The following is a 57,671-nucleotide window of genomic DNA, read 5'->3' on the forward strand; positions in this document are numbered from 1 at the left end:
GGCAGGGCCGCGTGGTGTGGGGCTGCGTGCCCGCCTTCGACGGCGACCCGGTCTTCTGCGCCCTGCTGTCTCCACGCGACCACGACGGTGGCGACTACGCCATCGAACTGGAGGGCATGACCTCGGCCGAGCAGCACTACATCGAGAACACCGCGGTGCTGCGCACGGTGTTGCGCGACGGCCAGGGCAATGCCATCGAGGTCATCGATTTCGCGCCCCGCTGGAAGTGGTTCGACCGCTTCTACCATCCGGTGATGCTGATCCGGCGCGTGCGCCCGCTGTCGGGCAGCCCGCGCATCCGCGTGCGCCTGCGCCCGCTGCGCGACTACGGCGCCGCCGTGCCGGAGACCACCTGGGGCAGCAACCACATCCGCTTCCTCATCCCGGGCTTCACGCTGCGCCTGACCAGCGACGCGCCGGTGCGGATGATCCTCGACGGCCTGCCGTTCGTGCTCGACCGCGAACTCCACCTGGTGCTGGGCGCGGACGAATCGCTCACTGAATCGGTGGCCGCCTATGTCCGCACCGCCGAGGACCGCACCATCTCCTATTGGCGCGAATGGGTGCGCAACCTCTCGATCCCGCTGGAATGGCAGGAAGCCGTGATCCGCAGCGCGATCACGCTCAAGCTGTGCCAGTACGAGGACACCGGCGCAATCGTGGCGGCGATCACCACCTCCATCCCCGAAGCCCCGCATACGGTGCGCAACTGGGACTACCGCTACTGCTGGCTGCGCGACGCCGCCTTCGTCGTGCGCGCGCTAAACCGCCTGGGCGCGACGCGCACGATGGAGGAATACCTGGGCTATCTGTTCAACCTGGCCACCTTCGAGTCCGGTGCGCTGCAACCGCTGTACAGCATCGGCTTCCAGGCCGAGCTGGCCGAGGAGGAAGTGCCGACGCTGACCGGCTACCGCGGCATGGGGCCGGTGCGGCGCGGCAACCTGGCCTGGCTGCAGCGGCAGCACGACGTCTACGGCAGCGTGGTGCTGGCCTCGACCCAGCTGTTCTTCGATCGCCGCCTCGGGCGGCCGGGCGACGCGGCGATGTTCCGGCGCCTGGAACCGGTCGGCGAGCGTGCCTTCGCGATGCACGACCAGCCCGACGCCGGACTGTGGGAGTTCCGCGGACGCGCCGAGGTCCATACCTACTCGTCGGTGATGTGCTGGGCCGCATGCGACCGCCTGGCGCGGATCGCCTGGCACCTGCAACTGCATGATCGCGCGTCCTTCTGGCGCGATCGCGCCGAGGCCATGCATGAGCACATCCTGCAGTCGTCGTTCGACCTGCGCCGCGGCCACTTCGTCGACGTGTTCGGCGGCCACCGGCTCGACGCCTCGCTGCTGCTGCTCGCCGACCTGGGCTTCGTGGCGCCGCACGACTCGCGCTTCGTCGCCACGGTGGAGGCCATCGGCCGCGAGCTCAAGCGCGGCGACGCGCTGTTCCGCTACACCGCGCCGGACGACTTCGGCACGCCGGAAACCAGCTTCACCATCTGCACCTTCTGGTACATCGACGCGCTCGCCGCGATCGGCCGCAAGGAAGAGGCGCGCGACATGTTCGAGCGCCTGCTGGCCAAGCGCAACCACCTGGGCCTGCTGTCGGAGGACCTCACCTTCGAGGACGCGCAGGCCTGGGGCAACTTCCCGCAGACCTATTCGCACGTGGGCCTGATCATCGCCGCGATGCGCTTGAGCCGTCCGTGGACGGACGCCACGTGAGGGCGCTGCAGGCACCCAAAGCCACCGCAGGGAGGGCGCGATGGGCCGCCTGGTGATGGTGTCCAACCGCGTCGCACTACCGGAGGAAGCCCGCGCCGGCGGGCTGGCCATCGCGCTCAAGGCCTCGATGGAGGAAGCCGGCGGCCTGTGGTTCGGCTGGAGCGGGAAAATCGCGGCCGAATCCGGTCAGATGCACGAACAACGGCTGGGCAACGTCCAATTCCTCACCATCGACCTGTCGAAACAGGACGCCGGCGACTACTACGACGGCTTCGCCAACCGCACGCTCTGGCCGTTGCTGCATTTCCGCATGGACCTGGTCGACTACAGCCGCGAGACCTATGCCGGTTACCTGCGCGTCAATGCGCTGTTCGCCGAGAAGCTCGCGCCGCTGCTGCGGCCCGACGACGTGGTGTGGATCCACGACTACCACCTGATCCCACTGGCGCAGCTGCTGCGCGAGCGCGGTGTGCGTTGCCGGCTGGGCTTCTTCCTGCACGTGCCGATGCCCTCCTCCGACCTGCTGGCAGCGCTGCCCGACCATCGCCGGCTGTTCGAGGGCCTGTCGGCGTACGACCTGGTGGGATTCCAGACCGAGCGCGACCTGGAGCGCTTCCAGGATTATGTGCGCCTGTTCGGGCATGGCCAGGTGATCGAGCACGGTGTGCTGGAAACCGCGCTGGGCCGCCGGCTGCGGGCCGGTGCGTTTCCGATCAGCATCGACACGGCGCATATCCGGTCGCTGGCCGAAAAAGCCGTGGGCAAGGCCAGCGTGAAGCGCCTGGCCGCGAGCCTGTCCAGGCGCTCGCTGGCCATCGGCGTGGACCGGCTGGATTACTCCAAGGGCCTGCCGGAGCGGTTCCGCGCCTTCTCCCGCTTCCTGCAGCGGCATCCGGAACTGCGCGGCCGGCTGACCTACCTGCAGATCGCACCGGTGTCCCGCGGCGACGTGCCCGAATACCGCCAGCTTCGGCAGGAACTGGAGGGGCTGGCCGGACACATCAACGGCCGGCACGCCGACGCCGACTGGACGCCGGTTCGCTACGTCAACCGCAACTACCCGCACGCCACGCTGGCCGGCTTCTACCGCCTGGCGCGGGTGGCCCTGGTGACGCCGCTGCGCGACGGCATGAACCTGGTGGCCAAGGAGTTTGTCGCCGCGCAGGACGAGGCCGATCCGGGCGTGCTGGTGCTGTCGAGTTTCGCCGGCGCGGCGCGCGAGCTCACCCACGCCCTGCAGGTCAATCCCTACGACGTCGACGGTGTGGCCGATGCCATCGCCGCGGCGTTGACCATGCCGCTGGAGGAACGGCTGGCACGCTGGCGGGTCATGATGGATTGCATCGAGAAGCACGACATCGCCGCCTGGCGGCAGGATTTCCTGGCGGCGCTGCGCTCAGCCTGAGCAGGGCCGCGCCGTAGCGGCCTACGGCAGGAAACGGTGGCGGTGCTCCGCCGTCGGCACCAGGCAGGCATCCCGGCGGCCGAACCAGCGATAGCGGTTGCGCGCCAGCACGCGGTAGAGCCGGTTGCGCAGCGGCCGGGGCAGCACGGACAGCAGGCGGGCGCACCGCCATGCACCGCCCAGCCCGCCGATCACGCGCACGATGGCGTCGGTGTCGGTCCAGGCGCGGCCATGCTCGAGCAGCAGCAGCGAGGCCGGGGCATCCGGATCCAGGCCATGCGCGTCCAGCAGCGCGCGACCCGAGCCCGACTGCATGGCGGCGAATCGATAGCGCGCCCTGCGGTCATGCCGCAACAGGAAATGCACCCAGCCGTTGCACAGCACGCAGACACCGTCGAAGACGATCACCGCGGCCGCCGGCGCGTCCGGCGCGGTCGCTCGCACGTCCGCGGCCTGAACCGGGTCGACCACGGCCACCTGACCGGCCTCAGGCGCCATCCAGCCACCCCCGGTAATGCACGAGCAGGCCGGCGAGCGGCAGGTGCGCGGCCACGTCGTAGCCGTAGCGGCCGTCGCGTTCGAACTCGCGCGCGACCACCTGGTCGAACCAGCGCGCCGGCAGCGGCACGCCCAAGGCGCGCACGCGGGCGACACGCCAGAGCAGCACGCCGTCGGCCGCATCCAGCACGAATCCGAATTCCACCAGGCCCAGGCGCTCGCACAGCAGGCCCCGCTCGGCTCGCAGCGTGGACCGCATGGCGTGGCCGGCGACGTGGCGCGTCCACTGTTCGCGCTCCGGCGCGGCATCGATGTCCACCACGATCGGGCCCCGCCCCGCCGGCGGCAGGCGCGTCGCCCATGCGCACAGGCGCGACAGCCAGCCGCGACCGCGCTCCACTTCGACTTCGCCGCGCCAGCGCTGCAGGCCCGGTCGGACGTGCAGGCGTCGCACGGTCGGCGGCAGGTTGTCGAAACGCGCGCCGAGCAGGCGCGGGAAGATCGGGGCGGCGGCTGCCGGTGTCACGCTCGCCGGAAGGTCGCGGGCCATGTCAGCGCGCCGGCGCGATCCACACCAGCGAGGCCATGCGCCCGGTGCGCTGGTCGCGGCGATGCGAATAGAAGCGCGCGGGCTCGGCGATCGTGCTCAGCCCGCCGCCATGGATGTCGGCGGCCGCCATGCCGGCCTGCGTGAGGCGGCGTCGCGCGAGGGCGTACAGGTCCACGCGCCAGTGGTCCGGGCGCGTCACGGTGAAGGCCTCGCCGGCGCTCCAGTCCCGGGAGACGAAGGCGTCGTACACCTCCACGCCGATCTCGTAGTCGCCCGGCCCGGCGGCCGGGCCCAGCCAGGCGATGACCTGGTCCGGCGGCGTGCGCATCGCGGCCAATGTCGCTTCCAGCACTCCGCCGCACAGGCCGCGCCAGCCCGCATGCGCGGCGGCCACTTCGCGGCCGTCCTTCGCTGCGAACAGCACCGGCAGGCAGTCGGCGGTAAGGATCGCCAGCACGCAGGCCGGCACGGAGGTCACCGCGGCATCGGCCTCGGGCTCCATCGACCGGCAATCCCCGTCGGCGGTGGGCGACGCGGGCGCGTCGAAGCGCACCACCTGCGTGCCGTGCACCTGCGCCAGCCAGTGCGGCGCGGCCGGCAGGCCGGCCGCTTCCCGCAGCGCGTCGCGGTTGCGGTGCACGGTGACCGCGTCGTCGCCGGAGCGCAGGCCCAGGTTGAAACGGTCGAACGGCGGCGCGGACGTGCCTGGTCCGGAACCTCCGGGCCCGGAGCGCAGGGTGGTGAACCCCCGCACGCCCGGCGGCGCAGGCCAGTCCGCATGCAGGAACGCGGCGTCCATCGGCCCTCAGCCGCGCCCGGCCGCCTTGGCGGCGGCGGTGTCGTCGTGCAGATGCTTGACCAGGTTGCGCAGGTCGTCGGGCACCGGGGCCGTGCAGCGCACGGCCTGCCCGCTCACCGGATGGGCGAACTCCAGCGTTTCGGCATGCAGCGCCTGGCGACGGAAACCGCGCAGGGCCTCGATCAGCTCCGGCGTGGCGCCGCGCGGCAGCTTGAGCGGGCCGCCGTAGAGCGGATCGCCGACGATGGGATGCTTGAGGTGCGCCATGTGCACGCGGATCTGGTGGGTGCGACCGGTTTCCAGGCGGCACTCGAGCAGCGTGTGTGCGCGGAAGCGCTCGCGCAGGCGGAAATGGGTGACCGCGTCGCGGCCATCCTCGCGCACGGCCATGCGGATGCGGTCGCGGGGATGCCGGTCGATCGGCGCGTTCGCGGTGCCGCCCGATACCAGCGCGCCCACGACCACGGCCAGGTACTGGCGATGCACCTCGCGCGAGGACAACTGCTCGATCAGCGCCGTGTGCGCAGGCAGGGTGCGCGCGACGACCATGACGCCGGAGGTGTCCTTGTCCAGGCGATGCACGATGCCGGCTCGTGGCAGCGCATTGAGCGAGGCGTCGCGGTGCAGCAGCGCATTCACCAGGGTGCCGGCCGGGTTGCCGGCGCCGGGATGCACGACCAGGCCGGCCGGCTTGTCGATGACGAACACGTGCTGGTCCTCGTACAGCACGTCCAGCGCGATGTCCTCCGGCGCGCTGTGGGTCTGGATCTCCAGCACCACGTTGACGGTGACCGTCTCGCCGCCGCGTACCGGATCGCGCGGGCGGGCGGACTGGCCATCGAGCAGGGCGTCGCCGGACTTGATCCAGGCCGAGAGGCGCGAACGCGAATAGTCGGGGAACAGGTCCGCCAGCACCGCGTCGAAACGGCGGCCGGCGCTGCTGTCGGGGACAGTCGCGGAAAGGGTGGAAGCGGGGCCGGTCATGGGGGGCGGCTCGGAGGGAAAGGAGGGCGACGCGGTGCGATGGTTCAGGGGCCGGGGCCCCAGGCTGTTATTATCCGGGTTTCGTGCCCCCTGCGTCCCACGCCATGACCCCACGCTCTTTTCGTGTCCTGCCGCTCCTGCTGCTGCTGATCGCCGTTCTCGCCGGATCCGGCTGCAAGTCGATCAAGGGAGCCTTCAAGGACAAGGACGCGGACGAGGGCCAGCCGGTGGAGACGCTCTACGACCGCGGCCACCGCTCGATGACCCGCGGCAACTGGGCCGGCGCCGAGAACACCTTCAAGCGGCTGGTCGCCCAGTACCCCTACGGCCCGTACACCGAGCAGGCGCTGATCGAAACCGCCTACGCCCAGTACAAGGCCGGCAAGCACGACGACGCGATCAGCAGCATCGACCGCTTCATCCGCACCTACCCGACCCACCGCCAGACCGCCTACATGTACTACCTGCGCGGCCTGACCGACTCCAGCCGGCAGACGGTGTTCCTGCAGAAGGTGTGGAAGCTCGACGCCTCGCGGCGCGACCTGGCCACGCCGCAGCAGGCCTTCAACGACTTCCAGATCGTCGTGGAGCGCTATCCGAACAGCCGCTACGCCGACGACGCGCGCGCCCGCATGGCCGACCTGCGCAACCTGTTCGCGCGCCACGAACTGGACGTCGCGCTGTACTACCTGCGCCGGACGGCCTACGTCGCCGCCGCCGACCGCGCCAAGCGCGTGCTCGAGGTGTATCCGCAAAGCAAGTACCAGAGCGATGCCGTGGCGACGCTCGCGGTGGCCTACACCGGCTTGGGCAACAAGGCGCTGGCCGACGACGCCCGCCGCGTCCTGCAGCAGAACGACCCTAACCACCCGTACCTGACCGGCGACGACTGGCCGGACTATCCGAGCACGCTGCGCAAGCTCAACCCCTTCGCCGGCGACAAGTCGCCGCTGGAGATGGATGACAACGACGACGACTGATCGTCGGCTGCTCGCCTGATCACCGGAACGCCGCCCCTCGGGGCGGCGTTTTCGTCTGGGCAGCGCCCTCGGGGCGGCGTTCGGATTGGACAGGGCGAACCGGGCAAAACAGCATCCCCCGCCGGGCGCGCCCATGGCCCGCCCACCGCGCACACTGGGCCCCTACCCCCAGCGTCCGCCCTCCCCCGGGAGCGCGGACAGGCCCAGGAGCCCGCGATGCACGAACCCCAGATCCTCCACTACAGCGCCTTTACCGCGGACCCGCGCGGCGGCAACCCGGCCGGCGTCGTGCTCGACGCACGCGGCCTCGATGCGGCCGCCATGCAGGCGGTCGCCGCCCGGCTGGGCTACTCCGAATCGGCGTTCCTGTCGCCGCGCGGCGACGACGAATTCGACCTGCGCTTCTACGCGCCGACCGGCGAAGTGCGCTTCTGCGGCCACGCCACGATCGCCACGGCGGCGGCCCTGGCCGAGCGCGCCGGTCCCGGCCGGCTGCGTTTCCACACCCGCGCGGGCGAGGTCCGCGTGGCCACCCGCATCGACGACGGCATCGCCGCGGCCACGCTCACCAGCGTGGAGCCGTACGTGGAATCGGAGGTCCCGGACCTGGCCACTTCGCTGGCCCACGTGCTGCGGCTGGACGCGGACGCGCTCGATCCCGGGCTGCCGACGCGCATCGCCTACGCCGGCGGACGCGAATTCATCGTCGGCGTACGCACGCGCGCGCAGCTGGCGGCGCTGGACTACGACTTCGAAGGCCTGCTGGCGTGGTGCAACACGCATGACCTGCAGGGTGGCATCGTCATCTGGCGCGAATCGGCGACGGTCTTCCATGCACGCGGCCCGTTCCCGGTGGGCGGCGTGGTCGAGGACCCGGCCACCGGTGCGGCCGCAGCCGCGCTGGGCGCCTACCTGCGCGAACTGGGCCCTGGTCGCACCGCCGGCCACGGTGACGGTGTGGCAGGGCGAGGACATGGGCCGCCCCAGCCGGCTGGTGGTCGACATCGGCCTGCAGGGCGGGATCGAGGTGACGGGTCAGGCGGTGGAGATCGTGGGCTGACCGATCGCCCCTTCCCCGCTTGCTCCTGGCCCCTTCCCCCGCTCGCGGGGGAAGGTTGGGATGGGGGAGTCACCGATCGCCGCCATCCCGACAACGCTCAAAGCAAAAGCGATCAATCGCGCCGTACTTGAGTGCAACCGCGATCGGCGCCCCCCCAACCCTCCCCCGCAGAGCGGGGGAGGGGGCTAAGCGTCACGCCCCGCCGTCGCGCACCGTGCGTCCGGCGAACTCCGGATCGGCCACGCAGGCCTCGACGCTGCCGCCGCGGGATCCATTCGCGATCACCTGTTCGCACAGCCCCGCCTTGTAGTGCTGCTTGGCGCTGCACGCGCTGCGGAAGCGCACGGCCGACTCGCGTTCCAGGCAGGGGCCCGCCGCGATGATGTCGTCGGTGCCGACCTGCGCCATGCAGTAGTCGGCCTGCCAGTGCGCCATCTCGCCGGGGATGGGGCAGTCGTCCGCGGGCGGGGAAACGTCTCGGGGGATCTGACGGCGTCGCCGCCGCCGGCATCGCGCCGCCCATGGCCGGCGCATGCGAGGTGCAGCCCGCCAGCAGCAGCGCCAACGGCAGTCCCGACAAAAGCGCCAGCAGCGACACCACGTGCCGCAACCTCATTCCCTGAACCCGTTGGTGATCGGGTAGCGGCGTTCGCGGCCGAACGCCCGGCGCGACACCTTCGGTCCGGGGGCGGCCTGATGGCGCTTCCACTCGCTGATCCGCACCAGCTTCAACACGCGCTCCACCGTGGCCCGGTCGAAGCCGGCGGCGATGATCTCCTCGCCCGACTGCTCCATGTCGACGTGGCGCAGCAGGATCGCGTCGAGCACGTCGTAGGGCGGCAGCGAGTCCTCGTCCTTCTGGTTGTCGCGCAGTTCGGCCGATGGCGGACGATCGATGACGCCGACGGGAATGACCGGCTCGCCGGCCATCGCGTTGCGCCAGCGCGCCAGGGCGTAGACCTCGGTCTTGTAGAGGTCCTTGATCGGCGCGTAGCCGCCGCACATGTCGCCGTAGATGGTCGCGTAGCCGACCGCGTACTCGCTCTTGTTGCCCGTGGTCAGCAGCAGGCCGCCGAACTTGTTGGACAGCGCCATCATCAGCGCGCCGCGGGCGCGCGACTGCAGGTTCTCCTCGGTGACATCCGGCGCGGCGCCGTCGAACACCTCCGCCAGCGCGTCGAGGTAGCCCTGGAAGGGCTTCTCGATGGGGACGGTGACCATGCGCACGCCCTGCCGGAGGCATTGCTCGCTGGCCAGGTCGTTGGACAGGTCCGCGGTGTAGCGCGAGGGCATGCGCACGGCGGTGACGTTGTCGGCGCCCAGCGCGTCCACCGCCACGGCCATCACCAGCGACGAGTCGATGCCGCCGGAGAGGCCGAGCCACACTTTGGTGAAGCCGTTCTTCGCGCAGTAGTCGCGCGTGCCGCGCACGATCGCGCGCCAGGCCAGGCCGTCGCGGCCTTCGTCGTCCTCGGCCGGCCAGGCCACCGGCGTGAAGCCGCGGGTGGCCGGGTCGAAGTCCGCGACCAGCCAGTGGTCCTCGAAGGCCTTCGCCGCCGCATGCACGCGGCCGTCGCCGTCGGCCAGCACGCTGGCGCCGTCGAACACCACCGAGTCCTGCCCGCCGACCACGTTGAGATAGGCCACCGCGACGCCGCTCTCCTGCACGCGCTGGGCCAGCAGCGCGTCGCGCTGGGCGTGCTTGTCGCGCTCGAACGGCGAGGCATTGGGCACCAGCACCAGTTCCGCGCCGGCGCGCACCGTGCTGGCCAGCGGTTCGGCGAACCACACGTCCTCGCAGATGATCAGGCCCACGCGCACGCCGTCCACGTCGAACACGCAGTCGTCGCGGTCGGGATCCACGTCGAAGTACCGCCGCTCGTCGAACACGGCGTAGTTGGGCAGCTCGCGCTTGCGGTAGGTCTGGGCGATGGCGCCGTCGCGCAGGACGCTGGCGGCGTTGTACACCACCGCGCCCGCGGCCTGCGGCCAGCCGACCACGGCGACGATGCCGCGCGCCTCGCGCGCAATGCGGGCGATGGCGGCATCGCACTGCGAAAGGAACGACGGCCGCAGCAGGAGGTCTTCCGGCGGATAGCCGCACAGGGCCAGTTCCGGGAACAGCACGATGTCGGCCCGGTGTTCGTCGCGGGCGACCGCAATCATCTGCCCGATGCGGGCGGCGTTGGCCTCGATCGCGCCCACCGGAAAGTCGAACTGCGCCAGCGCGATCCTCAGTGCCTTGGCCATCTTGCATCCGCGGTATCAGGGGGCGGCATAGTATCGCGCCCGCCGTGGCGGTACGGTCGAGCCAGGGCGCGGCCGCCAGCGGCGGAATTACCGGCCTCGCGCACGCCCGTCGCGCGCCGGCGAGGTTGCGCGGCTTGCGGTGAACGCCGCGCCTGGCCGCGACTCACCCGGGGCCTCACCCGCGGGAAGCAGGCCTCGTTTCCCCTGCCGCTGCCCCCAACTCGCTGCCCTACCCCGCGATCGGCGCCGTCCGGCCATTGGCGTCCAGCGCGATCATCACGAAGCGGCCGCTCGTGCACAGGTGGCGCGTGCCGGCGTGCGGATCCTCCGTGTACAGCTCGACGTCGACCTGCATGGAACTGCGGCCCACCTCGCCGACGCGGGCCACCAGCTCCACCAGCTGCCCCTGCCGCACGGGGACGCGGAAATCCACCTGCTCCGACCGCGCGGTGACGACCGTGCGCCGGGCGAAGCGCGTGGCGGCGATGAAGGCCGCCTTGTCCATCCACGCCAGCGCCTGGCCACCGAACAGCGTGCCCAGGTGGTTGGCGTGGTCGGGAAACACGATCTCCCACAGGCGCGCTTCGCGCGGTGCGGCTGGCCCTGGGATCCGCCGCCGGCGCCGTCGCGTCGCCCGCGTGGCCGCGCTCCGGATCAGGTCTCGAGGACATCGCCCCAGAAGTCGGAGCTTCAGAAGCCGTCGCTTCGGTCGCTTCAGTAGCCGTCGCTTCAGCAGTCGTCGCTTCAGAAGGCATCGTCGAACCCCACCGCGCCGCTGATGCCCACCTGGTAGGCCGACACGCGCCGTTCGAAGAAGTTGGTCAGCTCCTGCACGTCCTGCAGGTCCATGAACGCGAATGGATTGCGCGCGCCGAATTCCGGCGCCAGCCCCAGCGCGGACAGGCGCAGGTCGGCGACGTATTCCAAGGTACTGGCGCATCTCCAGTGCCGACAGGCCGTTGACGCCACCGGACAGCACGTCGTCGGCGAAACCCGATTCGACCTCGATCGCTTCGCGCAGCATCGCGCGCACCTGCGCCTCCATGTCGGCGTCGAACAGGCCGGGCTCCTCGAGCCGGACGGTGTGGATCACCTCGAAGGCGAAGGCCATGTGCCCGGACTCGTCGCGGAACACCCAGTTGGTGCCGGCGGCCAGGCCGGGCAGCAGGCCGCGCGAACGCAGGAACCAGACGTAGGCGAAGGCCGCGAAGAAGAACAGGCCTTCGATGCAGCAGGCAAAGCAGATCAGGTTGAGCAGGAAGGCCCGGCGGTGTTCGCGCGTTTCCAGCCTGCGCAGCGACTGCACCGAGTCCATCCACTTGAAGCAGAACGCGGCCTTGGCGCGGATGGACGGAATGCTGTCGATCGCGGCGAAGGCCTCTGCGCGGCGCGCCGGATCCGGGATGTAGGCGTCCAGCAGGGTCAGGTAGAACTGCACGTGCAGCGCTTCCTCGTAGAGCTGCCGCGACAGGTACATGCGCGCCTCGGGCGCGTTGACGTGCTCGTAGAGGTTGATCACCAGGTTGTTGGCGACGATCGAGTCGCCGGTGGCGAAGAAGGCCACCAGGCGCTCGATCAGGTGGCGGTCGGCCGCGCTGAGCTTGTTGCGCAGGTCATTGAGGTCGATGCCGAAGTCGATCTCCTCCACGGTCCAGGTGTTGCGGATCGCGTCGCGGTACATCTCGTAGAACTGCGGGTAGCGCATCGGTCGCAGGGTGAGGGCGAAGCCCGGGTCGAGCAGTTGCTGGGTCGCGGCGGACAGGGCGGCGGACATGGAGGCTCCGGATCGGATGGGAAAAATCCTCCCCGCGACGGGCGCGGGACGGGCAGCGGGGGGGTGCCTTCCGGCAGCGCCCGCGCGGAGAGGAAAAGAGGAACGTGGAAGATGGATCGGATGCATCGACGGGCGTCCGGCTTCCATGCGGGGCCACATCCGGGTGGTGGCCGCGGCGTCGATGCATCCGGTGAAGCGCTACTGGCAGGCCTCGCAGGACTCCGGGTTCTCCAGCGAACAGGCCAGTGCCTGCTGGTCCGTGTACGCGGGCGTCGACACGGGCGCCGCGGTGACGGTGGCCTTGGCGATCCGCGTGGCCGGGCGCGAACGCAGGTAGTAGGTGGTCTTCAGGCCCGACTTCCACGCGTACATGTACATCGACGACAGGCGCCCGATGTTCGGGCTCTCCAGGAACAGGTTGAGCGACTGCGACTGGTCCAAGTACGGGCCGCGCGCGGCGGCCAGGTCGATCAGCGCCTTCTGCGGCAGCTCCCAGGCCGTGCGGTAGACGGCCTTGAGCGGGTCGGGAATGCCCGCCACGTTCTGGATCGAACCTTCCGCCAGCTTGATCGCGTCGCGCGTGGCTTCCGTCCACAGGCCCAGCTTCTTCAGTTCGTCCACCAGGTAGCGGTTGATCTGCAGGAAGTCGCCCGACAGCGTCTCGCGCTTGAACAGGTTGGACACCTGCGGCTCGATGCACTCGTAGCAGCCGGCGATCGAGGCGATGGTCGCCGTCGGCGCGATGGCGATCAGCAGGGAATTGCGCAGGCCGTGCTGGACGATGCGCGCCTTCAGCGCGTCCCAGGCGTCGGTCTGCGTGGGCGTGACGCCCCACAGGTCGAACTGCAGCGCGCCGGTGGCCGCGCGCGTTTCGCTCCAGGTCGGGTGCGCGCCGTGCATCTGTGCCAGCTCGCAGGACGCGTCCAGCGCATGCAGGTAGACATGCTCGGCGATGCGCGTGGACAGCTGCAGCGCCTGCTCCGAATCGAAGGGCAGGCGCAGCTTGAAGAACACATCCTGCAGGCCCATCACGCCCAGGCCGACCGGGCGCCAGCGCAGGTTGGAACGGCGCGCCGATTCGATCGGATAGAAGTTCAGGTCGATCACGCGGTCGAGCTGGCGCACGGCCACGCGCACGGTCTGGGCGAGCTTGTCGAAGTCGAAGGCCGCCGCGCCGTCCTCGAGCGTGGCCACGTGCTGGGCCAAGTTCACCGAGCCCAGGTTGCACACCGCGGTTTCCTCGGCGGAGGTGACTTCAAGGATCTCGGTGCACAGGTTGGACAGGTGCACGGTGCGGCCGGGGCCGACCTGGTTGCAGGTGCGGTTGGAGGCGTCCTTGAAGGTCATCCAGCCGTTGCCCGTTTCGCCCAGCACTTTCATCATCCGCGCGTACAGCTCGCGCGCCTTCACCGTGCGCATGGCCAGGCCCTGCTGCTCGGCCTGCACGTAGGCGCGCTCGAAGGCTTCGCCCCACAGGTCGGGCAGCGCGGGCACCGCGTAGGGATCGAACAGCGACCAGTCGCCGTCGGCTTCCACGCGCTGCATGAACAGGTCGGGGACCCAGTTGGCCAGGTTGAGGTTGTGCGTGCGCCGCGCCTCGTCGCCGGTGTTGTCGCGCAGCTCGAGGAACTCCTCGATGTCGGCGTGCCAGGTTTCCAGGTAGATGCAGGCCGCGCCCTTGCGCTTGCCGCCCTGGTTGACCGCCGCCACCGAGGCGTCGAGCGTCTTCAGCCACGGCACGATGCCGTTGCTGCGCCCGTTGGTGGAACGGATCAGCGAGCCGCGAGAACGGATGCGCGAATACGCCTCGCCGATGCCGCCGCTGAACTTGGACAGCTGGGCGACATCGCCGTAGCGGGCGTAGATGTCGGTCAGGCTGTCCTGGGGCGAGTCCAGCAGGAAGCACGAGGACAGCTGCTCGTGGCGCGTGCCCGAGTTGAACAGCGTCGGCGAGCTGGGGATGTAATCCAGGCTGGACATCAGCCGGTACAGCTCCAGCGCCTCGGCGGGGGACTGCGTGAGCGACACCGCGATGCGCATGAAGAACTGCTGCGGCGTCTCGATCACGCTGCGCCGCTGCGGGTGCTTGAGCAGGTAGCGGTCGTAGAGCGTGCGCAGGCCGAAGTACTCGAAGCGCTGGGTGCGGGCGGTGTCGATGGCGTCGTTGAACTTGCGCGCGTGGGTCTCGACGGTCTCGCGTACGCGGTCGTTGATCAGGCCCAGTTCGTGGCCGAGCACGATCGACTGCGAGAACGAGTGCACGCCCAGGCCGGCAACCTCCTTGTCGATGTAACCGGCGAGCAGGCGCGCGGCCAGGCGTGCGTACTGCGGTTCCTCGGCGGTGAAGGCGGCGGCGGTGCGGATGGACAGTTCGTCCAGTTCGCGCGTGGTGGCGCCGTCGAAGATGCCGGCGATGGTCTTGAGCGCCACGCGCATCGGATCGATGTCGTTGAGCCCGTCGCAGCAGCGCGTCACCGCGCGGACGATCTTGCCCACGTCGACCGGCTCGCGGCGGCCGTCGCGCTTGGTGACGGCCATCGTGGCCGCGGCGTGCGGCGGGGTGAGCGCGAAGCTGGCCTGGGTGGTGGCGGGATCGCCGTGGGGGTTCTGGCTGCCGTGGGCGGCACGGTTGGCAGCGGTGCCGTCGGGGCTGGCGCAGGCTTCGACGGTGGCGGGGTCGGCCAGGACGGCGTCGACGGTGGCGGATGTGTTCATGGCTTTCCTCTCCAAGGACTGGGAGAAGAAGCGAAAGCGGTCGCACGGCCTGCGATCGGGGGACCGTCGAGGCGTGCACACCGGCCCTCGCCCCCTCGGGCGAGCCGGCATCCACACGAAACACGACGGACGACGCAGATGGGGAGACCGCTGGCGTCCTGCCGGGCGATCGGGGCCGGGCCCCTCCCCTCCGGGCACGGCCCGGGCGGTCGACCGTCGCTCCCCGCGGAGACGCCTCGCCAATCGGACGCATCGCTGCGACCGGTCGTGGCAGGTTTTCGGGCTTCCGGTCGGGACGGCGGGGCGAGCCCGTCGTCGTTGCCTACTGCGCGTCGCTTCCCAGCCCGAAGGGGGCCAGTGCCGTTGACGCGGGTCGTTACCAGTTACCGCTGCGGGGCAGCTCCGGAATCGGCACCCCGCCTCGGGTGGCCTCACCGGATTCCCTTTAAGCCTTCCCGTGGCCGGGTCGGCACCATCGACGACCACAAGATAGTGGGGGCGTGGTGATTGGTCAACACAATATGCGGGTCCTTCCCCTCCTCCGCTTCTCGGGGGAGGGTTGGGGTGGGGGCCGACGGTCGCGTCGCTTCTGAAGCAGGAGCCGCTTGCCTCTGCCCCCTCCCCCGCTTCGCGGGGGAGAGTTGGGGTGGGGGCCGACGGTCGCGTCGCTTCTAGAAGCAGGAGCCGCTTGCTTCTGCCCCCTTCCCCGCTTCGCGGGGGAGGGTTGGGGTGGGGGCCGACGGTCGCGTCGCTTCTAGAAGCAGGAGCGACTTTCGCTTTGGGGTGATTGCGCGGCGATCTTCGCCCCCATCCCAACCTTCCCCCGCACAGCGGGGGAAGGGGCTGATCGTCGCGATCGGTTGATCCTGCCCCCTTCTCCGCTGCGCGAGGGAGGGTTTGGGTGGGGGCCGGCGGTCGCGTCGCTTCTGGAGCAGGAGCGGTCGCTTCTGCCCCCTCCCCCGCTGCGCGGGGGAGGGTTGGGGTGGGGGCGACGGTCGCGTCGCTTCTGGAGCGGGAGCGACTTTCGCTTTGGGGTGATGGCGCGGCGACCTTCGCCCCCATCCCAGCCTTCCCCCGCACAGCGGGGGAAGGGGCTGATCGTCGCGGTTGGGTGCTCCTGCCCCCTCCCCAGCTCCGCGGGGGAGGGTTGGGGTGGGGGCCGACGGTCGCGTCGCTTCTGGAGCAGGAGCGACTTTCGCATTTGGGGTGATGGCGCGGCGACCTTCGCCCCCATCCCAGCCTTCCCCCGCGGAGCGGGGGAAGGGGCAGATCCGGAGCGGGGGAAGGGGCAGACCCGGGGCGGGGGAAGGGGCCTCGCGGTCGGCATGCTTATGGGGCCACATGGCCGGCGCCCAGCAGTTGCGCGATCACCTGGCAGACGCCTTCGATGTTCTGGAGCACATCGTGATTCCACACCCGGAGCACCCGGTATCCGTGACGGCGGAGGTAGGCGTCGCGGGTCGGGTCGGTCGTGCTGACGGCGTGCTGGCTGCCGTCGACTTCAATGACCAGGCCGCGTTCCAGGCAGGCGAAGTCGGCGATGTAGGGGCCAATGGGGTGCTGGCGCCGGAACCGGCAGCCCTGTACCTGGCGGTGGCGCAGCACGCGCCAGAGGCGGCGCTCGGCGTCGGTCATAAGGCGCCGGAGGGCGCGGGCGTTCTGGGTCGTGCGGGACAGGCGCATCCGTGCGCTCGCAAGGTGGGCGGATCAGCGTGGTCTGCGGCGCTGCGACGGTCAGTCGGCGGACTTCCCGCGCAGGCGTACGCCGACTTCCATGCCGGGCGGGGATGGACGACGCGGGCAGGCGCGCTGCCGGGCGCTCTTTTCCGGGAGGTTTCAGACCGGGCTGGCGGCGTCTCGTTTCTGCTCGCGGACGACTCTTTTCCGGACGCGGGCGTCTCTTTTTTGCCCGCGAGTTACTCTTTTTTGGACGCGCGCGAGTCTTTTTCAGACGCTCGCGACTCTTTTTTGGACGCGCGCGACTCTTTTTCAGACGCCCGCGAGTCTTTTTTGGACGCTCGCGTCTCTTTTCCGGACGCGAGCGAGTCTTTTCGGGACGCGAGCGTCTCGTTTTTGGACGCGGGCGACTCTTTTTTGGACGCGCGCGAGTCTTTTTCGGTAACTCGCGAGTCTTTTTTGGACGGTTTCGGGGCTGGGTCTGCGGCGATCGTCGCCCCCACCTCAATCCTCCCCCGCAAGCGGGGAGGAAGCTGATCCGCGCGACCGTCCGCCCCCCCGAGCAGGCGCGCCCCCAAAGAAAAAGGCCACCCGGAGGCGGCCTTCCCCATTCCCGCTGGCGGCGTGCTTACTTCGCCAGGCGCGCGGCGATCGCGGCACCCAGGTCGCCGGGGGACTTCACCGTGGTGACGCCCGCCTTTTCCATGGCCTCGAACTTGCCCTCGGCCGTGCCCTTGCCGCCGGACGCGATCGCGCCGGCGTGGCCCATGCGCTTGCCCTTCGGGGCGCTGGCGCCGGCGATGAAGCCGACGACGGGCTTGGTCACGTACTGCGAGATGAACTCCGCGGCTTCCTCTTCGGCGCTGCCGCCGATCTCGCCGACCATGATGATGCCTTCGGTCTGCGGGTCGTCCTGGAACCACTTCAGCGCGTCGATGAAGTTGGTGCCGTTGATGGGATCGCCGCCGATGCCGATGCAGGTCGACTGGCCCAGGCCCACGTCGGTGGTCTGCTTGACCGCTTCATAGGTCAGCGTGCCGGAGCGGGAGACGATGCCGATCTTGCCGGGCATGTGGATGTGGCCGGGCATGATGCCGATCTTGCACTCGCCGGGCGTGATCACGCCGGGGCAGTTCGGACCGACCAGCACGACGTCGTCGTAGCCATTGAGCGTGTTCTTGACGCGCAGCATGTCCAGCACCGGGATGCCCTCGGTGATGCACACGATGACCTTGATGCCGGCGTCGGCCGCTTCCAGGATCGCGTCAGCCGCGAACGGCGGCGGCACGTAGATGACCGAGGCGTCGGCGCCGGTCTCGTTGACCGCTTCGGCGACGGTGTTGAACACGGGCAGGCCCAGGTGCTGGGTGCCGCCCTTGCCGGGCGTGACGCCACCGACGACCTGGGTGCCGTACTCGAGCATCTGCTGTGCGTGGAAGGTGCCCTGCGAGCCGGTGAAGCCCTGGACGATGACCTTGGTGTTCTTGTTGATCAGGACGGACATGTGCTGTTCCTTACTTGCCGGACGCGGCCGCGACGGCCTTCTTGGCGCCGTCGTTGATGTCGTCGGCGGCGATGATCGCCAGGCCGGAGTTCTTCAGCATTTCCTTGCCGGCTTCCACGTTGGTGCCTTCCAGGCGCACGATCACCGGCACCTTGACGTCCACTTCCTTGACCGCGGCGATGATGCCCTCGGCGATCATGTCGCAGCGGACGATGCCGCCGAAGATGTTGACGAAGATGGCCTTCACGTCCGGGTCGCGCAGGATCAGCTTGAAGGCTTCGGTGACGCGCTCCTTGGTGGCGCCGCCGCCGACGTCGAGGAAGTTCGCCGGCTCGCCGCCGTTGAGCTTGATCACGTCCATGGTCGCCATCGCCAGGCCGGCGCCGTTGACCATGCAGCCGATGTTGCCGTCCATCGTGACGTAGTTGAGGTCGTGCTGGCTGGCCAGCACCTCGGTCTCGTCTTCCTGGCGGATGTCGCGCATCGCGGCCAGTTCGGGATGGCGGAAGGTGGCGTTGTCGTCGGAGTTGATCTTGCCGTCGAGCACGGCCAGGTTGCCGTCGGTGAGGATGGCCAGCGGATTGAGTTCCACCAGGGCCAGGTCCTTCTCGTTGAACAGCTTGGCCAGGCCCAGCATGATCTTGGTCAGCTGGCCCACCTGCTTGGCGTTCAGGCCCAGGGCGAAGCCCATGTCGCGGCACTGGTAGGGCTGCAGGCCCTGCACGTAGTTCACGTGCAGCGTCTTGATCGCGTCGGGGTTTTCCTCGGCGGTCTTCTCGATCTCCACGCCGCCTTCGGCCGAGGCGATGAAGGTGATCGCCTTGCTCGAGCGGTCCACCAGCACCGACAGGTAGAGCTCCTGGGCGATGTCGGTGGCCTGGGTCACCAGCACGCTGTCCACCGGCAGGGCGACGCCCGCCGACTGGTAGGTTTCCATCTTCGTGCCGAGCATGCCCTTGGCGTAGGCGCGCACGTCGTCGAAGGTCTTGGCCAGCTTGACGCCACCGGCCTTGCCGCGGCCGCCCGCGTGGATCTGGGCCTTGACCACCCAGAAGTCGCCGCCGATGGCCTTGGCTGCGTCGACGGCTTCTTCCGGCGTGCGCGCGACGCGCCCGGCCGGGACCGCAATGCCGTAATCGGCAAAGAGCTGCTTTGCCTGGTATTCGTGGAAATTCATGCGTCACCGAGGGGAAGGTAGAGAATCCCGCACGGAGCACGGCCTGACGGCCGCTGCGCGGGGGGCGGCATTGTCGCCGATCGGGGCGGCAGGGGCAAAAAGCCCCGACGGCGCCCTCGGCGAGGGGCTGCGGAGCGGGCCCGGCCGCGCGCAGCGCGCCTGGCGGCCAGGTCGGGGCGGCATTCCGGACAGAATCCCCGCCCCTATACTCGCCGCATCGCACCGCAGGACGCTTGCGCTTGCCCCTCGCCGCCGCCGCCAGTTCCGAAGCCGACAGCGCCCTGCGCCGCGAGCTGCACTTCATCGCCCTGTACCGGCTGCTCGAAGCGGCGCTGCTGACATTCCTGCTGTTCGGTCCGGTCCAGGACTACGTGCCGCCGCCGCGCTTCGAGCTGCTGGGCCGCGCGGTCGCCATCGCCTACCTGTTCATCGCGTGCGTGCTGTTCGCCCTGCGCCGCCGCGGCGACCTGCGCACCCAGGCGCTGGTCGGCGTGGCCTGCGACCTGTTCTTCGGCGCGCTGGCCGTGCATGCCCTGCCGGGCTCGGGGACGGGCATCGCGCTGATGCTGATGTTCAACGTCGGCGCCGCCTCGCTGCTGCTGCCGATGCGGATAGGCCTGTCGGTGGCCGCCATCGCCGCGCTGGTGCTGGTGGGCGAGTACGCCTGGAGTTCGCTGATCGATCCGCAGACGCCGGCGGGCGTCGGCGAGCCGCTGATGCTGGCCGTGGGTTACCTCGCCATCGCCACCCTTACCAACATCCTGGGTCGGCACATGCGCGAGAGCTTCGCGCAGGCCGAGCGCAGCGGCGCGGACGCCGCGTCGCTGTCGGAGGTGAACGAGCTGATCATCCGCCGGCTGCGCACCGGCGTGCTGCTGCTCGACGGCCGCAACCACCTGCGCCTGGCCAATGAAGCGGCGATGCTGCTGCTGAGCGACTTCGGCCAGCATCCCGGGGAGGGGCGCGACCTCAGCCTGGCCTCGCCGCCGCTGTTCAGGCGATTGACGGCGTGGCGCGAGACCGGCGCCAGCGACGACACGCCGCTGCAGCTGGCGCCCGACCTGCCGCACGTGGTGCCGCGCTTTACCCGCCTGCGCGCGGGCAGCGAGCAGGTGCTGATCTTCCTCGACGACACCAGCATCGTCTCCCGCCAGGCCGAATCGATGACCCTCGCCACGCTGGGCCGCTTCTCGGCCAGCCTCGCCCACGAGATCCGCAATCCGCTGGCCGCCATCAACTACGCGGTGCAGCTGCTGGAGGAGTCCCAGGACCTGTCCACGGCCGACCTGCGGCTGCTGGAAATCGTGCGACAGCAGGGGCAGCGCATGAACGGCATCGTCGAGAACGTATTGGGGCTGGCCCGCCGCGAGTCGGCCAAGCCCGAGCACGTGGACCTGGTCGCCTTCGTGCGGCGCTTCGTCGAGGACTACGCCGCCAGCCACCCGCTGGAACACGACACCGTGCGCGCCACCGGGTCCGCGCAGTCGCTCAACACCATGGTGGACCCGCGCCAGCTGCACCAGGTGCTCACCGCGCTGGTCTACAACGGCCTGACCTACGGGCGCCTGCCCGGCCAGGCGGCGCGGGTCACGGTGCACGTGCAGGCCGACAGTTCGGGAGCACCGGTCATCGACGTACGCGACCGTGGCCCGGGCGTCCCGGAAGGCGTGGTGGCCCAGCTGTTCCGGCCGTTCTTCACCACCTCGGGCCACGGCACCGGGCTGGGCCTGTACATCGCGCGCGAACTCTGCCGGGCCAACCAGGCCAGCCTGGAATACGTGGCGATGCCCGGCGGTGGCGCGTGCTTCCGCATCCAGATGGCGGCCCCCAGCCCGCTGCTGTCGCGCTGAGCGTGGCCGCGCTGACCGGGGCGGCGCATGCCGCGGGACCGCGTGTCCGCGCCGTGCGTCACGGTGCGGCGGATCCGCTCGAGCGGCGCGCGCCCGCACCGCAACCCTTAATGCCGGCGGGGGCCGCTTCGCTTGGCCCGGGCCACGCGCTTCCGCTATCGTGTCGGTCGGGTGTCCGAGGGAGGACTGGATGAGCGACACACGCAGCGCATTGGTGATCGACGACGAGCGCGACATCCGCGAGCTGCTCGTGATGACGCTTGGGCGCATGGGCCTGCGGTGCGATACCGCCGCCACCCTGGCCGATGCGCGCGCGCAACTGGCCGCGCACACCTACGATCTGTGCCTGACCGACATGCGCCTGCCCGACGGCTCGGGCATGGAGCTGGTCGCCGAGATCGCCCAGAAGCATCCCAACACGCCGGTGGCGATGATCACCGCCTTCGGCAACGTCGAGGCCGCGGTGGAAGCGCTCAAGGCCGGCGCCTTCGATTTCGTCGCCAAGCCGGTCGACCTGTCCGTCCTGCGCGACCTGGTCCGCCACGCGCTGGACCTGCGCGAGAAGCGCCGCACGCCGGTCGACCCGGTCGCCGCGCGCTTCTATGGCGACTCGCCGGCGATCGCCGCCCTGCGCCAGACCATCGCCAAGGTCGCCCGCAGCCAGGCCCCGGTCTATATCGCCGGTGAATCGGGCGTGGGCAAGGAACTGGTCGCCCGCACGATCCACGAACAGGGCCCCCGCGCGAACGGGCCGTTCGTGCCGGTCAACTGCGGCGCGATCCCGGCCGAACTGATGGAAAGCGAGTTCTTCGGGCACAAGAAGGGCAGCTTCACCGGCGCCCACGCCGACAAGCCCGGCCTGTTCCAGGGCCGCCGATGGCGGCACCCTGTTCCTGGACGAGGTGGCCGAGCTGCCGCTGCCGATGCAGGTCAAGCTGCTGCGCGCGATCCAGGAAAAGTCGATCCGTCCGGTGGGCGCCAACGCCGAACTCAATGTCGACGTGCGCATCCTCTCGGCCACGCACAAGAACCTGGCGCCGATGGTCGACGACGGCCGCTTCCGCCACGACCTGTACTACCGCATCAACGTCATCGAACTGCGGGTGCCGCCGCTGCGCGAGCGCCTGGAAGACCTGCCGGGCCTGGCCCAGCGGGTGCTGACGCGGCTGTCGACGGCGCAGGGCCGGCCGGTGCCGGTCCTGTCCGATGAAGCCCTCGCGGCGCTGCGCGCGCGCACCCCTTCCCGGGCAACGTCCGGGAACTGGAGAACGTACTGGAACGCGCGATGGCGCTGGCCGAGGGCGAACGCATCGAGGCCGAGGACCTGCGCCTGCCCGTAGCGGGCGGCACCAGTGCCGTCTCCCCGGGTGGCTCGCCGCACGTGGCTGCCCCACCGCCGCTGCCGCCGACGCCGGCCATGCCCGCCGACCCGCGCGCCCTCAATCCCCGCGACACCGCCGCCAGCCGCCTGCCGGAATACATCGAGGCGATGGAACGGCAGGCGATCGAGCAGGCCCTGCAGGAAAACCGTTTCAACAAGACCCGCACGGCCGCCGCGCTGGGCATCACCTTCCGCGCCCTGCGCTACAAGCTGAAGAAGCTCGGGATCGACTGAGCGCGCACCGGGCCGGGCGATCGCGCGCGGCCCGGCATCGGTTCGACCGGCGCGCGAGTCCGGTTCCCACCTGCATGTCGGCTCCGGCTGCTCGCTGGTTACCGCGGCCCGATGTCTGACGGCCTTGCGCCGACCCGCGACCCGATCCGGGTGTCCTGCCGCCGGCCTGTTCCCCGCTGCGCGGGATCGGCACAATCCCGCACCTCCCACGTCCCGGACCGGTCCACGCCATGACCCGCTGGAAAGCCTCGGCCATCCACCTGTCCCTGAGCGCCCTGGTGCTGGGCCTGATCGCCGCCTTCGTGATCTGGCGCTGGTATCCGCCGGGCCTGATGAGCATGGCCCGCGCCGGCACCTTGTTGTTGCTGCTCGGCGGGATCGACCTCGTCCTCGGCCCTCTGCTCACCCTGCTTGTCTACAAGCAGGGCAAGAAGAGCCTGAAGTTCGACCTGACGGTGATCGCGTTGCTGCAGGTGGCCGCGCTGGTCTTCGGGCTGCACACGGCCTGGCAGTCCCGGCCGGTCTTCCTGGTGGGGTCGGACACGCGCTTCACCCTCGTGTACGCCCATGAGGTGGTGCCCGCCGAACTCGCCCAGGCGCACGCGCCCTACAACCGGCTGCCGGCGATGGGTCCGCGCCTGGTGGGCATGCGGGTGCCGGATGCGACGGTCGAACTGGTCCAGCTGGCCGAACTGACCGACTTCCATCGCAACCCGGGCAAGTTCCATCCCTATGAAAGCGTGGCGGCCCGGATCGCGGCCAATGCCCAGCCCGTGGCAGCCGTCGCGGCCAGGCTGGCACCGCACGACCGCGAGCGCCTCACCCGTGCGGCCCAGGCCACCGGTCGTCCACTGGAGCAGATCGGCGTCCTGCCGGTGCTGTCGGCCCGGGGGCAGGCTTTGATGCTGGTCGCGCGGAGCGACGGCACGGTGCTTGGACCCGTCGCGATCACCGTTTCCCGCTGATTCTGGCGGGGGACCATCGCCAAAGATGACGCGTTGCGTCAGGGTCATCGGAAAACCTGACGCTAAGCGTCACCCCGCTCGCCAGCCCCGCGTGAAACGCCGTGACCGACTTGTCATTTTGACCCCCTGAACGGCAGCTGGCCGGTATTGGCACGGCGTCTGCGTATATTCTCGTGCACGTGCAGCACTGCACGGCTGCCCAAAGGACCGGAAGGCCGGCCCATGCGGCACGTGAATTATCAAAAATCACTCCTAGGGGATTTACCATGAAGAAGCAGCAGGGCTTTACCCTCATCGAACTGATGATCGTCGTGGCCATCATCGCCATCCTCGCCGCCATCGCGCTGCCGGCGTACCGCGACTACACCGCCAAGGCCGACATCACCAACGCCATCGGCGGCGGTGCCGGCGAGAAGATCAAGGTCGGCGAGAACCATGGCAGCGGCCAGCCGCTGTGCACCCTGGTCGCGATCCCGTGCGCTGCTGCGACCGGCGTCCTGACGGCCACCTCGTCCAGCGGCCGTTCCTCGGTCACCCTGACCCCGACCCTGCCGGTCGGCGTCGGCCGCATCACCTGGGCTTGCGCCGTGGTCACCTCGATCGACGGCCGCTTCAACGGCCAGGCCTGCGACGCGCTGCAGTAATACTGCGCAACGCGAGTGGTCCCGAAACCCCGGCCTAGGCCGGGGTTTCTTTTTGCGTGATCCCCGGCCTGGGCCGGGGTTGCTTTTTGCGTGATCCCCGGCCTAGGCCGGGGTTTCTTTTTTCAGATCATCGGCAAGACCGAGGCCGCAGAGCGTGTCATGCCGACTTCGTTGCCCGGGCCGGATTGCTTCTGCCGAGCGCCGCCCCAGACGGGTGCGTGCTGCAGAGCTGCCCGTCCCTGCAGGGCTCTCGATTTGCCGATTCCAAAGCCCGGCTTCGCTCTTGCCGATGCTCCGACAGGGCGGGCCTACGCCCAGCAGATCACGGTCCAGCCGCCCGGGCGTCCTGCACGCCAAGATGCTTGGCCATGCCCGGCGGCCCCACGCACCCCTCGCCCATCAGCTCCGGGTGCCCTCTTTTGTTGCCGCACTGCCCTGATTTGTCGCCCGCCGGGGCTTGTTCTGCCCCGACACCTGCGGGCGACTGATTTGCGCGGCCCTCAAGGGCCTTTTCCCCGCGCGTGCGGCCGGTCGCGGTCCGGCCCCGCGGCACTTCTCCCCGCCCCCTGAGACAGCCTGCAAACCCCGTCACAGAAGCGGCAGTTGGCACGCTCCGTGCTTACGTACTAGTGCCCATGCACCACTGGACGGGCAATCGGGAGTTTCCCGCGTCCACGACATGAACGTCCGAATATCCCAGGGGAAATCGAACATGAAACAGCGTGGCTTCACCCTCATCGAACTGATGATCGTCGTGGCGATCATCGCCATCCTCGCCGCGATCGCGCTGCCCGCCTACCGCGACTACACCGCCAAGGCCGACATCAGCAACGCCCTGGGCGGCGGAGCCGGCGAAAAGATCAAGGTCGGCGAGAACCACAACGCCGGCCGGGCCCTGTGCACCCTGGTGGCCATTCCCTGCGCCGCCGCGACTGGCGTGCTGACCGCCACCTCGACCAGCGGCCGCTCGACCGTCACCCTGACGCCGGTCCTGCCGGCGGCCGTCGGCCGCATCACCTGGTCCTGCTCGGTGGTGACCTCGATCGACAGCCGCTTCGACGGACAGGCCTGCAACGCGTTGCAGTAGTCCCGCGCAAACGCGATGGTTCAGAAACCCCGGCCTCGCCGGGGTTTCTTTTGCGTACTCGTCCGCAGTCCTGACACTGGCGTGACCGCATCCCACTCGACTTGCCGTGGGATTGGGGTAAAGTCGGGCTTCAGCCGGGGAGGGCTGTTGGGCAAGACATGAGCGCAAATCCCGCCAACTTGATGGGCATTACCGGGATCACCCGGCGCCTGGTGCTCGACGGCGCGCTGGACGAGCATCCGGCGCGCGAAGCCATGGCTGCCGCGTCGACCGAGCGCAAGCCGATCGCCAATTACCTGGTCGAGAAGAAACTGGTCACGCCGGCCCAGATGGCCGCGGCCAATTCCTTCGAGTTCGGCGTCCCGCTGTTCGACGCCAGCGTCCTCGATCCCAACCAGAGCGCGATCAAGCTGGTCAGCGAGGAGCTGGTCCGCAAGCACAATGTGTTGCCGATGTTCAAGCGCGGCAACCGCCTCTTCGTCGGCCTTGCCGACCCGACCAACACCCAGGCTCTGGACGAGATCAAGTTCCAGAGCAACATGGTGGTCGAGGCGATCCTCGTCGACGAGGACAAGATCCACCGGATGATCGAGCAGTGGCTGGCCACTGCCGACAACCTCGCCGACGTCGGCGACGAGGAAGGCATCGAGAACCTCACCGCCTCCGGCGGCGACGATGACCTTGCCGGCGACAGCGGCGTGGACGCCAAGGGCGACGACACGCCGGTCGTGAAGTTCGTCAACAAGGTGCTGGTCGACGCCATCCGTCGCGGCGCCTCGGACATCCACTTCGAACCCTACGAAACCGACTACCGGGTGCGCCTGCGCATCGACGGCATCCTCAAGCAGGTCGCCAAGGTGCCGGTGAAGCTGCAGGCCCGCATCGCCGCGCGCCTGAAGGTGATGGCCCAGCTGGACATCGCCGAGAAGCGCGTCCCGCAGGACGGCCGCATCAAGCTCAACCTGTCCAAGACCAAGCAGGTCGACTTCCGCGTCAGCACCCTGCCCACGCTGTTCGGCGAGAAGGTCGTGCTGCGTATCCTCGACGGCGGCGCGGCCAAGCTTGGCATCGAGAAGCTGGGCTACGAGGCCGACCAGCAGAAGCTGTTCGTCGACTCGGTGGTCAAGCCCTACGGCATGGTGCTGGTCACCGGTCCCACGGGCTCAGGCAAGACCGTCTCGCTCTACACCGCGCTCAACATCCTCAACAACGAGGAGCGCAACATCTCCACGGTCGAGGACCCGGTCGAAATCCGCGTGCCGGGCATCAACCAGGTGCAGATGAACGTCAAGCGCGGCATGACTTTCGCCGCCGCGCTGCGCAGCTTCCTGCGACAGGATCCGGACGTGATCATGGTCGGCGAGATCCGCGACCTGGAAACGGCGGAGATCGCCATCAAGGCCGCGCAGACCGGCCACATGGTGCTGTCCACCCTGCACACCAACGACGCGCCGCAGACCATCGCGCGCCTGATGAACATGGGCGTGGCCCCGTTCAACATCACCTCGTCGGTGACCGTGGTCATCGCCCAGCGCCTGGCGCGCCGCCTGCACGACTGCAAGCGCGAGGTGAAGCTGCCCGAACACGCGCTGCTGGCCGAGGGCTTCAGCCACGAGGAAGTCGCCGCGGGCCTGAAGATCTATGAGGCCGTGGGCTGCCCGGACTGCACCGAAGGCTACAAGGGCCGTACCGGCATCTACCAGGTCATGCCGATGACCGAGACCATCCAGGCCATCGTGCTGGAAGGCGGCAACGCCATGAAGATCGCCGAGGCGGCCGCACAGTCCGGCATCCGCGACCTGCGCCAGTCGGCGCTGATGAAAGTCCGCAACGGCGTCACCAGCCTCGCTGAAATCAACCGCGTCACCAAGGACTAACCGTCATGTCCGCATCCCGCACCGCCGCCAAGCCCGCTGCCACACGATCGCGAGAAGCGCTCACCCAGTTTGTCTGGGTGGGCAAGGACAAGCGCGGCGTCGTCATGAAGGGAGAACAGTCGGCCAAGAGCGCCAACATGGTGCGGGCCGAACTGCGCCGCCAGGGGATCACCCCGGGCTCGGTCAAGGCCAAGCCCAAGCCGTTGTTCGGCACCGGCGGCGGCTCGATCAAGGCCAAGGACATCGCCGTGTTCAGCCGCCAGATCGCCACGATGATGAAGTCGGGCGTGCCGATCGTGAACGCGCTGGAGATCATCGGCAATGGTCAGAAGAACCAGAAGATGAAGACCATGATCGAGGCCCTGCACACGGACATCGCAGGCGGCTCCTCGATCTACGAGGCCATGAGCAAGCACCCGGTGCAGTTCGACGAGCTGTATCGCAACCTGGTGAAGGCGGGTGAAGCCGCCGGTGTACTCGAGACCGTGCTGGAAACGGTCGCGACGTACAAGGAAAACATGGAAACCCTCAAGGGCAAGATCAAGAAGGCCCTGTTCTACCCCGCGACGATCATCGCCGTGGCCATCCTGGTCTGCGGCATCCTGCTGGTGTTCGTGGTCCCGCAGTTCCGCGAAGCGTTCAAGAGCTACGGCGCCGACCTGCCGGCCTTCACCGAACTGGTGTTCGGCATATCCGAATTCGCGGTCCGATGGTGGTGGGCGATCCTGTTCGTGGCGATCGGCGCGATCGGCGGCTTCATCTTCGCGATGAAGCGCTCGCCGGCGCTGGCGCATACGGTCGACAAGATGATGCTGAAGCTGCCCATCCTCGGGCAGGTCCTGCACAACGCCTCGATCGCCCGCTTCGCGCGCACCCTGGCCGTCACCTTCGCCGCGGGCGTGCCGCTGGTGGAAGCCCTCGACACCGTGGCCGGCGCCACCGGCAACACGGTCTACGAGCAGGCCGTGCACCGCATGAAGAACGACGTGGCGGTGGGTTATCCGGTCCACGTGTCGATGAGCCAGGTCAACCTGTTCCCGCACATGGTCGTGCAGATGACGGCGATCGGCGAAGAGGCCGGCGCCCTGGACACGATGCTGTTCAAGGTCGCCGAGTTCTACGAGCAGGAAGTCAACAACGCGGTCGACGCACTGTCGAGCCTGATCGAGCCCATGGTGATGGTGGTGATCGGCACGATGGTCGGCGCCCTCGTCATCGCGATGTACCTGCCGATCTTCAAGCTGGCCATGACGGTCGGCTGATCCTCGCGAGCACAAGACCCCTCAATGGCATTTCTCGACCAGAACCCCGCCATCGGCTTTCCGCTGGTGGCGGGCTTGGGGCTGCTGGTCGGCAGCTTCCTCAACGTGGTGATCCTGCGCCTGCCCCGCCGGCTGGAATGGCAGTGGAAGCGCGACGCGCACGAAGTGCTGGAGTCGCCGGACCTCTACGATCCGCCGCCGCCGGGCATCGTCGTGGAGCGCTCGCACTGTCCGCACTGCAAGCACCAGCTCAGCTGGTACGAGAACATCCCCGTCTTCAGCTGGCTGGCGCTTCGCGGCAAGTGCCGCCACTGCAAGGCGCCGATCTCGCCGCAGTACCCGCTGGTCGAACTGCTGACGTCCGTGCTCTTCGTGGCCTGCGTGTGGCGCTTCGGCTTCGGCTGGCAGGGCTTCGGCGCGATGGTGTTCACCGGCTTCCTGATCTCGATGGCGGGCATCGACCTGCGCACGCAGTACCTGCCCGACTCGCTCACGCTGCCATTGATGTGGCTGGGCCTGATAGCGGCCAGCGACAACCTCTACATTTCGGCCAAGCCCGCGCTCCTGGGCGCCGTGGCCGGCTACGTGAGCCTGTGGTCCGTGTGGTGGGTGTTCAAGCAGCTCACCGGCAAGGAAGGCATGGGCCACGGCGACTTCAAGCTGCTGGCCGCGATCGGCGCATGGACCGGGCTCAAGGGCGTGCTGCCGACGATCCTGCTGTCCTCCGTCGTCGGCGCCATCATCGGCTCGGCCTGGCTGCTGGCCAAGGGCCGCGACCGCAGCACGCAGATCCCCTTCGGCCCCTATCTGGCGGTGGCGGGCTTCATCGTCTTCTTCTGGGGCGAGAAGATGCTGGACGCCTACATGCGGATGTCCGGCCTGAAGTGAGCCGGCTCCCGCGCGCCTTGCGCTGGATCGCCTGCACGAGCCTGTTGGCGGTGGCCTTGGCCGCGATCACGGGCCACCTGCTCGCCCGCCGCGCGATGCCGGACGCGATCGCGGACATGCGCCGGCAGGTGGCCGCCGACCAGGTGTTCGGACAGTTTTTCCGCGACGACGGCATCGTCCGCCAGCGCCCGACCTTCACCGCGCGCGTCGAAAATCCCTTCGTGGTGGTCGTGAGCTGCTGGGTGCCGACCGGATTGCACGCCACGATCCTGCAGAACCGCTACGTCGTGATGCCGGGGGGCCTGCGCCGGCAGGAACTGCCGCCGGTCCACCTGCGCTAGCCGGCGGGCGCGCGGCGGCATTGGTACGCTACGGGCCCGACCCGCGACAACTCCCCCATGAGCGACTACATCGTGGCCATCACCGGCGGCGTGGCCTCCGGCAAGAGCGAAGTAAGCCGCCGTTTCCAGGCGCTGGGCGTGGCGGTGGCGGACGCGGACATCGCGGCGCGCACCGTCGTCGAGCCGGGCACGGCCGGGCTGGCGGAAATCGTGGCCACCTTCGGCGGCGGCGTGCTCGATGCGCATGGCCGGCTGGACCGTGCGGCGATGCGGCGACGCGTGTTCGACGACACCACCGCCCGCCAGGCACTGGAGGCCATCATCCATCCGCGGGTGCGCGCGCAGCTGCAGGAGGAATGCCGCGACGCGGCCGGTGCGTATGCGATGGTCGCCGTCCCGCTGCTGACCGAGGTCGGCGGACGCGAGGCCTATCCCTGGGTGCAGCGGATCCTGGTCGTCGACGTACCGGTCGAAGTCCAGCATGCGCGTCTGATGCTGCGCGACGGCGCCGACCGGGCGCTGGCCGACCGCATGATCGCGGCGCAGGCCACCCGCGAACAGCGCCTGGCGATCGCGGACGACGTCCTGGTCAACGACGGCGCCCTGGACCAACTGGCGCCGCACATCGAGGCGCTCGACCGGCGTTATCGGGCGCTGGCGTCGGCGCTGGATATCCAGACCGCGTAAGACACCGCAGGGGCCCGCCTTCCGGCTGCGCCAACGCAGTGGCGAATGCCGCCTGCGTCGGCAGCCGCTCGCGTGGACGGCGTGGGCGCCCTCAGTCCGCGGGCCAGAACGCGCGGATGGCGGCGATCCCCTGCCCGCCGTGGTGCCGGGCCGTGGCGAAGTCATCAGGGCCCAGGCCGCCAATGGCGTACAGCGGCAGGCTGACCTGCTCGCGCAGGGACTCGAAGCCGGACCAGCCCAACACCGGCCCCTGCGGATGCGAAGGCGTCGGCGCCACGGTGCCGAGCACGGCGAAATCGCAGCCCAGCGCCTGGGCGGCGGCCAAGTCGTCCGCGTCATGGCAGGAGGCGGCGACGGGCAGGTCGGCCGCCAGCGGGCGGGTCCGCAATTGCGACAGCTGCGCCGCGCGCAGGTGCACGCCGACGCCCAGCTGCCGGGCCAGCTCCGGATCGGCATTGACCAGCACCTGGGCGCCGGCACGGTCGGCCAGCGCGGCGGCCTGGGAGGCGAGCCGGCGCCAGCGGTCGGGGGCGCAGTCTGGCGCGCGCAGCTGCACGCGGCGGATGCCGCCGTCCAGGGCACGTTCGAAGGCCGACAACCACGCCGTGTCGTCGTCGCCCGGCGACGGCGTGACCAGGTAATACGCGGGCTGGGTCAGCGCGGCCACGACGGGGATGTCGGCCGGCGGCATCGGATAGTCGGCGAGCTTGTGCACCGGGACCCAGGCCAGCGCCTGGCCTTCCAGGCCACGCAACGGCCCCTTCCAGGCCCGGATGGCGTAGACATCCAGCCGCAGCCGCTTGTGCGGATAGGCCTGCGGCACGCGGATGAGGGCGTCGCCGACCTCCGCCTCGATGCCCAGTTCCTCGCGCAACTCGCGGCGCAGCGCGGCCGCGGGTGTTTCTTCGGGTTCGTGTTTGCCGCCCGGGAATTCCCACAGGCCGGCCAGGTCGCGGCCCTGCGTGCGCCGCGCCAGCAGGATGCGGCCGCGGGCATCGCGGATGACGCCGGCGACGACTTCGACGGGCGCGCCCGCTGCCGGGTCGGGCCCGGGAGACGGCGGGCCCGTCGGGGGTTCGGGATCGTGGCCCGGAGGGCGGGCCGGGTCGCGGGTGGGTCCGCGGGCCGGTTCGCGTTGTCCGCCCCCGATGCTCACGGACCCTGCAGCTCCCGCCGCGCTGTCAGGCCAGCTGGCCGTGGCAGTGCTTGTACTTCTTGCCGCTGCCGCAGGGGCACGGGTCGTTGCGGCCGATGTTGGCGAAGGCGGCGTTGGCCACGGCGGCCTCCTGCTGCTGCGCTTCCTCGTCGGCGCCATAGCCGCCCATGTCGGGATGCTGGAACTGCATCTGGCGGGCCTGGGCCTCCAGCTGCGCGCGCTCCTGCGCCTCGAGCTCGGCGATTTCCTGCTCGCTGCGGATGCGCACGCGCGCCAGCAGGGTGACGACCTCGCGCTTCACCTTCTCCAGCATGTCGGAGAACAGCTCGAACGCTTCCTTCTTGTATTCCTGCTTGGGCTGCTTCTGCGCGTAGCCACGCAGGTGGATGCCCTGGCGCAGGTAATCCATGCGGGCCAGGTGCTCCTTCCAGTTCTGGTCGAGCACGTTGAGCATGATGTGCTTTTCCAGCATGCGCGTGGTCTCGCTACCAAGCTGCTCCTCGCGCTGGGCGAAGTGCTGCGAGATCGCGTCCTGGACGCGGCTGTTGATGGTTTCGGCGTCGATCTCGCTCGCTTCCTGCACCATCTGCACCACCGGGACCTGCACCCCGAACTCCTCGTCGATCGTGGCTTCCAGACCCGGCAGGTCCCACTGCTCGTCCACCGAATTGGGCGGCACGAAGCGCGCGACGATGTCGGCCACGACGTCGCCGCGGATGCCCTCGATGTTCTCCTGCACGCTGGTGGCTTCCAGCAGCTCGTCGCGCTGGCCGTAGATCACCTTGCGCTGGTCGTTGTTGACGTCGTCGAAGTCGAGCAGGTTCTTGCGGATGTCGAAGTTGTGGGCTTCGACCTTGCGCTGCGCGCCGGCGATCTGCTTGGTCACCAGGCCGCTCTCGATGACGTCGTCCTCCTTCAGGCCCATCCGCGCCATCGCCTTCTGCACCCAGTCGGCGGCGAAGATGCGCATCAGGTTGTCTTCGAGCGACAGGTAGAAGCGCGAGGAACCCGGGTCGCCCTGGCGGCCGGAACGGCCGCGCAGCTGGTTGTCGATGCGGCGGCTCTCGTGGCGCTCGGTGCCCACGATGTGCAGGCCACCGGCGGCCTTGACCGCGTCGTGGCGCGCCTGCCATTCGGCCTTCAGGCGCTGGCGCGTGACTTCGTCGACGGGGGTGCCGCCGTTGGCGGCTTCCAGCGCCTGCAATTCGGATTCAAGCGAGCCACCGAGCACGATGTCGGTACCGCGGCCGGCCATGTTGGTGGCGATGGTCACCGCGCCCGGACGGCCCGCCTGGGCCACGATCTGTGCCTCGCGCTCGTGCTGCTTGGCGTTGAGCACTTCGTGCTTCACGCCGGCGGCCTCGAGCTGCTGGCTGAGCATCTCCGATACTTCGATCGAGGTGGTGCCCACCAGCACCGGCTGGTTGCGCGCGTGGGCGTCCTTGATCTCGGCGATGACCGCGCGGTACTTGCCATTGCGGTTGAGGAACACCGCATCGGAGTGGTCCTTGCGGACCATCGGGCGATGGGTCGGGATCACGATGACTTCCAGGCCGTAGATGCTCTGGAATTCGTAGGCTTCCGTATCGGCCGTGCCGGTCATGCCGGACAGCTTCTTGTACATGCGGAACAGGTTCTGGAAGGTGATGCTCGCCAGGGTCTGGTTCTCGCGCTGGACGGGCACGCCCTCCTTCGCCTCGACCGCCTGGTGCAGGCCGTCGGACCAGCGGCGGCCGGCCAGGGTGCGGCCGGTGAATTCATCGACGATGATCACCTCGCCGTCGCGCACGATGTAATCGACGTCGCGCTGGTAGATCGCGTGCGCGCGCAGCGCCGCATTGAGGTGGTGCACGACGCTGAGGTTCTGCGCGCCGTAGAGGCTGTCCTCTTCACCCTGCAGGATGCCGGCGCGGCGCAGCAGGCCCTCGGCGTGTTCCTGGCCGGTCTCGGACAGGTGCACCTGCTTGCCCTTCTCGTCGACCCAGTAGTCGCCTTCGCCATCTTCCTGCTTCTGGGCCACCAGCTGCGGGACGATGCGGTTGACCTTGATGTACAGCTCGGGCGATTCGTCGGCCGGGCCGGAGATGATCAGCGGCGTGCGCGCTTCGTCGATCAGGATCGAGTCGACCTCGTCGACGATGGCGTAGTGCAGGCCGCGCTGGAAACGGTCTTCCTTCGACAGCGCCATGTTGTCGCGCAGGTAGTCGAAGCCGAATTCGTTGTTGGTGCCGTAGGTGATGTCGGCGCTGTAGGCCGCATGCTTGTCGCTGTGCGGCATGCCCGGGTAGACCACGCCGACCGACAGGCCCAGCCAGTTGTACAGGCGGCCCATCCAGGCCGAGTCGCGACGCGCCAGGTAGTCGTTGACGGTAACGACGTGGACGCCCTTGCCTTCCAATGCGTTGAGGTACACCGGCAGCGTGGCGACCAGGGTCTTGCCTTCGCCCGTGCGCATCTCCGCGATCTTGCCCAGGTGCAGCACCATGCCGCCGATCAGCTGGACGTCGTAGTGGCGCATGCCCAGGACGCGACGGCTGGCCTCGCGGCAGACGGCGAAGGCTTCGGGCAGCAGCTTGTCCAATGCCTCGCCGGCCTGGATCCGCTGCTGGAATTCCGGAGTCTTGGCCTGGAGCTGTTCGTCGCTCAGCTTTTCCAGTTCCGGCTCGAGGGCGTTGATCTTGCTGACCGAACGTTGCAGTTGGCGCAGCAGGCGTTCGTTACGGCTACCGAAGACGCGGGTGAGCAGGCTGTTGAGCATGGTTGGGCTTGTTCTTCTGGGGGGCGCACCGGAAGGACCGGCGGCTCGGAAAAATGAAAAAAGGGCGCGGGGCGCCCTTTTGGCAACACGCGATTGTAGCTTGTTGGGGCTGGGCGGGCGCCTATCAAGTCCGGTGCCGGGCGCCACGCCCCTCCCCGGACGGTCCGCCGGACGCCGCAAACAAAAACGGCGCGATCCGCATCGCGCCGTTTTCGTGGAGGGCCCGCAGGACCCGGCCGGTTCAGCCGTGCGCCAGGGGCGACTGCTGGCTGAGGAACTTCTTCGGGTTCACGTAATGACCGTTTTCCCACACTTCGAAGTGGACGTGGGCGCCGGTCGAGCGGCCGGTGGACCCGGCCTTGGCGATTTCCTGGCCGGCGCGGATCAGCTCGCCGACCTTGCGCACCAGGCGCGAATTGTGGGCGTAACGGGTCACGTAGCCGTTGCCGTGGTCGACCTCGACCACGTTGCCGTAGCCCGAACGGACGCCGGCGAAGCTGACTACGCCGTCGGCCACGGACAGGACCGGGTCGCCGACATCGGCTTCGAAGTCGATGCCCTTGTGGAACTGGCTGCCGCCCTGGATCGGGTCGGCGCGGCCGCCGAAGCCGGACGTGATGTAGCTGTTGGCGATCGGCTCGCGCGAGGGAACCGAGTTCATGTCCAGCTGACGGTTGAACAGGAGCGACTCGAGCACCGACAGCTGGTCGCCGGACTGGACGAACTGGCGGTTGAGGTTGTGCAGGCCTTCGCGCAGCTCCGGGGTGGAGATGTCGCGGACCGGGCCTTCGCCGCCGACGCCGACGGGCTTTTCAAAGTTGAACTCGCCGTCCTGGAGCTGGCCGATACGGGTCAGGCGCTCGCCCAGGGCGTTGAGGCGGTTGGCCTCGGCCTGCAGCTCGCCCAGGCGGGCGGCCAGTGCATTGACTTCGCGCTGGGACTCGCGACGCACGGCCGCCAGTTGCGCTTCCTGATTGCCCAGCTCGCTACGCAGACTGGCGGTGCCGACCAGGCCGGCCGCGCCGCCGCCGACGAAACCCACGCCGATCAGGCCGGCGATCACCAGCGCCGGGCGGCGGGCGCCCAGGGTGGTGACGGCGTCGAGCAGTCGGGCCAGGGGCTTCTTGCGGAATTTGTTTACGATGAGAGGGTGGGTCATTTGTTTCCAGTGTCTATTGAATGTCCGAGCCTAAAAATCCACGTCGCCCCAGTAGTCCGCAGGCCGCGCTCGATGCGCTGCTGGCGGAACCTGCTGGCGACCCGATCCGTAGAGCGCTGTGGCTCGACGGGCTGGACCATCAGTTGCGTCCCCTCCTGCCGCCGACACTGGCCGCGCATGCGCGATTGGCCAACTTCGAAAACGGCAGGCTCGTGTTTTTGGTCGATGGACCGGTATGGCGGGCCAAACTGCGACTCGCGGCTCCGGAACTTCTCGACCGGGCCCGATCCTTCGGGCTTGCTGCTACCGAGCTCGTGGTGAAGACGTCCGCGAACCCGTTGGCCGGCAGTGCCTCGCCTTCCCCGGCGAGCCGCGCTGTCAAACCGATGTCCACTGCGTCACAGGAAGCGCTGAAAGCCGCCCTGGCATCGCTCAAGTCCCCCACTCCGTCAGGGAACGATGTTGCCGAGTGACCGGATTTCCCGACGGCCTGCGTTTTAGGGGAGGCCGCCGATTCTTCCGACGGGGGGCATCCTAACGGCGCAATCCCATGATTTTGTTAAGAAATGGGAAGCCAATTGGCGTTTTGGCGTTAGGAATCCGTTAAATCTCCACGCGGTGTTCATCTCTGTGACACCGGTCCCGCTGGGGGTTTTCCTCTATGGCCGCTTCGACAGGTGTCCAACCCCCTCCGCGACCCCGGATTGCTGCGGTGCGGGGTGAGTCGGGCGCAGCCGGCCTTCAGGCAGGCAGAGGGCCCGCCTCGGCGCGGGCCGGGGACATGAACAAGAATGACGGTGGCCCGGATCCCGGGCCGGGGGCGGCTCAGACCGGCAGCGGAGAGCCGTAGGCCACCGGCGACACGCGGGATTCGTCGGGGAAGGTCACTTCTTCCCAGGCCGAACGCTCGGCGAGCAGGGCACGGACCAGCTTGTTGTTGAGGGCGTGGCCCGACTTGTAACCCTCGTAGGCGCCGATGATCGGGTGGCCGGCCAGGTAGAGGTCGCCGACCGCGTCGAGGATCTTGTGGCGCACGAACTCGTCGGCGTAGCGCAGGCCGTCGTCATTCAGGACGCGGAACTCGTCCAGCACGATGGCGTTGTCCATCGAGCCGCCCAAGCCCAGGTTGCGCTCGCGCATGTACTCCAGGTCGCGCATGAAGCCGAAGGTGCGGGCGCGGCTGACTTCCTTGACATAGGAGGCGGTGGAGAATTCGACTTCGGCCCGCGACTGGGAGGTCGGGATGGCCGGATGGTCGAAGACCACGGTGAAACCGATCCGGAACCCCTCGTGCGGTTCGAAGCGGGCCACCTTGTCGCCGTCGCGCACCTCCACCGGACGGCGGATGCGGATGAAGCGCTTGGGCGCTTCCTGCTCGCGGATGCCCGCGGACTGCAGGAGGAAGACGAAGGGACCGGCGGAGCCGTCCATGATCGGCACTTCCTGCGCCGACAGATCGATGTAGCAGTTGTCCACGCCCAGGCCGGCCAGGGCGGACAGCAGGTGTTCGACGGTCATGACCTTGCCGGTGCCGACGCTCAGGCCGGTGCACAGGATGGTCTCGGTGACCAGGTCGGCGCGTGCGGGAATCTCGACGACCGGGTCCAGGTCGATGCGGCGGAACACGATGCCCGCATCTTCGGGCGCCGGGCGCAGGGTGAGAAACACCTTGTCGCCACTGTGCAGGCCGACGCCGGTGGCGCGGATCACATTCTTGAGAGTGCGCTGGCGGAGCATCGGTGCGGTTTCAGTCCTTGGTCAGCCCTTCAGGCCGGGGGAAAAGGACAACTGGCAGCCGTACGGGGCGGCAAGGTTAACACGCAGGTCGCTGAACCTTAACGAAAACCACCGGGCGGTGCGACCCGTTTCCGCGGACCTGTCACATTTTTCCGGCCTGCCGCGGGAGGGCGGCGTGAAAACACCGGTCGGCAGCACGCCGACCGGCCAAATACCCGCGGGCGAAAAAGCCCGGGGCCTAGGGTCCAGACGGCCGGGGGACGAATCCGGCCGCAGGGTGTCGCGGGGCGCCGGCGGGCCGGAGCCCGCCGGTACCTGCGGAGCGGGCCAACGGCCCCCTCCACGATGGCGCCGGATCAGTCCGCCTGGCGGCGCAGGAATGCCGGGATGTCCAGGTAGCTGTTGTCGCCGCCGAAGTCGGCCACGGCCGGGGCCGCGGACGGTTCGCTCACCCGCGCGCTGCCGCGCAGGCTGCCGCCGAAGCTGGGCATGACCGGCTGGGCGTCGACGCGGTCCAGCGCCGAGAACTCCGGCTGTCCGGTGGTGGCGTTGCGCACGAGCTGGATCGGCGCGCGCTGGTACTCGCGCTCGTTGCCGACCAGCCCCGCGCGCTCGCCGGTGCGGACCGGCTGGCGGGACACGGCGCGGTTCAGGCCGGTCGCGACCACGGTCACCTTGACCTCGTCCTGCATGTCCGGATCCAGCACCGTGCCGATGACGACGGTCGCGTCCTCGGAGGCGAAGCCCTCGATCGTGCGGCCGACCTCGTCGAATTCGGCCATGGTGAAGTCCGGGCCGGCGGTGATGTTGACCAGGATGCCGTTGGCGCCCGACAGGTTGACGTCGTCCAGCAGCGGGTTCTGGATGGCCGATTCAGCCGCGGCCTGTGCGCGGTCGTCGCCGCGCGCCGAGCCGGTGCCCATCATCGCCAGGCCCATCTCGCTCATCACGGTGCGCACGTCGGCGAAGTCGACGTTGATCAGGCCGGGGCGGACGATCAGGTCGGCGATGCCCTGCACGGCGCCCAGCAGGACGTCGTTGGCGGCGCGGAAGGCCTGGATCATCGTGGCGTTGCGGCCGAGCACGGTGATCAGCTTCTCGTTGGGGATGGTGATCAGCGAATCGCAGTGGTGGCTGAGTTCCTCGATGCCCTTGAGCGCCACCTGCATGCGGCGGCGGCCCTCGAACGGGAACGGCTTGGTGACCACGGCCACGGTCAGGATGCCCATCTCCTTGGCCAGCTGCGCCACCACCGGCGCCGCGCCGGTACCGGTGCCGCCGCCCATGCCGGCGGTGATGAAGACCATGTCGGCGCCCTGCAGGGCGTCCATGATGCGTTCGCGGTCTTCCAGCGCGGCCTGGCGGCCCACCTCCGGATTCGCGCCCGCACCCAGGCCCTTGGTGACGTTGCAGCCCAGCTGCAGCTGCAGTTTCGCGCCGCAGTTCTTGATCGCCTGCGCGTCGGTATTGGCGGTGATGAATTCCACGCCGTCGACGCTGCCGTTGACCATGTGCGCCACCGCGTTGCCGCCGCCGCCGCCGACGCCGACGACCTTGATCACCGCGTTCGGGGCCATCTTCTCGAGTAGTTCAAAGTGCGCCATGTCCTCGTCCTCTTGTTATGTGGTGCTTATGGGTAATCGGGTGTTGCGTGCTGCCATTGCGTGGTGCGTGGTGCTGTTGCGTGCTGCATGAAAACTAGAATTCGCCGCGGTACCAGCTCTTCAGGCGATTGAAGAGACTGCCCGCGCGGCCCGCGGAGATCGTCGGCCGGCGCGGATTCTCGATCTGGCTGCCCATCAGCAGCAGGCCCACGCCGGTGGCATGCACCGGGTTGCCCACCACTTCGCCCAGGCCGGTCACGTGCTGCGGGATGCCCACGCGCACCGGCATCTGCAGCATTTCCTCGGCCAGTTCGACCACGCCTTCCATCTTGGCCGCGCCGCCGGTGAGCACCATGCCGGCGCGCACGTGCGGCTCGAAGCCGCTGCGGCGCAGTTCGGCCTGGATCATCTCGAAGATCTCCTCGTAGCGCGCCTGCACGGCCTGCGCGAGCGAGTGGCGCGGCATGCGGCGCGGCGGGCGGTCGCCGACGCTGGGCACCTGGATGGATTCCTCGGCGGTCGCCATCTGCGCCAGCGCGCAGGCGTAGCGGACCTTGATCTGCTCGGCCTCCGGCGTGGGCGTGCGCAGCATGTGCGCGATGTCCTCGGTGACCTTGTCGCCGGCGATGGGCAGGCTGGCGCTGTGCGCGATCGCGCCCTGCACGAATACCGCGATGTCGGTGGTGCCGGCGCCGATGTCGACCAGCACCACGCCCAGTTCGCGTTCGTCGCTGGTCAGCACGGCGGTGCTGGAGGCCAGCACGCTCAGCACCAGGTCGTCGACCTGCAGGCCGCAACGCTGCACGCACTTGCTGATGTTGGCCGCGGCCGACTGCGCGCAGACGACCAGGTGGGCGTGCACTTCCAGCCGCACGCCGGTCATGCCGACCGGGTTGCGGATGCCTTCCTGCGAATCGTCCAGCACGTAGTCGCGGGCGATGGCGTGCAGGATCTTCTGGTCGGCGGGAATGGCCACGGCCTTGGCCGCCTCGAGCACGCGGTCCAGGTCGGTGTAGCTGACCTCGCCGTCGCGGATCGGGGCGATGCCCTGCGAGTTGCGGCACTGGATGTGGCTGCCGGAGATGGAGGCGTAGACGGAGCGGATCTCGCAGCCGGCCATCAGCTCGGCCTCCTCGATCGCGCGCTGGATCGACTGCACGGTCGATTCGATATCGACCACCACGCCGCGCTTGAGCCCGCGGGATTCGTGCGAGCCGATGCCGATCACCTCGATGGGCGCGCCGGGCGAGTACTCACCCACCAGCGCCACCACTTTCGAGGTGCCGATGTCGAGTCCGACGATGAGCGACTTGTCGCCTTTGCGGTTCATGCAGTTTCCAGAAGCGATGCAGCGGGAGCGGTGAAGGGGGATGGCGGAAGCCGAAGGCGTGCGGTCGGAGGTGCGGGCGCGTCGTCGACCGGGGCCGGCAGCGCAGGCCGCAGCGGCGCCGACCCGTTGTCGCGGGGCGCGTCGTCGCCATCCCGCGTCTGCGGCAACGACGCCCAGACCAGTGCGAATCCATTGGTGTAACGCAGGTCCGCGCGATCGAGCCGCTGCGCGTCCTCGCTCATGAGCTGCGGCAGCAGCCGGACAAAGCGGCTCAACCGTGCCCGCGCCTGGCTGCGGCCGAGGATCACCCGCGCACCGTTGTCCAAGGTGAGCGTCCAGCTGCCGCGCGGGTCGAGTTCCACTGCGCGCACGTCCAGGCCGACCGGGGCCAGCAGCTCGCGCGACTCGTTGTAGAGCGCGACCACCTCGTCGGCGCGGGCATCGGGTGCGCGGAACGACGGCAGGCCGCGCGGTGCGGGGGTGCCCTGCTCCGGGAACAGCCGGCCGTGGGCCGACAGCAGGCGCTTGTCGCCCCAATGCGCGAAGGGCTGGTGCTCGACGATGCGCACCTCCAGCACGTCGGGCCAGCGCTTGCGCACTTCGGCAGACTCCACCCATGGCAGCCGCGCGACGGCCGTCTGCGCGGCGTCCAGGTCGACGGCGAAGAAGCCGCGGCGGGCGAACGGGGACAGCGTCTGCCGCAGCTGCGCGCCGTCGACGCGACGGAACTCGCCCGTCGCGCGCAGCCGGGTCAGCGGCCAGTGGCCCGCACCGACCCAGCCGTTGAGCACGGCCACGACCGGCAGCACGACCAGCGCCAGCGCGAGGACCCACCCGACGATGCGCAGCAGCGCGTTCACTACGCGGCGGCCTCCGTCGTCGAGGCCAGCACGGTCTGCTCGAGAATGCGCCAGCACAGCTCCTCGAACGACACGCCGACCTGGCGCGCGGCCTTGGGTACCAGCGAGTGGCTGGTCATGCCCGGCGCGGTGTTGACCTCCAGCAGGAAGAAGCGGCCCGTGCTGCGGTCGCGCATGACGTCCACACGGCCCCAGCCGCGGCAGCCGGCGGCGACGAAGGCCTCCAGCGCGACCTGGCGGATCTCGGTCTCGTCCTGGCCGCTCAGGCCGGGGCACAGGTACTGCGTGTCCTCGGCGATGTACTTGGCGTTGTAGTCGTACCACTCGCCCTTGGGCACGATCCTGATCGAGGGCAGCGCGTGGTGCATGGCGCCGTCGCCGAGCACGCCCACCGTCAGCTCGTCGCCGACGATCATCTGCTCCATCAGCATCTCGCCGGGATAGCGCGCGGCCAGGTCCATCGCCGCATCGAGGCCGGCGTCGTCGAACACGCGCGAGACGCCCACGCTGGAACCTTCGCACGAGGGCTTGAGGATCACCGGCAGGCCCAGCTCACGCGCGGCCTCGTGGACGTCGTCGCCCTTGGACAGGCGCACGTAACGCGGCGTGGGCAGGCCCAGCGACAGCCACACCTGCTTGGTGCGGATCTTGTCCATGCTCAGCGAGGAGCCCAGCACGTTGGAACCGGTATAGGGCACGCCCAGCGCTTCGAGCAGTCCCTGCAGCACGCCGTCCTCACCACCGCCCTTGTTGCCGTGCAGGATGTTGAACACACGGTCGACGCCGCCGTGGCGGATGGCGTCGATCAGCGCGGGGATGCCGTCCACCGCGAACGCGTCGACGCCGCGGCTGCGCAGCGCCTCGAGCACGTTGCGGCCCGAGTCCAGCGACACCTCGCGCTCGGAACTGGTGCCGCCCATGAGCACGGCGACGCGGCCGAACACGGCGGCGTCGCGTACGCGCGGCGGAAGCAGCGGCAGCGGGGTCGCCGAAGAGGCGGGATCCTGCGCGGAATAGTCAGGCACGTTCACTTGCGTTCTCCGGAAAAGCCGTGCGCGGCGATGTGCTGCGCGGCATGGCCGATGTCGCCCGCGCCCATCATCAGCAGCAGGTCGCCATCGGCGAGGACGTCGGGCAGCACGGCGGCCAGGTCGGCCGCGCCATTCACCACGACGGGATCGATGCGGCCGCGCGCGCGGATGGCGCGCGCCAGCGACTTGGCGTCCGCGCCGGCGATGGGGGCCTCGCCCGCGGGATAGACCTCCGTCAGCACCAGGGTGTCGACCGTGGACAGCACGGAGGCGAATTCGTCGAACAGGTCGCGGGTGCGGCTGTAGCGATGCGGCTGGAAGGCCACGACCAGGCGCTTGTCCGGCCAGCCCCCGCGCGCGGCGGCGAAGACCGCTTCCAGTTCCTTGGGATGGTGGCCGTAGTCGTCGACCAGGGTCACCATGCCGCGCGGCGCCTGCAATTGCGCCAGCAGATTGAAGCGGCGGCCGATCCCGGCGAAGTGCTCCAGCGCGTTGGCGATCGCCTGCGCCGGCACGCCCAGCTGCCAGCCCACGGCCGCCGCCGCCAGCGCGTTCTGCACGTTGTGCCGGCCGGGCAGCGCCAGCCGGATCGGGGTGCGGGTGCCGTCGGGCAGGCTCAGCATGAACATCATCCGCGCGCCCTGCTGGCTGACGTCCTCGGCGCGCACGTCGGCCTGCTCGGCGAAGCCATAGGTGATGACATGGCGCGTGGTGTTCTTCGCCAGCGCGGCGACTTCCGCGTCGTCGATGCACAGCACGGCCAGCCCGTAGAACGGCAGGTGGTGCAGGAATTCGTCGAACGCGGCCTTCACCTTGCCGAAGTCGCCGCCATAGTTTTCCAGATGGTCGGCGTCGATGTTGGTGACCACGGCCATCTGCGGATGCAGGCGCAGGAAGCTGCCGTCGCTCTCGTCGGCCTCGGCCACCAGCCAGTCGCCCTTGCCCAGGCGGGCATTGGCGCCGGCGGCGAGCAGCTGGCCGCCGATGACGAAGGTGGGGTCCAGGCCGCCTTCGGCGAGCACGCTGGCGGTGAGCGAGGTGGTCGTGGTCTTGCCGTGCGTGCCGGCCACCGCGATGCCGCGCTTGAAGCGCATCAGCTCGGCCAGCATTTCCGCGCGCGGCACGATCGGAATGCGCTGCGAGCGGGCTTCCATCAGTTCGGGGTTGTCCGGCCTGATCGCCGAGGACACGACGATGCAATCGCAGCCCAGCACGTTGGCGGCGGCATGCCCGCGCACGACCTCGATCCCCAGCGACGACAGCCGCCGGGTGACCGCGTTCTCGGCCATGTCCGAGCCGGACACCTTGTAGCCCAGCGTGCACAGCACTTCGGCGATGCCGCTCATGCCCACGCCGCCGATGCCGACGAAGTGCACGCGCGCGCCTGCACCACCCTGGGCGATCAGTTCGCCGGTGTGCTGCATGTGGTGGCGGCGGGCGGGGGTCATGGCGTGGATCCTTGCGGGCTGAGCGAGGTCTGGAGACGGGAAGCGTGGGTGACGCGAGGGGTGTGGCGGGTCCGGACGACGGTCATCGCGCCTCCTCCATCACGATGTCGGCGACCGACTGCGCGGCGTCCGGCTTGGCCAGCGCGCGGGCCGCGAGCGCCATGGGCAGCAGCAGGTGGCGGTCGGCGAGTATTTCCAGCGTGGCCGACAGGCGCTGGGCCAGATCGTCGCCCTGCGGCAGCAGCTGCGCCGCGCCGCGGTCGACGAGGAACTGCGCGTTCTTGGTCTGGTGGTCGTCCACCGCCTGCGGGAAGGGCACCAGTACGCTGCCCACGCCCACGGCGCACAGTTCCGCCAGCGTCAGCGCGCCGGAGCGGCACACCACGATGTCGGCCCAGGCATAGGCGGCGGCCATGTCGGCGATGAAGGGCTCGATCGAGGCCTCGACGCCGGCCTGCGAGTAGGCCTGCAGGGCATCGGCGCGCAGCTTCTCGCCGCACTGGTGCCTCACTTCGAATGCATGCGCGGCCCGCAGGCTCGCCAGCGCCTTGGGCACCGCCGCATTGAGCGCGCGCGCGCCCTGGCTGCCGCCGAGCACGAGCAGGCGCAACGGTCCCTGGCGCTGCGCGAAGCGCTGCACCGGCTCGGCGATCGCCGCGATCTCGGCGCGGACGGGATTGCCCACCACTTCCTCGCCCGGGAAGGTCTGCGGGAACCCCGTCAGCACGCGGCGCGCCAAGCGCGCCAGCACGCGATTGGTCAGGCCCGGCGCGCGGTTCTGTTCGTGCACGATCAGCGGCACGCCTTCAAGCCGCGCGGCCAGGCCACCGGGACCGGCGGCGAAGCCACCAAAGCTCACCACGGCGCGCGGCTGGCGATGGCGGATGGCGAAGCGCGCGGCGCGCACCGCCTGGATCAGCTTCATCGGCGCGGCCACCAGCGCTGCCATGCCCTTTCCGCGCACGCCGCTGATGGCGATGGTGTCGATGCGGATGCCGTGCTGTGGCACCAGGCGCGTTTCCATGCCACCCGCGCTGCCCAGCCATGCCACCGGCACGTCGCGGTCGCGCAGCGCCTTGGCCACCGCGAGCCCGGGAAAGATGTGCCCACCGGTGCCGCCCGCCAGGATCAGCACGGGACGCTCTTCGCCTGGCGCATAGACGCTCATGCGGTCCTCCCGAACACCGGTTCCACGCGCTGGCGCAACCGGCTGGTGCCCCGGCCTTCGCCGGCGGCCTTGCTGGTGACCACCGGCAGGGGCTGCGACGCCGCGGGCACGCCCGTGGACACCTGCTGCGCTTCGCCGCGCAGACGCGCGACCTGGCGCTGCGCGCGATCGAGCTCGTAGGACACGCGCAGCAGCAGGCCCAGCGCCATGCTGGTCATCAGCACGCTGGAACCACCCGAGGAAATCAGCGGCAGGGTCAGGCCCTTGGTCGGCAGCAGGCCCAGGTTGACGCCGATGGAGACGAAGCTCTGCAGCGACATCCACAACGCGATGCCGAAGGCGCAGTAGCCGGCGAAGTGGCGCCGCATCTCCACGCACTGCAGTCCGATCCAGAACGCGCGGCCGGCCAGCGCCACGTACAGGCCGATCACCAGGCAGACGCCGACGAAACCCAGTTCCTCGGCGATCACGGCCATGATGAAGTCGGTATGCGCTTCAGGCAGGTAGGACAGCTTCTGCACCGAGGCGCCCAGGCCCACGCCCGTCCATTCACCGCGGCCGACTGCCATCAGTGCGTTGGTGAGCTGGTAGCCCGTGTTGAACGGGTCGGCCCACGGATTGCGGAAGGAGGTCAGGCGCGCGACGCGGTACGGCTCGGCGATGGCGATGACGGCCAGCAGCGGCAGCAGCACCAGCACTGGACCGAACATGCGCGGCATGTTGACGCCACCCAGCACCAGCATGCCGGCGGCGACGGCCAGGATCAGGGACGAGGATCCGAAGTCGGGCTGCAGCAGCAGCAGTCCGACCATGGCCACCGCCACGCCGATCGGCTTGAGCATCGCCGACCACGTCGCGGCCAGGTCCTCGCTGAAGCGCTTGAGGTAGCTGGCCAGCCAGACGATGAAGAGCAGCTTGACCGCTTCGACGGCCTGGAAGTTGGAAATGCCCAGGTTGAGCCAGCGACGCGCGCCGTTGACGCTCTTGCCGACGCCCGGGACGAACACCAGCAGCAGCAGGACGAAGCAGGCCAGCAGCAGCCACTGGCTGCGCTGTTCGATCGCCTTGAGCTCGGTGCGCATCATCCACGCGGCCAGGCCCACGCCGGCGGCGAGGAAGACGATGTGGCGGGTCAGGAAGTAGAACGGTCCGACGTCCAGGCCTTCGGCGATCGCGATCGAACTGGAGCCCACCATCACCACGCCCACGCAGGCCAGCGTGCACGTCACCGCGAGCAGCCACGGATCAAACCGGCCGCCGAGGGCGTCGAGTCGGGTGGCTTGGCGCGCGGAGTCGGTCATCAACGCACCTTCAGCGTGGCCAGGCCGACCAGGACGAGGATCACCGAGATGATCCAGAAGCGCACGATCACGCGCGGCTCCGGCCAGCCCTTCAGCTCGAAGTGGTGGTGGATCGGCGCCATGCGGAACACACGCTTGCCGGTGAGCTTGAACGAGGCGACCTGGATCATCACCGAGAGCGTCTCGATCACGAACACGCCGCCCATGATCACCAGCACCAGCTCCTGGCGCACGATCACCGCCACGCAGCCCAGCACGGCGCCCAGCGCCAGCGCGCCGATGTCGCCCATGAACACCATGGCCGGATAGGTGTTGAACCACAGGAAGCCCAGGCCCGCGCCGGCGATGGCCGCGCAGATGATCACCAGTTCGCCCGCGCCCTTCACCTGCGGGATCTGCAGGTATTCGGAGAACACCGCGTTGCCGGACGCGTAGGCGAACACGCCCAGCGCGCAGGCGACCAGCACGGTCGGCATGATCGCCAGCCCGTCCAGCCCGTCGGTGAGGTTGACCGCGTTGGAGAAGCCGACGATCCACAGGTAGGCGATCGCCACGAAGCTGATCGACACCAGCGGCAGCGCCACGGCCTTGAAGAAGGGGATATAGAACGTCGTCGCCGCCGGCACGTCGGCGGTGTAGTAGAGGAACAAACCCGCGCCCAGTCCGAACAGCGACTGCAGCAGGTATTTCCAGCGCGACTTCATGCCGTTGGGATCGCGCTTGACGATCTTGATCCAGTCGTCCCACCAGCCGATCCAGCCGAAGGCCACCATCACCGCCAGCACCAGCCAGACGTAGCGGTTGCGCAGGTCGCCCCACAGCAGCACCGAGGCCAGGACCGTGAGCAGGATCAGCGCGCCGCCCATGGTCGGCGTGCCGGCCTTGGAGAAGTGCGACTGCGGGCCGTCCTTGCGGATCGGCTGGCCACCCTTGAGCTGGGCCAGGCGCCGGATCACCGCCGGGCCCCACCACAGCGACAGCCCCAACGCCGTCAGCGCGGCCAGGATGCCGCGGAAGGTGAGATAGCCGAACAGGCCGAAGAGGCTTTGCAGCTGTTCGAGCCAGCGGAAGAGTTCAAGCAGCATCGGTGGTCCCTTCTTTGGTGAGCACCGCTTTCACGATCCTGTCCATCGCGCTGCCGCGCGAACCTTTCACCAGCACGCGCGTGCCCGGCCCCATCTGCGCCAGCAGCGCCTCGGCGAGGGCCTCGTGGCTGTCGAAGGACCGACCACCCTCGCCAAACGCCCGCGCCGCCGCGGTGCTGAGCGGGCCTAGCGCGTACAGCCGGCGGATCCCCGCCGACTTCGCCCGCCGGCCCATCTCTTCGTGCATCTGCTGCGCATCCAGGCCCAGTTCGCGCATGTCGCCCAGCACCAGCCAGCCCTCGCCCGCTCCGGGCTGGGCCAGGGTGTCGATGGCGGCGGCCAGCGAGCCGGGATTGGCGTTGTAGCTGTCGTCGATCAGGACCGCGCCGCTGCGCAACTGGTGCGGAATCAGGCGGCCGGCGACGGGCAGCGCCGCGTTGAGGCCTTCGGCGATCGTCGGCAGGCCGATGCCCAGGCCCAGCGCGATCGACGCTGCGGCCAGCGCGTTGCCGACGTTGTGGCGGCCCGGCATGGCCAGTTCGATGGCGGCCTCGCCCTGCGGCGTGACCAGGATGAAGCGAGACCCGGACGCAGTGGGTACCAGCTCGCGCGCGGTCACGTCGCTGCTGGCTTCCAGGCCGAACCGGATCAGGCGATGGCCATGCGAGCGCTCGGCGAAGAAGGGAGCGAAGGCCTCGTCGGCGTTGATTACCGCCACGCCGTCTTCGAGCAGCGCGTCGTAGATCGCGCCCTTGGTGTCGGCCACGCCCAGCAGGCTGCCCATGCGCTCCAGATGCGCCGGGGCGATGTTGTTGACCAGCGCGACATCGGGTCGCGCGATCGCGGTGAGGTAGGCGATGTCGCCCGGCTTGCCCGCGCCCATCTCGTAGACCGCGAACTGGGCGTCTTCAGGCGCATCCAGCACGGCCAGCGGCAGGCCGATCTCGTTGTTGCGGTTGCCGGGGTTGGCGTAAGCCGAGCCGGCCCGCTGCAGGATCGACAGGACCAGCGTCTTGACGCTGGTCTTGCCGTTGCTGCCGGTGATGGCGATGACCTTGCCACCGCTGCGGTCACGCTGGACCGCGGCGGCGAAGTCGGCCAGCGCGCGCTCGGTGTCGGCCACCACCAGCTGCGGCAGGTCGACGTCGATGCGTCGCGACACCAGCGCCGCCGCGACGCCCCCCGCGCGCCGCCGCGGCCACGTGGTCGTGGCCATCGAAGTTCTCGCCCTTGAGGGCGACGAACAGGGCGCGCCCGGCGACCGGCAGGACGCGGGTGTCGGTCGCGACGGCGTCGAGGCTGACGTCCTGGCCGTAGACCTGGCCACCGGTCATGCGGGCGATCTGGCTGAGCATCATCGGCTTCATGCGCGCGCCTCCAGACAGGCCTGGGCCACCTGGGTATCGTCGAACGGGTATTGCACGCCCTGGATTTCCTGATAAGGCTCATGGCCCTTGCCGGCGATGAGCACGATGTCCTGCGGGCCGGCTTCGCCGATCGCACGGGCGATGGCGGCGGCGCGGTCGCGCTCGACGATCACCTCGAACGCGCGTTCGAATCCGGCCAGGATGTCGGCGACGATCTGCTCGCCGTCTTCCGAACGGGGGGTTGTCGTCGGTGACGACGACGAAGTCGGCGTTGGCCTGGGCGATGGCCGCCATCTGCGGGCGCTTGCCGCGGTCGCGTTCACCGCCGCAACCGAAGATGCAGATCAGGCGCGACTGGGCATGCGCGCGCAGCGAGGTCAACGCCTGTTCGAGCGCGTCGGGCGTGTGCGCGTAGTCGACCACCACCAGCGGGCGGTTGCCCTCGCCGCCCAGGCGGTTCATCCGCCCGTGGATCGGCTGCAGCAGGCCCAGCGTGTCGGCGATGTGCGCCGGGCTCTCGCCCAGCGCGAACAGGACCGCGGCGACCGCCAGCAGGTTGTCGACGTTGAAGCGGCCGAGCAGCGGCGACTGCACCGCATGCGCGGTGCCATCGATCCACAGGTCGAACGCGATGCCGCGGTTGTCGAGCGAAAGTCCCCGCGCCTGCACGACTGCCCGCTCGTCCCCGCGCGAGCTCACGCCCAGCACGCGCAGCGAACCGGCGCTGGCCTGCAGGTCCTCGTGCAGCCGGGCGCCGAACCCGTCGTCCACGTTGACCACCGCCGACTTCAGGCCCGGCCACGCGAACAGGCGCGCCTTGGCCGCGCCGTAGCGGTCCATGTCGCCGTGGTAGTCCAGGTGGTCGCGGGTGAGGTTGGTGAACACGCCGATGTCGAAGTGCACCCCGTCCACGCGGCCCTGGTCGAGCGCGTGCGAGCTGACTTCCATCGCCACGGCCTGGGCACCGGCCTCATGCATCTGCGCCAGCAGGGCGTGCAGGCGCAGCACCAGCGGCGTGGTGAAGCCGGTCGGCGACACCTGGCCGTACAGGCCGGCACCCAGGGTGCCGATGGTGCCGCAGCGCACTCCGCGCAGCGTCCAGGCCTGGGCCAGCAGCTGCACGGTCGAGGTCTTGCCGTTGGTGCCGGTGACACCCACCACCGTCATCGCGTCGGTGATGCGCGCATGGAAGCGATCGGCCAGTTCGCCCAGCCGCGCGCGCAGGTCCGGCACCGCGATGGCGTCGACGGGCGCGTCCAGGTCGGCGGGCGCCGGCGGTTCGAACAGGACGGCCACGGCACCGGCCGCGCGCGCCTGTTCGACGAATTTCAGGCCATGCGCGCCGAAGCCGGCGATCGCCACGAAGGCGTGGCCGGGCAGCACTTCGCGGCTGTCCATCGACAGGCCGGTGATGTGCAGGCCTTCGGGCACGCCGCTGACGTCGGGCAGCAGTTCCTGCAGGCGCATCGCGGCGCTCATCGCAGGCCTCCCTGCACGGGAGCGGGCAACGGAGCGGCGACTGCGCCCGCGGTGGCCGTCGCGGCCGCCGGAGCCAACGGCGCGCTCGCGGCCGAAGCATCGGGCAGCACCGGGCCATCCTCGCCGCGCAGCTCGCTGGCGTGCTGCGCCTTGGCCTGCGCGGCCATCCAGGTGTCGATGTCGTCGGGCGGGACGTCCATCAGGCGCAGCGCGCCGTCCATGACGCTCTTGAACACCGGCGCGGACACCAGTCCGCCGAAGTAGCCCTTGGACGGATCGGGATCGTTGACCACGACCACCATCGAGAAGCGCGGATTCTTCACCGGCACGACGCCGGCGAAGAAGGACAGATAACGGCGCGTGTAGCCGCCGTTCTCGCTGAACTTGCGCGCGGTGCCGGTCTTGCCGGCCACGTGGTAGCCCAGGATGGCGGCCTGCGTCGCCGTGCCGCCGGGCTCGGTGACGGTCTGCATCATCCGCATCACGTCCTGCGCCACGGCCGGGTCGAGCGCCTGGCGCGACTGCGGCGGCGTGCCCTTGACGAAGGTCGGCGTGATCAGCCGGCCACCGTTGCCCAGCGCCGCATACACGCGGGCGATCTGCAGCGGCGTGGCCGACAGGCCGTAGCCATAGGACATCGTGCCCTTGGTGGTGCCGCTCCAGCGCGCCGGCGGCGCCAGCACGCCCGAGGATTCGCCCGGGAATCCGCTGCCCGGCTTGCTGCCGTAGCCGAAGTTCTTCACGAAATCGTAGTAGTACTGGTCGTCCATCCGCGCCACGAGCTTGGCCGCGCCGATGTTGGAGCTCTTGGTGATCAGGCCGGTGACGGTCTGCACGCCGTAGTTGTTGTGGTCACGGATGGTGTAGCGGCCCAGCTTCATGTAGCCGGGCGAGACGTCGATGCGCGTGTCGGGCGTGACCAGGTGCGCGTTGAGCGCAGCGGCGACGGTGATCGGCTTCATCGTCGAACCCGGCTCGAACACGTCGGTGACCGCGCGGTTGCGGTGCGCCTCGGCGTTGCCCATGTCCACGGCGTTCGGGTTGAAGCTGGGCAGGTTGACCATGGCCAGCACTTCACCGGTGGCCACGTCCATCACCACGGCCGAACCGCTGCTGGCGCCGCTCTTGAGCAGCATGTTGCGCAGTTCGCGATGGGCGAGGAACTGGATGCGCCGGTCGATCGTCAGCGTGAGGTCCTGCCCCGGCTGCGCGGCGCGGATCAGGTCCACGCTCTCCACGATCCGGCCCTGGCCATCGCGGATCACGCGCTTGGCCCCGGGCTTGCCGGCGAGCACGTGGTCGAACGACAGCTCCAGGCCTTCCTGGCCGCGGTCGTCGACGTTGGTGAAGCCCAGCACGTGGGCCATCACCTCGCCCTGCGGATAGAAGCGGCGGAACTCGCGCTGCGAGAACACCCCGGGGATGTCCAGCGCGAGGATGCGGCGGGCCTGCTCCGGGCTCACGCGGCGCTTGAGGTAGAGGAATTCCTTGGTCGAGCGCTGGCTGAGCTTGCGCTCGAGCACGTCGGGCGGCACGCCCAGCGCGGTGGCCAGCTGCGGGATGCGCGCCGGATTCTTCAGCAGTTCCTTGGGATTGCCCCACACCGATTCCACGGGCGTGGAAACCGCCAGCGGTTCGCCATTGCGGTCGGTGATCATGCCGCGCGAGGTGGGGATGGGCAGTTCGCGCAGCGAGCGCGCCTGGCCCTGCTGCAGGTAGAAGTCGTTGTGGATCACCTGCACGTCGAGCGCGCGCACCACCAGCGCGAGCGAGCACAGGCCCAGCGCGCCGCACACGATCATCAGCCGCCGGCGCAGGTCCAGCCCGGTACGACGGCGCACACGACCGGGCCCGGCCACCGGCTTGGCCTGGATGCGCGCGCGCAGCGCATCGGCGACGCGCCCGACGAGCTGCTGGCGGTTGCGGTCCTGGCGGCTCATGGACTGATCCTCATGGCCTGATCACCACGGTTTCAGCGCCTTCGGGGAACTTCATGCCCAGCCGGTCGCGCGCGACCTGGTCGATGCGGTTGCTTTCGGCCCAGGTGGCCTGCTCCAGCTGCAGGCGGCCGAATTCGATGTTCAGCTCGTCGCGCGCCTTGTCCAGGCGGTTGGTCTGCACGAACAGCTGGCGGTGCTCGTGGCGCGCATGCACGACGGCCAGCGCGGAGACCACGTTGGCCAGGACCAGCACGGTGAGGAGCAGGCGCCAGGTCATGCGCGTGCCTCCAGCTTCTGCGCCACGCGCAGCACGGCGCTGCGCGCGCGCGGATTGGCGTCAGTTTCGCTCGCATCGGCCTTGCGCGCATCACCGATCGCGGCCAGGGTCGGGGTGAACTCGACGACCACCGGCAGGCGCCGCTGCGCCGGCGGTGGCTTGGCATGGCGATTGATGAACTGCTTGACGATGCGGTCTTCCAGCGAATGGAAGCTGATCACCGCCAGCCGGCCGCCGGGCTTGAGCCGGGCCAGCGCCGCGTCCAGGCCGGCCTCCAGGTCGGCCAGCTCGCGGTTGATGAAGATGCGGATCGCCTGGAAGCTGCGCGTGGCCGGATGGATCTTCTGCTCGCCGCGCGGCACCACCGACGCGATCAGGTCGGCCAGCTGGGCTGTACGCAGCAGGGGCGTGTCATCACGCCGGGCGACGATGGCCCGCGCGATCCGGCGGCTCATGCGCTCCTCGCCGTAGGTCCACAGCACGTCGGCGATCGCCCGCTCGTCGGCCTCGGCCAGCCACTGCGCCGCGCTCGGGCCCGCGTCGGGGTCCATGCGCATGTCCAGCGGGCCGTCCTTGCCGAAGCTGAAGCCGCGTTCGGCCACGTCCAGCTGGGGCGAGGACACGCCCAGGTCGAGCAGGATGCCGTCCAGGCCGCCGGCGGTGGCATCCCAGTCCGCCAGCTGCGCGAAACTGCCCCGGAAGATCGCGACGCGCGGATCGCCGCCGAACTCGCGTTCGGCCACGGCGATCGCTTCGGGATCCTTGTCCATGAGCAGCAGCCGGCCTCCGGGACCCAGTTGTTGCAATACGCCGCGCGCGTGACCACCGCGCCCGAACGTGCCATCGAGATAGGTTCCCTCCGCCTTCACCTGCAGGCCTTCCAGGACCTGCCCGTACATCACCGGCAGATGCACCGGCGACTTCGTGGCGGGAAGGTGGCCGGACGCCTCGTCGCGCCCGCTGCCACCGGCCGTCACAGCTGCAGGTCGAGAAGCTCCTCGCTCAGATCATCGTCAGATACGACCTGACGGATCTGCGCGTGGTGCGCTTGCTCGCTCCACAACTCGAATTTCTCGCCCATCCCCAGCAGGACGGCCTTCTTCTCGATCCCCACGGCCGAGCGGTGGCTGGCCGGGATGCTGATGCGGCCATTGCCGTCGAGCTCGACGAATTCCGCCGCGCCGACCAGCTTGAGCTGCATCGAGCGGTTGACCTTCTTGGCCTTGGGCAGCGCGTTGACCTGGTCGCGTACGCGCTCCCAGACCTGGCGCGGGTAGATCCACAGCGACCCGGAATCGAACGGGTTGTAGGTGATGACCAGGCGGTTGCCGCATTCACGCGCGACGAGCTCACGGTGGGCGGTGGGCACCGCCAGCCGGCCCTTGTCGTCGATCGTGATGGCGCTTTCGCCCTGGAACATGATCCTGCCCGATGGTGGCCGCCTCTCCGGGCGGCTTGTCGCCTCGAGAAAACCACAAAAAACCCGGTTTTCCCTCGTTTGCCCACCTTAGCACCGCCCACAGGCTTGTCAACAGGTTTCCGGAGCCAATTTCACTTTGCGCATCAATGGCTTGCGACGAACTTCAGAGTTTTATTCAAGACTTATCCACTAGCCGTTGTTTCGTCTCATGTTTTGAGACTGAGGCTGACTGGCAGTGGGGATTCGTCCCGGGCCCCCCAGTCATGCTGCGACGCAGCAAGCGGCCACCGGCACCGCGGCTTTGCCGATCGAGTGCGCAGGCTTCCTCGCCACACCCGAGGGTCGGCACACGGGAATCGGGACGCCACGGGGCCGGATGGGGCCGGGGGCGCAATTTCCGTCTTGCTGGGAAGATCGCCGACGATCAGCGACGAATCGCCGGGATTGCCCGCCAGACAGTGGGAGCAGCCCAGGCTTTGAGGAAGGTGGCGGAGTCGGCCTGTAAGCCGGGTTCTGTCGTGGACAGCCATTCCTCTAGGCGCCGCGTCACCGCGACGCTCAAGCAACCTACCCGGAGACACCGCGGGCCGCGGCATTGCCTCCCTATTTGGTCTTGCTCCCGGTGGGGTTTGCCATGCCGGTCCGTTGCCGGACTCGCGGTGCGCTCTTACCGCACCATTTCACCCTTGCCTGATCTCCGAGGAGCCATCGGCGGTATCTTTCTGTTGCACTTTCCGTCGGCTCGCGCCGCCCAGGCGTTACCTGGCACCGTGCCCTATGGAGCCCGGACTTTCCTCGGCGCCTTCCCGCGAACGGGAACGCGACGCGACTGTCCAGCCGACTCCGCCGACGCGATTGTCTCACGGGCGGACGGCGACGCGGCCGCTGGCGCGTGTCGACGCCCGGTCGATGGCCGTACATCCCTCTGCCGGGCCCCTTCGAGCGTCGATCCGGCCTCTGCCCGTACGAGGCCGGGCAGTTCCGGAAGCTCTCCCGGCCTACGTCCGCCTGTGTCCGGCCCGTTCCGGAGTCTCTCCCGACATAGGCCCGCATATGTGCGGACAGTTCCGAAGACTCTCCCGACATATGCCCGCATATGTGCGGACAGTTCCGAAGACTCTCCCGACATATGCCCGCATATGTCCGCATAGTTCCAAAGACTCTCCAGACATACGCCCGCATATGTCCGGACAGTTCCGAAGTCTCTCCGGACATACGCCCGCATATGTCCGGACAGACCCAAAGACTCTCCCGACATATGCCCGCATATGTCCCGATATGTGCCGGCATATGTCCGGACAGTTCCAAAGACTCTCCCGACATACGCCCGCATATGTTCCGGCCGCTTCCGGAACGGCTTGGGGCCATGCACGGCCGTCAGCACAAGCGCTCCAGAACCTCGCGGCAAAGGCCGCGATGCCCCCGCGATTTCCGGCAAGACCGGACCGGTGTTTACGCCTCGGCGTCGTCGCGACCCAGGCTGTACAGCGCCTTGCGCGGCGCGCCGCTGAGCTCGGCCGCCAGCTTGGCGGCCTGCGACGGCTTCAGGTACTCGCTGAGCTTTGCGTACAGCCGCTGGCCTTCGCGGATCCGCGCGTCCTCGTCTTCGCCGGCGCCTTCCACGATCACCACGAACTCGCCCTTGCGCTGGTTCGGGTCGCCGGCCACCTGGGCCTGCAGCGCGGTCAGTTCGCCGTCGAGGACGGTCTCGAACAGCTTGGTCAGTTCGCGCGCGATCACCGCGCGCCGCGCGCCGCCGAACACGGCGGCCATGTCGGCCAGCGTCTCCTCGATGCGGTGGGCGGACTCGTAGAACATCACCGTGCGCGTTTCGCTGGCCAGCTGGCCCAGGCGCTCGCGCCGCGCCGCGGCCTTGGCGGGCAGGAAGCCCTCGAAAACGAAGCGGTCGCTGGGAACGCCGGCCACGCTCAGCGCGGCGATCGCGGCGCAGGCGCCCGGCACCGGCGAGACGCGGATGCCCTCGGCGCGGGCCGCGCGCACCAGCCGAAAGCCCGGATCGCTCACCAGCGGCGTCCCGGCGTCGGACACCAGCGCCAGGCTGTCGCCGGCCCGCAGGCGCGCGACCAGTTGCTGCGCCTGCGCGTCCTCGTTGTGCTGGTGCAGGGCCAGCAGCGGCCGCTCCAGGCCGAAATGGGCCAGCAGCTGGCGGGTATGGCGGGTGTCTTCTGCGCAGATGGCCGATACGGTCCGCAGGATCTCCAGCGCGCGCGGCGACAGGTCGCCCAGATTGCCGATCGGCGTGGCGACGACGTGGAGGGTGCCGGGCGTGTGCATCGTGCCTACCGTGGGGGAAGGCTAGAATCCTACCCGGTCCCCCAATCAAAGCCGTGCCCATGATCCCGACGACGTCCCCGACCGCGCCACGACGGCCTGCCGCATGGCTCCTGGCTGCAATGCTCCAGGGGGCCGTGCTGGTGACCGCGCTCGCCGGCTGCACGACGATCGAACGCACGACAGGCACGCCGTCCACCCAGTCGCGCAACGCGCAGGTCGCCCAGGCCGCCGACCTGGTCCGCCAGGGCGCGGCGCTGACCGGCGCCGAACGCGCGGCCAACGACCAGCAGATCGATGCCCTGCTCTCCCAGCTCGACGACGCCACGCTGCAGCGCGAGGCGCAGGCGCTGCCGGCCGGCGACCCCCTCTACAACCACGCCGCCCGCGTGCTGCTGCGCCGCGGCCTGCCCTTGCCGCGTCCACTCGACCGCACCGCCTGGAACTTCAATGCCGGCAACCGCCCGCCCGCGGAAGGCGACGGCTACCGGCCGCCGGTGAAACTGGCCGTGCTGCTGCCACTGTCGGGCAGCCTGTCGGCGGCCGCCGCGCCGGTGCGCGACGGGTTCCTCGCCGGGTACTACGGCGAATCCCGCCGTCGCCCGGAAGTGGTCTTCTATGACACCGCCGGCACCGCCAGCGGCGCCGTCGCCGCCTACGACAAGGCCGCGGCCGAGGGCAACGACTTCGTGGTCGGGCCGCTGGGCCGCGACGAGGTGAGCACGCTGTTCCAGCGCGGCACCCTGCCGGTGTCCATGCTCGCCTTGAACCGTGGCAACGTCGCACCGCCGCCGGGCCAGGCCGCCTTCTCGCTGTCGCCCGAGGACGAAGGCGCCGCCGCGGCCGATTTCCTGGCCGAACGCGGCGCCAAGCGCGTGCTGGTGATCGCCGCCGACGATGACAGCCAGCGCCGCGCCTCGGCCGCCTTCCGCGCGCGCCTGGCCGAACGCGGCGGCGTGGCGGAGACGACCTCCGACACGACCGTCGACCTGGCGCCCTTCGCCGCGAAGGAAGGCGGTATCGATGGCGTCTTCCTGGCGACCCGCGGTTCGACCGCGCGTGCGCTGATGCCGCGCCTGGCGCTGGCGGGACTGGCCGGCAAGCCCCGCGTGGCCACCTCGCACCTGTTGTCGGGGACCGGCAAGGCCGCCGACGACCGCATCCTCGATGGCATCGCCTTCCCGGCCGAATCCTGGACCTCGCGCAGCGTGCGCGGCCTGCCCACCGCCGGCACCGCCGCGGGCATGCTGCCCAACGCCAAGGGCGGCGCCGCGCGCCTGTTCGCGTTCGGCTTCGACGCGTGGCTGATCACCGCCTATCTCGAGCACCTGGCGGGCGCGACCGACGGCCTCCAGGGCGCCACCGGCGTGCTGAGCATCGATGGGCAGGGCTACGTGCAGCGCACCCCGGCCTGGTCGACCTTCAGCGCCGGCACCCAGGTCCCGCTGGCGGACGCCGACCGCCGCTGAGCCATCCTCCCGGGCACGGAACGCCCACTCTTGTGCAAGGACCGCAATGCGTTTCCCGCCGACACCCGCACGGGCGCGCGGTGATGCCGTCGAAGCGTTCGTCCGCCGCCACCTGCTGGCGGCGGGCCTGCGCGAGGTGGCCGCCAACGCCCAGTACCGCACCGGCGAACTCGACCTGGTGATGCTGGATGCGGCCGGCCGCGTGCCGTGCCTGGTGTTCGTCGAAGTGCGCTTCCGCCGCGATGCACGCTTCGGGGGCGGCGCGGCGTCCGTCGACGCGCGCAAACGGCACAAGCTCGTCCGCGCCGCGCAGGCCTTCCTGCAGGCCCACCCGCAGTTCCGCGACGCCGCGTGCCGCTTCGACGTCGTCGAGGCCCACGGCAACCCCGCCGCGCCGCAGCTGCACTGGCTGCGTGATGCGTTCCGCGCGGACGATGCCTGAGACGGCATGGCCTCTTCCCGTCTGATCCGGCGCTGCTG

Annotated in this window: 44 protein-coding genes, 1 other RNA gene, 4 pseudogenes and 1 riboswitch (1 of these 50 cut by a window edge); of the genes and pseudogenes, 17 read left to right on the forward strand and 32 right to left on the reverse strand. The window is 69.5% G+C overall.

The window, feature by feature from the left end; genetic code table 11:
• A protein-coding gene (locus tag I8J32_RS00800) for a glycoside hydrolase family 15 protein (RefSeq protein WP_200614181.1) crosses the window boundary here: on the forward strand, positions 1–1,721 show its 3' portion. 61 nt of this gene lie to the left of the window's left edge; only the last 1,721 of its 1,782 coding nucleotides appear in the window; its start codon lies off the left edge, out of view; it ends in the stop codon at positions 1,719–1,721.
• Positions 1,722–1,761: 40 nt separating this feature from the next.
• A complete protein-coding gene (gene otsA / locus I8J32_RS00805) occupies positions 1,762–3,126 on the forward strand; it encodes an alpha,alpha-trehalose-phosphate synthase (UDP-forming) (protein WP_200614182.1) in 1,365 nt (454 codons plus the stop codon).
• Between the two features lie 21 nt (positions 3,127–3,147).
• Here the strand turns inward: otsA and I8J32_RS00810 are convergent, their stop codons facing one another.
• The 4 genes from I8J32_RS00810 to rluD are packed head-to-tail and all read right to left on the reverse strand — an operon-like array spanning position 3,148 to position 5,957.
• Positions 3,148–3,624, reverse strand: coding sequence for a thiol-disulfide oxidoreductase DCC family protein (locus I8J32_RS00810; RefSeq protein ID WP_200614183.1), 477 nt, complete (start codon positions 3,622–3,624; stop codon positions 3,148–3,150).
• Positions 3,614–4,174: a DUF4166 domain-containing protein gene (locus I8J32_RS00815; RefSeq protein WP_200614184.1), complete on the reverse strand. Its 561-nt coding sequence runs from the start codon at positions 4,172–4,174 to the stop codon at positions 3,614–3,616. Before I8J32_RS00815 ends, I8J32_RS00810 begins: the two co-directional genes overlap by 11 nt.
• A 1-nt stretch (position 4,175) precedes the next feature.
• Positions 4,176–4,973: a peptidoglycan editing factor PgeF gene (gene pgeF / locus I8J32_RS00820; RefSeq protein WP_207526711.1), complete on the reverse strand. Its 798-nt coding sequence runs from the start codon at positions 4,971–4,973 to the stop codon at positions 4,176–4,178.
• A 6-nt stretch (positions 4,974–4,979) separates the two neighbouring features.
• On the reverse strand, positions 4,980–5,957 hold the full coding sequence (gene rluD, locus I8J32_RS00825; protein WP_207526712.1) for a 23S rRNA pseudouridine(1911/1915/1917) synthase RluD: 978 nt from the start codon (positions 5,955–5,957) through the stop codon (positions 4,980–4,982).
• A 104-nt stretch (positions 5,958–6,061) separates the two neighbouring features.
• Between rluD and I8J32_RS00830 the strand changes: the two genes are divergently transcribed.
• Positions 6,062–6,937 carry an outer membrane protein assembly factor BamD gene (locus I8J32_RS00830; RefSeq protein ID WP_200614190.1) on the forward strand — a complete coding sequence of 292 codons (876 nt, stop codon included), beginning with the start codon at positions 6,062–6,064 and terminating at the stop codon, positions 6,935–6,937.
• 216 nt (positions 6,938–7,153) lie between these two features.
• Positions 7,154–8,128, forward strand: coding sequence for a PhzF family phenazine biosynthesis protein (locus tag I8J32_RS00835; RefSeq protein ID WP_207526713.1), 975 nt, complete (start codon positions 7,154–7,156; stop codon positions 8,126–8,128).
• 61 nt (positions 8,129–8,189) lie between these two features.
• On the opposite strand, the gene I8J32_RS00840 is transcribed toward I8J32_RS00835, so the two are convergent.
• The 8 genes and pseudogenes from I8J32_RS00840 to sucC form a co-directional block, all read right to left on the reverse strand.
• Positions 8,190–8,432 carry a hypothetical protein gene (locus tag I8J32_RS00840; RefSeq protein WP_207526714.1) on the reverse strand — a complete coding sequence of 81 codons (243 nt, stop codon included), beginning with the start codon at positions 8,430–8,432 and terminating at the stop codon, positions 8,190–8,192.
• A 177-nt stretch (positions 8,433–8,609) separates the two neighbouring features.
• Positions 8,610–10,247, reverse strand: a complete 1,638-nt coding sequence (locus I8J32_RS00845) for an NAD+ synthase (protein WP_207526715.1) — start codon at positions 10,245–10,247, stop codon at positions 8,610–8,612.
• Between the two features lie 229 nt (positions 10,248–10,476).
• On the reverse strand, positions 10,477–10,857 hold the full coding sequence (locus I8J32_RS00850) for an acyl-CoA thioesterase (protein WP_245156461.1): 381 nt from the start codon (positions 10,855–10,857) through the stop codon (positions 10,477–10,479).
• Positions 10,858–10,991: 134 nt separating this feature from the next.
• Positions 10,992–12,021, reverse strand: a pseudogene (locus I8J32_RS00855) (ribonucleotide-diphosphate reductase subunit beta).
• A gap of 198 nt (positions 12,022–12,219) precedes the next feature.
• Entirely contained in the window at positions 12,220–14,736 is a 2,517-nt protein-coding gene (locus I8J32_RS00860) for a ribonucleoside-diphosphate reductase subunit alpha (protein ID WP_245156378.1), read from the reverse strand.
• Positions 14,737–14,988: 252 nt separating this feature from the next.
• Positions 14,989–15,228, reverse strand: a riboswitch (cobalamin riboswitch).
• 837 nt (positions 15,229–16,065) lie between these two features.
• A complete protein-coding gene (locus tag I8J32_RS00865; RefSeq protein WP_200614200.1) occupies positions 16,066–16,419 on the reverse strand; it encodes an endonuclease domain-containing protein in 354 nt (117 codons plus the stop codon).
• Positions 16,420–17,041: 622 nt separating this feature from the next.
• Complete coding sequence (sucD, locus tag I8J32_RS00870; RefSeq protein WP_200614202.1) at positions 17,042–17,917, reverse strand: succinate--CoA ligase subunit alpha; 876 nt, start codon at positions 17,915–17,917, stop codon at positions 17,042–17,044.
• Between the two features lie 10 nt (positions 17,918–17,927).
• Positions 17,928–19,094, reverse strand: coding sequence for an ADP-forming succinate--CoA ligase subunit beta (sucC, locus tag I8J32_RS00875; protein ID WP_200614204.1), 1,167 nt, complete (start codon positions 19,092–19,094; stop codon positions 17,928–17,930).
• Positions 19,095–19,333: 239 nt separating this feature from the next.
• On the opposite strand from sucC, the gene I8J32_RS00880 reads away from it, so the two are divergent.
• The 10 genes and pseudogenes from I8J32_RS00880 to coaE all read left to right on the forward strand — a co-directional run bounded on the left by I8J32_RS00880 (position 19,334) and on the right by coaE (position 30,310).
• Positions 19,334–20,944, forward strand: coding sequence for a sensor histidine kinase (locus tag I8J32_RS00880; protein WP_200614206.1), 1,611 nt, complete (start codon positions 19,334–19,336; stop codon positions 20,942–20,944).
• A 190-nt stretch (positions 20,945–21,134) separates the two neighbouring features.
• Positions 21,135–22,559: pseudogene (locus I8J32_RS00885) on the forward strand (sigma-54-dependent transcriptional regulator).
• Positions 22,560–22,789: 230 nt separating this feature from the next.
• On the forward strand, positions 22,790–23,524 hold the full coding sequence (locus I8J32_RS00890) for a hypothetical protein (RefSeq protein WP_200614210.1): 735 nt from the start codon (positions 22,790–22,792) through the stop codon (positions 23,522–23,524).
• Between the two features lie 266 nt (positions 23,525–23,790).
• Positions 23,791–24,168 (forward strand): prepilin-type N-terminal cleavage/methylation domain-containing protein, encoded by a 378-nt coding sequence (locus I8J32_RS00895; protein WP_200614212.1) that lies wholly within the window; start codon positions 23,791–23,793, stop codon positions 24,166–24,168.
• A 712-nt stretch (positions 24,169–24,880) separates the two neighbouring features.
• A complete protein-coding gene (locus I8J32_RS00900) occupies positions 24,881–25,255 on the forward strand; it encodes a pilin (protein ID WP_200614214.1) in 375 nt (124 codons plus the stop codon).
• A 158-nt stretch (positions 25,256–25,413) separates the two neighbouring features.
• Positions 25,414–27,132: a type IV-A pilus assembly ATPase PilB gene (gene pilB / locus I8J32_RS00905; protein ID WP_455423541.1), complete on the forward strand. Its 1,719-nt coding sequence runs from the start codon at positions 25,414–25,416 to the stop codon at positions 27,130–27,132.
• Between the two features lie 5 nt (positions 27,133–27,137).
• Positions 27,138–28,394, forward strand: a complete 1,257-nt coding sequence (locus tag I8J32_RS00910; protein WP_200614216.1) for a type II secretion system F family protein — start codon at positions 27,138–27,140, stop codon at positions 28,392–28,394.
• Between the two features lie 24 nt (positions 28,395–28,418).
• Positions 28,419–29,282 carry a prepilin peptidase gene (locus tag I8J32_RS00915; protein ID WP_200614218.1) on the forward strand — a complete coding sequence of 288 codons (864 nt, stop codon included), beginning with the start codon at positions 28,419–28,421 and terminating at the stop codon, positions 29,280–29,282.
• Positions 29,279–29,623, forward strand: coding sequence for a hypothetical protein (locus I8J32_RS00920; RefSeq protein ID WP_200614219.1), 345 nt, complete (start codon positions 29,279–29,281; stop codon positions 29,621–29,623). The genes I8J32_RS00915 and I8J32_RS00920 overlap by 4 nt, the downstream gene beginning before the upstream one ends.
• A 57-nt stretch (positions 29,624–29,680) precedes the next feature.
• Positions 29,681–30,310 (forward strand): dephospho-CoA kinase, encoded by a 630-nt coding sequence (gene coaE, locus I8J32_RS00925; RefSeq protein ID WP_200614220.1) that lies wholly within the window; start codon positions 29,681–29,683, stop codon positions 30,308–30,310.
• 91 nt (positions 30,311–30,401) lie between these two features.
• Here the strand turns inward: coaE and I8J32_RS00930 are convergent, their stop codons facing one another.
• The 3 genes from I8J32_RS00930 to I8J32_RS00940 all read right to left on the reverse strand — a co-directional run bounded on the left by I8J32_RS00930 (position 30,402) and on the right by I8J32_RS00940 (position 35,383).
• Entirely contained in the window at positions 30,402–31,313 is a 912-nt protein-coding gene (locus tag I8J32_RS00930; RefSeq protein WP_245156462.1) for a Nudix family hydrolase, read from the reverse strand.
• Between the two features lie 178 nt (positions 31,314–31,491).
• Entirely contained in the window at positions 31,492–34,224 is a 2,733-nt protein-coding gene (gene secA / locus I8J32_RS00935; protein ID WP_200614221.1) for a preprotein translocase subunit SecA, read from the reverse strand.
• A gap of 241 nt (positions 34,225–34,465) precedes the next feature.
• Entirely contained in the window at positions 34,466–35,383 is a 918-nt protein-coding gene (locus tag I8J32_RS00940; protein ID WP_200614222.1) for a M23 family metallopeptidase, read from the reverse strand.
• Between the two features lie 20 nt (positions 35,384–35,403).
• On the opposite strand from I8J32_RS00940, the gene I8J32_RS00945 reads away from it, so the two are divergent.
• Positions 35,404–35,856, forward strand: coding sequence for a DUF721 domain-containing protein (locus tag I8J32_RS00945; protein WP_200614223.1), 453 nt, complete (start codon positions 35,404–35,406; stop codon positions 35,854–35,856).
• Between the two features lie 352 nt (positions 35,857–36,208).
• Here the strand turns inward: I8J32_RS00945 and lpxC are convergent, their stop codons facing one another.
• From lpxC to rsmI, 17 genes and pseudogenes are all read right to left on the reverse strand, one after another.
• A complete protein-coding gene (gene lpxC / locus I8J32_RS00950; protein ID WP_200614224.1) occupies positions 36,209–37,120 on the reverse strand; it encodes a UDP-3-O-acyl-N-acetylglucosamine deacetylase in 912 nt (303 codons plus the stop codon).
• A gap of 356 nt (positions 37,121–37,476) precedes the next feature.
• Positions 37,477–38,724 carry a cell division protein FtsZ gene (gene ftsZ / locus I8J32_RS00955; RefSeq protein WP_200614225.1) on the reverse strand — a complete coding sequence of 416 codons (1,248 nt, stop codon included), beginning with the start codon at positions 38,722–38,724 and terminating at the stop codon, positions 37,477–37,479.
• A gap of 94 nt (positions 38,725–38,818) precedes the next feature.
• On the reverse strand, positions 38,819–40,054 hold the full coding sequence (ftsA, locus tag I8J32_RS00960; protein ID WP_200614226.1) for a cell division protein FtsA: 1,236 nt from the start codon (positions 40,052–40,054) through the stop codon (positions 38,819–38,821).
• Entirely contained in the window at positions 40,051–40,914 is an 864-nt protein-coding gene (locus I8J32_RS00965) for a cell division protein FtsQ/DivIB (RefSeq protein ID WP_207526716.1), read from the reverse strand. The genes ftsA and I8J32_RS00965 overlap by 4 nt, the downstream gene beginning before the upstream one ends.
• Positions 40,914–41,894, reverse strand: coding sequence for a D-alanine--D-alanine ligase (locus tag I8J32_RS00970; protein ID WP_284691302.1), 981 nt, complete (start codon positions 41,892–41,894; stop codon positions 40,914–40,916). The genes I8J32_RS00965 and I8J32_RS00970 overlap by 1 nt, the downstream gene beginning before the upstream one ends.
• 47 nt (positions 41,895–41,941) lie before the next feature.
• The gene (gene murC / locus I8J32_RS00975; protein WP_200614488.1) at positions 41,942–43,369 is read right to left on the reverse strand and encodes a UDP-N-acetylmuramate--L-alanine ligase; all 1,428 of its coding nucleotides are present in this window, start codon (positions 43,367–43,369) and stop codon (positions 41,942–41,944) included.
• 106 nt (positions 43,370–43,475) lie between these two features.
• Positions 43,476–44,561, reverse strand: a complete 1,086-nt coding sequence (murG, locus tag I8J32_RS00980; protein WP_200614230.1) for an undecaprenyldiphospho-muramoylpentapeptide beta-N-acetylglucosaminyltransferase — start codon at positions 44,559–44,561, stop codon at positions 43,476–43,478.
• A complete protein-coding gene (ftsW, locus tag I8J32_RS00985; protein ID WP_200614232.1) occupies positions 44,558–45,862 on the reverse strand; it encodes a putative lipid II flippase FtsW in 1,305 nt (434 codons plus the stop codon). The genes murG and ftsW overlap by 4 nt, the downstream gene beginning before the upstream one ends.
• Positions 45,862–46,947, reverse strand: coding sequence for a phospho-N-acetylmuramoyl-pentapeptide-transferase (mraY, locus tag I8J32_RS00990; RefSeq protein WP_200614234.1), 1,086 nt, complete (start codon positions 46,945–46,947; stop codon positions 45,862–45,864). Before mraY ends, ftsW begins: the two co-directional genes overlap by 1 nt.
• Positions 46,937–48,314 (reverse strand): annotated as a pseudogene (locus I8J32_RS00995) (UDP-N-acetylmuramoyl-tripeptide--D-alanyl-D-alanine ligase). The gene mraY and the pseudogene I8J32_RS00995 overlap by 11 nt, the downstream one beginning before the upstream one ends.
• Positions 48,311–49,793, reverse strand: a pseudogene (locus I8J32_RS01000) (UDP-N-acetylmuramoyl-L-alanyl-D-glutamate--2,6-diaminopimelate ligase). Before I8J32_RS01000 ends, I8J32_RS00995 begins: the two co-directional pseudogenes overlap by 4 nt.
• Positions 49,790–51,595 carry a peptidoglycan D,D-transpeptidase FtsI family protein gene (locus tag I8J32_RS01005; RefSeq protein ID WP_343225250.1) on the reverse strand — a complete coding sequence of 602 codons (1,806 nt, stop codon included), beginning with the start codon at positions 51,593–51,595 and terminating at the stop codon, positions 49,790–49,792. The pseudogene I8J32_RS01000 and the gene I8J32_RS01005 overlap by 4 nt, the downstream one beginning before the upstream one ends.
• Positions 51,596–51,743: 148 nt before the next feature.
• Entirely contained in the window at positions 51,744–52,010 is a 267-nt protein-coding gene (gene ftsL, locus I8J32_RS01010) for a cell division protein FtsL (protein WP_200614240.1), read from the reverse strand.
• Positions 52,007–52,909: a 16S rRNA (cytosine(1402)-N(4))-methyltransferase RsmH gene (gene rsmH, locus I8J32_RS01015; RefSeq protein ID WP_200614490.1), complete on the reverse strand. Its 903-nt coding sequence runs from the start codon at positions 52,907–52,909 to the stop codon at positions 52,007–52,009. The genes ftsL and rsmH overlap by 4 nt, the downstream gene beginning before the upstream one ends.
• Before the next feature lie 74 nt (positions 52,910–52,983).
• Entirely contained in the window at positions 52,984–53,430 is a 447-nt protein-coding gene (mraZ, locus tag I8J32_RS01020; RefSeq protein WP_200614241.1) for a division/cell wall cluster transcriptional repressor MraZ, read from the reverse strand.
• 486 nt (positions 53,431–53,916) lie between these two features.
• An RNA gene (gene rnpB, locus I8J32_RS01025) (RNase P RNA component class A) lies at positions 53,917–54,275 on the reverse strand.
• 607 nt (positions 54,276–54,882) lie between these two features.
• Positions 54,883–55,725 (reverse strand): 16S rRNA (cytidine(1402)-2'-O)-methyltransferase, encoded by an 843-nt coding sequence (gene rsmI / locus I8J32_RS01030; RefSeq protein WP_200614242.1) that lies wholly within the window; start codon positions 55,723–55,725, stop codon positions 54,883–54,885.
• 119 nt (positions 55,726–55,844) lie between these two features.
• Between rsmI and I8J32_RS01035 the strand changes: the two genes are divergently transcribed.
• Together I8J32_RS01035 and I8J32_RS01040 are read left to right on the forward strand one after the other, a co-directional pair.
• On the forward strand, positions 55,845–57,191 hold the full coding sequence (locus tag I8J32_RS01035) for a penicillin-binding protein activator (protein ID WP_245156379.1): 1,347 nt from the start codon (positions 55,845–55,847) through the stop codon (positions 57,189–57,191).
• Positions 57,192–57,237: 46 nt separating this feature from the next.
• Complete coding sequence (locus tag I8J32_RS01040) at positions 57,238–57,633, forward strand: YraN family protein (RefSeq protein WP_200614243.1); 396 nt, start codon at positions 57,238–57,240, stop codon at positions 57,631–57,633.
• The last annotated feature ends 38 nt before the right edge of the window (positions 57,634–57,671 follow it).

It is taken from the genome of Lysobacter solisilvae (genome assembly GCF_016613535.2).
GTDB lineage: Bacteria > Pseudomonadota > Gammaproteobacteria > Xanthomonadales > Xanthomonadaceae > Agrilutibacter > Agrilutibacter solisilvae.

Bases quoted from the DNA above. Each gene is read 5' to 3' on its own strand.
- I8J32_RS00915 (WP_200614218.1), top strand. From the start codon at position 28,419: ATGGCATTTCTCGACCAGAACCCCGCCATCGGCTTTCCGCTGGTGGCG.
- I8J32_RS00945 (WP_200614223.1), top strand. From the start codon at position 35,404: ATGTCCGAGCCTAAAAATCCACGTCGCCCCAGTAGTCCGCAGGCCGCG.
- ftsZ (WP_200614225.1), bottom strand. From the start codon at position 38,724: ATGGCGCACTTTGAACTACTCGAGAAGATGGCCCCGAACGCGGTGATC.
- mraY (WP_200614234.1), bottom strand. From the start codon at position 46,947: ATGCTGCTTGAACTCTTCCGCTGGCTCGAACAGCTGCAAAGCCTCTTC.
- ftsL (WP_200614240.1), bottom strand. From the start codon at position 52,010: ATGACCTGGCGCCTGCTCCTCACCGTGCTGGTCCTGGCCAACGTGGTC.
- I8J32_RS00865 (WP_200614200.1), bottom strand. From the start codon at position 16,419: ATGCGCCTGTCCCGCACGACCCAGAACGCCCGCGCCCTCCGGCGCCTT.
- ftsW (WP_200614232.1), bottom strand. From the start codon at position 45,862: ATGACCGACTCCGCGCGCCAAGCCACCCGACTCGACGCCCTCGGCGGC.
- coaE (WP_200614220.1), top strand. From the start codon at position 29,681: ATGAGCGACTACATCGTGGCCATCACCGGCGGCGTGGCCTCCGGCAAG.
- I8J32_RS00910 (WP_200614216.1), top strand. From the start codon at position 27,138: ATGTCCGCATCCCGCACCGCCGCCAAGCCCGCTGCCACACGATCGCGA.
- I8J32_RS01035 (WP_245156379.1), top strand. From the start codon at position 55,845: ATGCTCCAGGGGGCCGTGCTGGTGACCGCGCTCGCCGGCTGCACGACG.
- otsA (WP_200614182.1), top strand. From the start codon at position 1,762: ATGGGCCGCCTGGTGATGGTGTCCAACCGCGTCGCACTACCGGAGGAA.
- I8J32_RS01005 (WP_343225250.1), bottom strand. From the start codon at position 51,595: ATGATCGTGTGCGGCGCGCTGGGCCTGTGCTCGCTCGCGCTGGTGGTG.
- I8J32_RS00940 (WP_200614222.1), bottom strand. From the start codon at position 35,383: ATGACCCACCCTCTCATCGTAAACAAATTCCGCAAGAAGCCCCTGGCC.
- secA (WP_200614221.1), bottom strand. From the start codon at position 34,224: ATGCTCAACAGCCTGCTCACCCGCGTCTTCGGTAGCCGTAACGAACGC.
- I8J32_RS00895 (WP_200614212.1), top strand. From the start codon at position 23,791: ATGAAGAAGCAGCAGGGCTTTACCCTCATCGAACTGATGATCGTCGTG.
- murC (WP_200614488.1), bottom strand. From the start codon at position 43,369: ATGCAGCACACCGGCGAACTGATCGCCCAGGGTGGTGCAGGCGCGCGC.
- I8J32_RS00840 (WP_207526714.1), bottom strand. From the start codon at position 8,432: ATGGCGCACTGGCAGGCCGACTACTGCATGGCGCAGGTCGGCACCGAC.
- rsmI (WP_200614242.1), bottom strand. From the start codon at position 55,725: ATGCACACGCCCGGCACCCTCCACGTCGTCGCCACGCCGATCGGCAAT.
- mraZ (WP_200614241.1), bottom strand. From the start codon at position 53,430: ATGTTCCAGGGCGAAAGCGCCATCACGATCGACGACAAGGGCCGGCTG.
- ftsA (WP_200614226.1), bottom strand. From the start codon at position 40,054: ATGAACCGCAAAGGCGACAAGTCGCTCATCGTCGGACTCGACATCGGC.
- I8J32_RS00830 (WP_200614190.1), top strand. From the start codon at position 6,062: ATGACCCCACGCTCTTTTCGTGTCCTGCCGCTCCTGCTGCTGCTGATC.
- I8J32_RS00815 (WP_200614184.1), bottom strand. From the start codon at position 4,174: ATGGCCCGCGACCTTCCGGCGAGCGTGACACCGGCAGCCGCCGCCCCG.
- pgeF (WP_207526711.1), bottom strand. From the start codon at position 4,973: ATGGACGCCGCGTTCCTGCATGCGGACTGGCCTGCGCCGCCGGGCGTG.
- lpxC (WP_200614224.1), bottom strand. From the start codon at position 37,120: ATGCTCCGCCAGCGCACTCTCAAGAATGTGATCCGCGCCACCGGCGTC.
- I8J32_RS00845 (WP_207526715.1), bottom strand. From the start codon at position 10,247: ATGGCCAAGGCACTGAGGATCGCGCTGGCGCAGTTCGACTTTCCGGTG.
- pilB (WP_455423541.1), top strand. From the start codon at position 25,414: ATGAGCGCAAATCCCGCCAACTTGATGGGCATTACCGGGATCACCCGG.
- rluD (WP_207526712.1), bottom strand. From the start codon at position 5,957: ATGACCGGCCCCGCTTCCACCCTTTCCGCGACTGTCCCCGACAGCAGC.
- I8J32_RS00810 (WP_200614183.1), bottom strand. From the start codon at position 3,624: ATGGCGCCTGAGGCCGGTCAGGTGGCCGTGGTCGACCCGGTTCAGGCC.
- rsmH (WP_200614490.1), bottom strand. From the start codon at position 52,909: ATGTACGGGCAGGTCCTGGAAGGCCTGCAGGTGAAGGCGGAGGGAACC.
- murG (WP_200614230.1), bottom strand. From the start codon at position 44,561: ATGAGCGTCTATGCGCCAGGCGAAGAGCGTCCCGTGCTGATCCTGGCG.
- I8J32_RS00835 (WP_207526713.1), top strand. From the start codon at position 7,154: ATGCACGAACCCCAGATCCTCCACTACAGCGCCTTTACCGCGGACCCG.
- I8J32_RS00900 (WP_200614214.1), top strand. From the start codon at position 24,881: ATGAAACAGCGTGGCTTCACCCTCATCGAACTGATGATCGTCGTGGCG.
- sucD (WP_200614202.1), bottom strand. From the start codon at position 17,917: ATGTCCGTCCTGATCAACAAGAACACCAAGGTCATCGTCCAGGGCTTC.
- sucC (WP_200614204.1), bottom strand. From the start codon at position 19,094: ATGAATTTCCACGAATACCAGGCAAAGCAGCTCTTTGCCGATTACGGC.
- I8J32_RS01040 (WP_200614243.1), top strand. From the start codon at position 57,238: ATGCGTTTCCCGCCGACACCCGCACGGGCGCGCGGTGATGCCGTCGAA.
- I8J32_RS00860 (WP_245156378.1), bottom strand. From the start codon at position 14,736: ATGAACACATCCGCCACCGTCGACGCCGTCCTGGCCGACCCCGCCACC.
- I8J32_RS00890 (WP_200614210.1), top strand. From the start codon at position 22,790: ATGACCCGCTGGAAAGCCTCGGCCATCCACCTGTCCCTGAGCGCCCTG.